Origin of the sequence: Thiosulfatihalobacter marinus (assembly GCF_016019955.1) — a bacterium.
Lineage (GTDB): Bacteria > Pseudomonadota > Alphaproteobacteria > Rhodobacterales > Rhodobacteraceae > Shimia > Shimia marinus_A.
On record NZ_JAECRZ010000003.1, the window covers coordinates 104,563 to 160,877 of the forward strand.

At 64.0% G+C, this 56,315-nt stretch carries 55 protein-coding genes (2 of these 55 only partly in view); 31 read left to right on the forward strand and 24 right to left on the reverse strand.

What is annotated here, in order from left to right; genetic code table 11:
* Positions 1-1,095, reverse strand: the 5' portion of a protein-coding gene (locus tag I3253_RS05835) for an amidase (RefSeq protein WP_197916704.1). It extends 231 nt beyond the left edge of the window; 1,095 of the gene's 1,326 nt are visible here — the first part of the coding sequence; the start codon lies at positions 1,093-1,095; its stop codon lies beyond the left edge, outside the window.
* An 85-nt stretch (positions 1,096-1,180) separates the two neighbouring features.
* Between I3253_RS05835 and I3253_RS05840 the strand changes: the two genes are divergently transcribed.
* Positions 1,181-2,395 (forward strand): FAD-dependent monooxygenase, encoded by a 1,215-nt coding sequence (locus I3253_RS05840; RefSeq protein WP_197916705.1) that lies wholly within the window; start codon positions 1,181-1,183, stop codon positions 2,393-2,395.
* Between the two features lie 4 nt (positions 2,396-2,399).
* Here I3253_RS05840 and I3253_RS05845 read toward each other — a convergent pair whose 3' ends face one another.
* Positions 2,400-3,161, reverse strand: coding sequence for a hydroxypyruvate isomerase family protein (locus tag I3253_RS05845; RefSeq protein WP_197916706.1), 762 nt, complete (start codon positions 3,159-3,161; stop codon positions 2,400-2,402).
* 58 nt (positions 3,162-3,219) lie between these two features.
* Positions 3,220-3,819, reverse strand: a complete 600-nt coding sequence (locus I3253_RS05850) for a DUF1285 domain-containing protein (RefSeq protein WP_197916707.1) — start codon at positions 3,817-3,819, stop codon at positions 3,220-3,222.
* Positions 3,820-3,897: 78 nt separating this feature from the next.
* Here I3253_RS05850 and I3253_RS05855 point away from each other — a divergent pair, with 78 nt between their 5' ends.
* The 7 genes from I3253_RS05855 (at position 3,898) to I3253_RS05885 (ending at position 14,778) form a co-directional block, all read left to right on the forward strand.
* Complete coding sequence (locus I3253_RS05855) at positions 3,898-4,905, forward strand: AAA family ATPase (RefSeq protein WP_197916708.1); 1,008 nt, start codon at positions 3,898-3,900, stop codon at positions 4,903-4,905.
* Positions 4,902-5,774, forward strand: a complete 873-nt coding sequence (locus tag I3253_RS05860) for a DUF58 domain-containing protein (RefSeq protein ID WP_197916709.1) — start codon at positions 4,902-4,904, stop codon at positions 5,772-5,774. The genes I3253_RS05855 and I3253_RS05860 overlap by 4 nt, the downstream gene beginning before the upstream one ends.
* Positions 5,771-8,518, forward strand: coding sequence for a DUF4159 domain-containing protein (locus I3253_RS05865; protein ID WP_197916710.1), 2,748 nt, complete (start codon positions 5,771-5,773; stop codon positions 8,516-8,518). The genes I3253_RS05860 and I3253_RS05865 overlap by 4 nt, the downstream gene beginning before the upstream one ends.
* Complete coding sequence (locus I3253_RS05870) at positions 8,515-10,557, forward strand: hypothetical protein (protein WP_197916711.1); 2,043 nt, start codon at positions 8,515-8,517, stop codon at positions 10,555-10,557. The genes I3253_RS05865 and I3253_RS05870 overlap by 4 nt, the downstream gene beginning before the upstream one ends.
* Positions 10,558-10,777: 220 nt before the next feature.
* Positions 10,778-12,301, forward strand: a complete 1,524-nt coding sequence (gpmI, locus tag I3253_RS05875) for a 2,3-bisphosphoglycerate-independent phosphoglycerate mutase (protein WP_197916712.1) — start codon at positions 10,778-10,780, stop codon at positions 12,299-12,301.
* The gene (locus I3253_RS05880; RefSeq protein ID WP_197916713.1) at positions 12,298-13,434 is read left to right on the forward strand and encodes a murein hydrolase activator EnvC family protein; all 1,137 of its coding nucleotides are present in this window, start codon (positions 12,298-12,300) and stop codon (positions 13,432-13,434) included. The genes gpmI and I3253_RS05880 overlap by 4 nt, the downstream gene beginning before the upstream one ends.
* Positions 13,435-13,437: 3 nt before the next feature.
* Complete coding sequence (locus I3253_RS05885; RefSeq protein WP_197916714.1) at positions 13,438-14,778, forward strand: S41 family peptidase; 1,341 nt, start codon at positions 13,438-13,440, stop codon at positions 14,776-14,778.
* A 376-nt stretch (positions 14,779-15,154) separates the two neighbouring features.
* Here the strand turns inward: I3253_RS05885 and I3253_RS05890 are convergent, their stop codons facing one another.
* The 6 genes from I3253_RS05890 to I3253_RS05915 all read right to left on the reverse strand — a co-directional run bounded on the left by I3253_RS05890 (position 15,155) and on the right by I3253_RS05915 (position 19,297).
* Positions 15,155-15,337 (reverse strand): Trm112 family protein, encoded by a 183-nt coding sequence (locus I3253_RS05890; RefSeq protein ID WP_197916715.1) that lies wholly within the window; start codon positions 15,335-15,337, stop codon positions 15,155-15,157.
* Positions 15,334-15,978: an LON peptidase substrate-binding domain-containing protein gene (locus I3253_RS05895; RefSeq protein ID WP_197916716.1), complete on the reverse strand. Its 645-nt coding sequence runs from the start codon at positions 15,976-15,978 to the stop codon at positions 15,334-15,336. The genes I3253_RS05890 and I3253_RS05895 overlap by 4 nt, the downstream gene beginning before the upstream one ends.
* Positions 15,979-16,005: 27 nt before the next feature.
* Entirely contained in the window at positions 16,006-16,923 is a 918-nt protein-coding gene (locus tag I3253_RS05900; protein ID WP_197916717.1) for a thioredoxin family protein, read from the reverse strand.
* A 72-nt stretch (positions 16,924-16,995) separates the two neighbouring features.
* A complete protein-coding gene (locus I3253_RS05905) occupies positions 16,996-17,484 on the reverse strand; it encodes a hypothetical protein (RefSeq protein ID WP_197916718.1) in 489 nt (162 codons plus the stop codon).
* Positions 17,484-18,272: an exodeoxyribonuclease III gene (locus I3253_RS05910; protein WP_197916719.1), complete on the reverse strand. Its 789-nt coding sequence runs from the start codon at positions 18,270-18,272 to the stop codon at positions 17,484-17,486. Before I3253_RS05910 ends, I3253_RS05905 begins: the two co-directional genes overlap by 1 nt.
* A 338-nt stretch (positions 18,273-18,610) precedes the next feature.
* Positions 18,611-19,297, reverse strand: a complete 687-nt coding sequence (locus I3253_RS05915) for a response regulator transcription factor (protein WP_197916720.1) — start codon at positions 19,295-19,297, stop codon at positions 18,611-18,613.
* A 185-nt stretch (positions 19,298-19,482) separates the two neighbouring features.
* Here I3253_RS05915 and ribA point away from each other — a divergent pair, with 185 nt between their 5' ends.
* Together ribA and I3253_RS05925 are read left to right on the forward strand one after the other, a co-directional pair.
* A complete protein-coding gene (gene ribA, locus I3253_RS05920) occupies positions 19,483-20,574 on the forward strand; it encodes a GTP cyclohydrolase II (RefSeq protein ID WP_197916721.1) in 1,092 nt (363 codons plus the stop codon).
* Positions 20,571-21,065 (forward strand): L,D-transpeptidase family protein, encoded by a 495-nt coding sequence (locus I3253_RS05925; protein ID WP_197916722.1) that lies wholly within the window; start codon positions 20,571-20,573, stop codon positions 21,063-21,065. The genes ribA and I3253_RS05925 overlap by 4 nt, the downstream gene beginning before the upstream one ends.
* A gap of 49 nt (positions 21,066-21,114) precedes the next feature.
* On the opposite strand, the gene I3253_RS05930 is transcribed toward I3253_RS05925, so the two are convergent.
* Complete coding sequence (locus tag I3253_RS05930; protein ID WP_197916723.1) at positions 21,115-21,762, reverse strand: YggS family pyridoxal phosphate-dependent enzyme; 648 nt, start codon at positions 21,760-21,762, stop codon at positions 21,115-21,117.
* A gap of 106 nt (positions 21,763-21,868) precedes the next feature.
* Positions 21,869-22,768 carry a porin gene (locus I3253_RS05935; protein WP_197916724.1) on the reverse strand — a complete coding sequence of 300 codons (900 nt, stop codon included), beginning with the start codon at positions 22,766-22,768 and terminating at the stop codon, positions 21,869-21,871.
* Positions 22,769-23,081: 313 nt separating this feature from the next.
* Here I3253_RS05935 and I3253_RS05940 point away from each other — a divergent pair, with 313 nt between their 5' ends.
* Positions 23,082-23,600 carry a DUF3576 domain-containing protein gene (locus I3253_RS05940; protein WP_232236936.1) on the forward strand — a complete coding sequence of 173 codons (519 nt, stop codon included), beginning with the start codon at positions 23,082-23,084 and terminating at the stop codon, positions 23,598-23,600.
* Positions 23,601-23,661: 61 nt separating this feature from the next.
* Here I3253_RS05940 and I3253_RS05945 read toward each other — a convergent pair whose 3' ends face one another.
* Positions 23,662-24,921, reverse strand: a complete 1,260-nt coding sequence (locus I3253_RS05945; protein WP_197916725.1) for a glycosyltransferase — start codon at positions 24,919-24,921, stop codon at positions 23,662-23,664.
* 181 nt (positions 24,922-25,102) lie between these two features.
* Here I3253_RS05945 and leuS point away from each other — a divergent pair, with 181 nt between their 5' ends.
* From leuS to holA, 3 genes are read left to right on the forward strand one after another with little or no spacing between them, the layout of a single operon-like run.
* Positions 25,103-27,652: a leucine--tRNA ligase gene (gene leuS / locus I3253_RS05950; RefSeq protein ID WP_197916726.1), complete on the forward strand. Its 2,550-nt coding sequence runs from the start codon at positions 25,103-25,105 to the stop codon at positions 27,650-27,652.
* The gene (gene lptE / locus I3253_RS05955; protein ID WP_197916727.1) at positions 27,639-28,133 is read left to right on the forward strand and encodes an LPS assembly lipoprotein LptE; all 495 of its coding nucleotides are present in this window, start codon (positions 27,639-27,641) and stop codon (positions 28,131-28,133) included. Before leuS ends, lptE begins: the two co-directional genes overlap by 14 nt.
* Positions 28,130-29,158 carry a DNA polymerase III subunit delta gene (gene holA, locus I3253_RS05960; protein ID WP_197916728.1) on the forward strand — a complete coding sequence of 343 codons (1,029 nt, stop codon included), beginning with the start codon at positions 28,130-28,132 and terminating at the stop codon, positions 29,156-29,158. The genes lptE and holA overlap by 4 nt, the downstream gene beginning before the upstream one ends.
* A gap of 52 nt (positions 29,159-29,210) precedes the next feature.
* On the opposite strand, the gene I3253_RS05965 is transcribed toward holA, so the two are convergent.
* A complete protein-coding gene (locus I3253_RS05965) occupies positions 29,211-29,708 on the reverse strand; it encodes an AAA family ATPase (protein WP_197916729.1) in 498 nt (165 codons plus the stop codon).
* Between the two features lie 276 nt (positions 29,709-29,984).
* Here I3253_RS05965 and I3253_RS05970 point away from each other — a divergent pair, with 276 nt between their 5' ends.
* On the forward strand, positions 29,985-30,566 hold the full coding sequence (locus I3253_RS05970) for a glutathione S-transferase family protein (protein WP_197916730.1): 582 nt from the start codon (positions 29,985-29,987) through the stop codon (positions 30,564-30,566).
* 85 nt (positions 30,567-30,651) lie between these two features.
* Here the strand turns inward: I3253_RS05970 and I3253_RS05975 are convergent, their stop codons facing one another.
* Both I3253_RS05975 and I3253_RS05980 read right to left on the reverse strand, forming a co-directional pair.
* The gene (locus tag I3253_RS05975) at positions 30,652-31,806 is read right to left on the reverse strand and encodes a TIGR03862 family flavoprotein (RefSeq protein ID WP_197916731.1); all 1,155 of its coding nucleotides are present in this window, start codon (positions 31,804-31,806) and stop codon (positions 30,652-30,654) included.
* The gene (locus I3253_RS05980; protein WP_197916732.1) at positions 31,803-33,116 is read right to left on the reverse strand and encodes a mechanosensitive ion channel family protein; all 1,314 of its coding nucleotides are present in this window, start codon (positions 33,114-33,116) and stop codon (positions 31,803-31,805) included. The genes I3253_RS05975 and I3253_RS05980 overlap by 4 nt, the downstream gene beginning before the upstream one ends.
* Positions 33,117-33,191: 75 nt before the next feature.
* Here I3253_RS05980 and I3253_RS05985 point away from each other — a divergent pair, with 75 nt between their 5' ends.
* Both I3253_RS05985 and I3253_RS05990 read left to right on the forward strand, forming a co-directional pair.
* On the forward strand, positions 33,192-33,482 hold the full coding sequence (locus I3253_RS05985) for an HNH endonuclease family protein (RefSeq protein WP_332255673.1): 291 nt from the start codon (positions 33,192-33,194) through the stop codon (positions 33,480-33,482).
* A gap of 71 nt (positions 33,483-33,553) precedes the next feature.
* The gene (locus I3253_RS05990; protein WP_197916734.1) at positions 33,554-34,753 is read left to right on the forward strand and encodes an MFS transporter; all 1,200 of its coding nucleotides are present in this window, start codon (positions 33,554-33,556) and stop codon (positions 34,751-34,753) included.
* A 188-nt stretch (positions 34,754-34,941) separates the two neighbouring features.
* On the opposite strand, the gene I3253_RS05995 is transcribed toward I3253_RS05990, so the two are convergent.
* Both I3253_RS05995 and I3253_RS06000 read right to left on the reverse strand, forming a co-directional pair.
* Positions 34,942-35,553, reverse strand: coding sequence for an enoyl-CoA hydratase/isomerase family protein (locus tag I3253_RS05995; RefSeq protein WP_197916735.1), 612 nt, complete (start codon positions 35,551-35,553; stop codon positions 34,942-34,944).
* Positions 35,550-36,302: an SDR family oxidoreductase gene (locus I3253_RS06000; RefSeq protein ID WP_197916736.1), complete on the reverse strand. Its 753-nt coding sequence runs from the start codon at positions 36,300-36,302 to the stop codon at positions 35,550-35,552. The genes I3253_RS05995 and I3253_RS06000 overlap by 4 nt, the downstream gene beginning before the upstream one ends.
* 128 nt (positions 36,303-36,430) lie before the next feature.
* On the opposite strand from I3253_RS06000, the gene I3253_RS06005 reads away from it, so the two are divergent.
* From I3253_RS06005 to I3253_RS06015, 3 genes are all read left to right on the forward strand, one after another.
* Positions 36,431-37,933 (forward strand): DUF2125 domain-containing protein, encoded by a 1,503-nt coding sequence (locus tag I3253_RS06005; RefSeq protein ID WP_197916737.1) that lies wholly within the window; start codon positions 36,431-36,433, stop codon positions 37,931-37,933.
* A 120-nt stretch (positions 37,934-38,053) separates the two neighbouring features.
* Positions 38,054-39,400, forward strand: a complete 1,347-nt coding sequence (locus tag I3253_RS06010; protein WP_197916738.1) for a TldD/PmbA family protein — start codon at positions 38,054-38,056, stop codon at positions 39,398-39,400.
* A complete protein-coding gene (locus I3253_RS06015; RefSeq protein WP_197916739.1) occupies positions 39,387-40,163 on the forward strand; it encodes a 3'(2'),5'-bisphosphate nucleotidase CysQ in 777 nt (258 codons plus the stop codon). The genes I3253_RS06010 and I3253_RS06015 overlap by 14 nt, the downstream gene beginning before the upstream one ends.
* On the opposite strand, the gene I3253_RS06020 is transcribed toward I3253_RS06015, so the two are convergent.
* Positions 40,164-40,901, reverse strand: a complete 738-nt coding sequence (locus I3253_RS06020) for a glutamine amidotransferase (protein ID WP_197916740.1) — start codon at positions 40,899-40,901, stop codon at positions 40,164-40,166. It abuts the gene before it with no gap.
* A gap of 138 nt (positions 40,902-41,039) precedes the next feature.
* Between I3253_RS06020 and I3253_RS06025 the strand changes: the two genes are divergently transcribed.
* The 3 genes from I3253_RS06025 to lpxK are packed head-to-tail and all read left to right on the forward strand — an operon-like array spanning position 41,040 to position 43,512.
* On the forward strand, positions 41,040-41,282 hold the full coding sequence (locus tag I3253_RS06025; protein ID WP_197916741.1) for a DUF4170 domain-containing protein: 243 nt from the start codon (positions 41,040-41,042) through the stop codon (positions 41,280-41,282).
* A gap of 8 nt (positions 41,283-41,290) precedes the next feature.
* Positions 41,291-42,514 carry a 3-deoxy-D-manno-octulosonic acid transferase gene (locus I3253_RS06030; protein ID WP_197916742.1) on the forward strand — a complete coding sequence of 408 codons (1,224 nt, stop codon included), beginning with the start codon at positions 41,291-41,293 and terminating at the stop codon, positions 42,512-42,514.
* Positions 42,511-43,512: a tetraacyldisaccharide 4'-kinase gene (gene lpxK, locus I3253_RS06035; protein WP_197916743.1), complete on the forward strand. Its 1,002-nt coding sequence runs from the start codon at positions 42,511-42,513 to the stop codon at positions 43,510-43,512. The genes I3253_RS06030 and lpxK overlap by 4 nt, the downstream gene beginning before the upstream one ends.
* Positions 43,513-43,567: 55 nt before the next feature.
* On the opposite strand, the gene I3253_RS06040 is transcribed toward lpxK, so the two are convergent.
* A complete protein-coding gene (locus I3253_RS06040; RefSeq protein WP_197916744.1) occupies positions 43,568-44,233 on the reverse strand; it encodes a DsbA family protein in 666 nt (221 codons plus the stop codon).
* A complete protein-coding gene (locus I3253_RS06045) occupies positions 44,230-44,748 on the reverse strand; it encodes a DUF721 domain-containing protein (RefSeq protein WP_197916745.1) in 519 nt (172 codons plus the stop codon). Before I3253_RS06045 ends, I3253_RS06040 begins: the two co-directional genes overlap by 4 nt.
* An 88-nt stretch (positions 44,749-44,836) precedes the next feature.
* On the opposite strand from I3253_RS06045, the gene mutY reads away from it, so the two are divergent.
* Together mutY and I3253_RS06055 are read left to right on the forward strand one after the other, a co-directional pair.
* Positions 44,837-45,889: an A/G-specific adenine glycosylase gene (gene mutY / locus I3253_RS06050; RefSeq protein WP_197916746.1), complete on the forward strand. Its 1,053-nt coding sequence runs from the start codon at positions 44,837-44,839 to the stop codon at positions 45,887-45,889.
* Between the two features lie 67 nt (positions 45,890-45,956).
* Positions 45,957-47,090: an alkane 1-monooxygenase gene (locus I3253_RS06055; protein WP_197916747.1), complete on the forward strand. Its 1,134-nt coding sequence runs from the start codon at positions 45,957-45,959 to the stop codon at positions 47,088-47,090.
* A gap of 6 nt (positions 47,091-47,096) precedes the next feature.
* Here I3253_RS06055 and I3253_RS06060 read toward each other — a convergent pair whose 3' ends face one another.
* The 4 genes from I3253_RS06060 to I3253_RS06075 form a co-directional block, all read right to left on the reverse strand.
* Positions 47,097-48,494, reverse strand: coding sequence for an adenylate/guanylate cyclase domain-containing protein (locus I3253_RS06060; RefSeq protein ID WP_197916748.1), 1,398 nt, complete (start codon positions 48,492-48,494; stop codon positions 47,097-47,099).
* A gap of 165 nt (positions 48,495-48,659) precedes the next feature.
* Positions 48,660-49,775, reverse strand: coding sequence for a site-specific DNA-methyltransferase (locus tag I3253_RS06065; protein ID WP_197916749.1), 1,116 nt, complete (start codon positions 49,773-49,775; stop codon positions 48,660-48,662).
* A gap of 109 nt (positions 49,776-49,884) precedes the next feature.
* The gene (locus tag I3253_RS06070; RefSeq protein ID WP_197916750.1) at positions 49,885-50,502 is read right to left on the reverse strand and encodes a ribonuclease HII; all 618 of its coding nucleotides are present in this window, start codon (positions 50,500-50,502) and stop codon (positions 49,885-49,887) included.
* A 107-nt stretch (positions 50,503-50,609) separates the two neighbouring features.
* Entirely contained in the window at positions 50,610-51,095 is a 486-nt protein-coding gene (locus I3253_RS06075) for a hypothetical protein (RefSeq protein WP_197916751.1), read from the reverse strand.
* A gap of 179 nt (positions 51,096-51,274) precedes the next feature.
* Here I3253_RS06075 and I3253_RS06080 point away from each other — a divergent pair, with 179 nt between their 5' ends.
* The 6 genes from I3253_RS06080 to I3253_RS06105 all read left to right on the forward strand — a co-directional run.
* Complete coding sequence (locus I3253_RS06080) at positions 51,275-51,577, forward strand: hypothetical protein (RefSeq protein WP_197916752.1); 303 nt, start codon at positions 51,275-51,277, stop codon at positions 51,575-51,577.
* On the forward strand, positions 51,549-52,253 hold the full coding sequence (locus I3253_RS06085) for a winged helix-turn-helix domain-containing protein (protein WP_197916753.1): 705 nt from the start codon (positions 51,549-51,551) through the stop codon (positions 52,251-52,253). The genes I3253_RS06080 and I3253_RS06085 overlap by 29 nt, the downstream gene beginning before the upstream one ends.
* Positions 52,254-52,372: 119 nt before the next feature.
* Complete coding sequence (locus tag I3253_RS06090) at positions 52,373-53,923, forward strand: DUF427 domain-containing protein (RefSeq protein WP_197916754.1); 1,551 nt, start codon at positions 52,373-52,375, stop codon at positions 53,921-53,923.
* Positions 53,924-54,055: 132 nt separating this feature from the next.
* A complete protein-coding gene (locus tag I3253_RS06095) occupies positions 54,056-54,802 on the forward strand; it encodes a glycosyltransferase family 2 protein (protein ID WP_197916755.1) in 747 nt (248 codons plus the stop codon).
* Positions 54,802-55,113, forward strand: a complete 312-nt coding sequence (locus I3253_RS06100) for a lipid-A-disaccharide synthase N-terminal domain-containing protein (protein WP_197916756.1) — start codon at positions 54,802-54,804, stop codon at positions 55,111-55,113. The genes I3253_RS06095 and I3253_RS06100 overlap by 1 nt, the downstream gene beginning before the upstream one ends.
* Positions 55,100-56,315 carry the 5' portion of an ArnT family glycosyltransferase gene (locus I3253_RS06105; RefSeq protein WP_197916757.1) on the forward strand. 242 nt of this gene lie beyond the right edge of the window, so only the first 1,216 of its 1,458 coding nucleotides appear in the window; it begins with the start codon at positions 55,100-55,102; the stop codon falls past the right edge of the window. The genes I3253_RS06100 and I3253_RS06105 overlap by 14 nt, the downstream gene beginning before the upstream one ends.

Consider the following 56,315-nt stretch of genomic DNA (forward strand, 5'->3'; position numbering starts at 1 on the left):
CAACAACACCGCGTCAAACCCCGCCACGCGCGCACTCCAGCGCCGGCGCAGATCGCGCAGACGGTTCCAGGCAGCCACAAAATCCGGCGCGCCAAATTGCGCACCGGCCCGGAACCGCTCCAACACCTGATCGAACATCAGCTCGGGCGCCGCCTCGATCTCCTCGCGCCATTCGCCATAGGCTTCGCCGGTGAACAGAACGCCGGACAAGTCCAGAGCCTGGGTCACTTCCGGCGCCCGGATCACATGCACCTCGGCGCCCCCTTCGCGCAGCCGCTCCACCGCGCTGTCAAACCCGGCCCTGGGCGCGTCGCGCACATCCTCCAGCGCCACGGTTTCCAGCACGGCCAACCGCACCCCGCCCAGATGCGCGCCTTCCAGATCGGGCCCCTCCCGCCCCTCCAGCACACTCAGAAACAGCGCCGCGTCCTCCACCGTGCGGCACAACGGGCCCACCGTGTCAAAGCTGCGGCACAGCGGCACCACACCGTCATTCGAAAGCCGCCCCAAGGTGGTCTTCAATCCCACCAGATCGTTCCAGGCCGCGGGAATGCGCACGGATCCGCCCGTATCCGAACCGATCGCCGCTGCCGCCAGTCCAAATGCCACCGATGCCGCCGCCCCCGAGGACGACCCCCCCGGCACGGCCTGCGGATTGTTGATACAGGGCGGCGTCGCCGTCACCGGGTTCAGCCCGATCCCCGAAAACGCCAGTTCCGACATATGCGTCTTGCCCAGACACACCAGCCCCAGCGCCGTGGCATTGCGCAACACTTCCGCATCCCGTCCCGGCACCCGGTCCCTGAGCAGCGCCGAGCCGGCCTCGGTCTCCACCCCGGCGGTGTCGAACAGATCCTTCCAGCTGACCGGCACCCCGTCCAGCAAAGACAGCCGCATACCGGCGCGCGCGCGTTCGGCCGCCGCTTCGGCTTCGGCCATGGCACGGTCATGGGTGACACGGGCATAGATACGGTCGCGGTGATCGTGACTGTCGATCGCCCCCAGAAACGCCTGCGTCAGCGCCACCGGATCGATCGACCCCTCGCCAATCCCCTGCCCCAATTCTGCGGCACTCATCTCCAGCCAGTGAAACATGCCCGTCCCTTTCGGTTCCCTCGCGCCTGACGGTAGCGACGCAGATGCACATGGACAATCCCGTTCCAGCACCCATATTGGCGCCATGGACTTTGACAGCGATATCCTGATTGCCGGCGGCGGGCTGAACGGCCCCGCGCTGGTGCTCGCCCTGGCGCAGGCCGGCTTTGGCGTCACCGTGGCCGATGCGCGCCCCGCGCCAGAGCGCGCGGGCACCAATTTCGACGGGCGCGGCTATGCGCTGGCGCTGGCGTCCCAGCGCCTCCTGAATGCCATCGGAGTCTGGGGCACGGTGGCCCCCAACGCCCAACCGCTCCTGGAAATCAAGGTCTCCGACGGGCGCGCTGGCCAGGGGCCGTCGCCATTCTTCCTGCATTTCGACCATGCCGAAATCGAGGAAGGCCCGATGGGCTTCATGCTCGAAGACCGCTTTCTCTACCGCGCCTTCCTTTCGGCCATGCAGGCCGAGGAACGCGTCACGCTGTTGTCGCAAACAGGCGTCACCGGGCACTCCATAACCCCCGGCGGCGTGACCGCCACCCTGTCGGACGGCAGCACCCATACGGCCCGCCTGCTGGTCGGCTGTGACGGGCGCGGCAGCGGGGTCGCGCAGCGCGCCGGTATCCGGCGCACGGGCTGGGGCTATGGCCAGACCGCGCTGGTCTGCGCCATCGCTCATGAAAAACCCCATAATGGCATTGCCCACCAGTTCTTCATGCCGCCGGGGCCGCTGGCCATCCTGCCCCTGCCGGGCAACATGTCCTCGATCGTCTGGTCCGAAACCGATGACATGGCCGCCAGCATCCATGCCCTGCCGGACAAAGACTACATGCAGGTGCTGCGCCCGCGTTTCGGCGATTTCCTGGGCGGGATTTCCCTGGTCGGCAATCGTTTCACCTATCCGCTCTCGCTCAGCGTCGCCAACCATTTCGTGGCCGACAGGGTGGCGCTGGTCGGCGATGCCGCCCACGGAATGCACCCGATTGCCGGACAGGGCCTGAATGCCGGCCTGCGCGACGTGGCCGCGCTGGCCCAGGTCCTGACCCAGGCACAGCGGCGCGGCGAAGACATCGCCGCCATCCAGGTGCTGGAGCGATACCAGGAATGGCGCCGGTTCGACACGGCTGCGCTCGTGGCCGCGACCGACCTTACCAACCGGCTGTTTTCCAACGACAATCCCCTTCTGCGCATGGGGCGCGACATCGGCATGGGGCTGGTGGGCGCCCTGCCCGGCCTGCGCCGTGGCTTCATCCGCGAGGCCGCCGGTCTGTCCGGCGACCTGCCTGACCTGATGCGCTGACTTTTTAGACCGGTCTGGGCCGCAACCAGCCCAACCCTTCCACCGTTCCTGCGGCAGGCTGGTACTCGGCACTGACATGGCCCGCATAGCCCGCGCGATCCAGCTGCCGGAAAAACCGCGGATAATCAAACGCGCCTCCGATCGGTTCGTGCCGCTCCGGCACACCGCCCACCTGAATATGGCCGACCCGCGCACCATGCGCCGCCCAGCAGGCGGCGATGTCGCCGGTGATCCGGTGCGCGTGATAGGTATCGAACTGCAACGCCAGATTGGGCGCGGCCACCTCGTCCAGAATCCCGGCGGCCAGATCGAAATCGTCCAAGAAATAGCCCGGCGCGTCCTCGCCGTTGAGCGGTTCGATGGTCAGCCGGTGCTTGGGCGCATGGCCCGTGGCCCAGTTCAGGTTTTCGACAAAAGTGGCGCGCGCCTCTGCCCCCTGCGCGACACCGGCCATGACGTGCAGCATCCCGGCCCCCAGCACGTCGGCATAGCGCATCGCACGCCTGAAATCGTGCTGAAACCGTGCCTGACCGCCGGGCACGGCGGCAAATCCGCGCGCGCCGCCCGTGTAATTCGGCGGTGGCGTGCTGATCATCACCAGCGGCAGCCCGGCCCGGCGTTGCGCCGCCAGAATATCGCGCGCCGCGATGTCATAGGGAAACAGGATCTCGACCGCGTCGAACCCCGCCGCCCGCGCGGCTTCGAACCGTTCCAGCAACGGCAATTCGGTAAAAAGCGTGCTCAGATTGGCGGCAAATCTTGGCATGTCCGTTTCTCCCGCCACAATGATGAACGCTGGTTCCGCACCGCACAAGACCCTGAGTTCAGCCCGCGCCCGACAGGTCTTCGGCCCGGACCATGGCAAAGAACATCCCCCCCGAGCGCACCCCGAACCAGCGCTCTCCGCCCTGCCCGGCCTCCTCGCCCCACTCAACCATCCGATAGAAACTCTTGCGGTCAATCCGGGCCTCCAGCCCGCCGCGCACATGAACATATGGCGCAGGTTCCTGGCTTTGCGCGTCGATTTCCACCCGGATCGGATGATCCGGCCCCGCCTCAACTCGGTCCCCGACATGGGTTTCAAACACCAGAACCTGCCTTTCGCCCGCACCCTCCCGCGTCACATCCGTGGCCACGAAAGGCGCATCCTCGACGGTGATGCCCAGTTTTTCGACAGGCGTGACAAGAAAATAATCCGCCCCGTCCTTGCGCAGGATCGACGAAAACAGCCGCACCATCGCCGGGCGGCGGATCGGCGCACCTTCGTGGTACCACGTCCCATCCCGCGCGATTCGCATGTCGATATCCCCCAGGAAGGGCGGATTCCACAAATGCACCGGGGCCGGCCCCTTGCCCTTGAGCGCGGCTCGGGCGGACTGGGCGATGCCCATCACGTCCGGTTTCACAGGAATTTGTCCGCTCATTGCTTTTGCCATTTCATCTGTGCGCGTTAAGCTCTGTAGTGACAGATATACAGGTAGTCGAGCGCAGGGAGCATTGCCATGAGCGAAGAAAGTGATCTGGTCGCCGAGATCGAGACGCTGGAGCACAAGCTGTCCCAGGCCAGGGCGGCGATCACCCGCCGGTTCATCGGCCAGGAACGGGTGGTGGATCTCACGCTTTCGGCCTTGCTGTGCGGGGGGCACGCGCTGTTGATCGGCCTGCCCGGCCTTGGCAAGACGCGGCTGGTGGACACGCTTTCCACGGTGATGGGCCTGCATGGCAACCGGGTGCAGTTCACCCCGGATCTGATGCCGGCCGACATTCTTGGCTCTGAAGTTCTGGACAAGACCAAGGGCGGCGGGCGCAGTTTCCGATTCGTGCCCGGCCCGATCTTTTGCCAATTGTTGATGGCCGACGAGATCAACCGCGCCAGCCCGCGCACGCAATCGGCGCTTTTGCAGGCGATGCAGGAAAAGAAAGTCACCGTCGCGGGCGAAGACCGCCCGCTGGACGCGCCGTTCCACGTGCTCGCCACCCAGAACCCGATCGAACAGGAAGGCACCTACCCCCTGCCCGAGGCCCAGCTTGACCGCTTCCTCGTGCAGATCGACGTTCCCTACCCGGATCGCGGCACCGAGCGCGACATCCTGCTGGCAACCACTGGGGTCGCCGAAGACGAAGCCCACCAGGTCTTTACCGCCGCCGAGCTGATTGCCGCGCAAACCCTGCTGCGCCGGATGCCGGTGGGCGACAGCGTGATGGAGCTGATCCTGGATCTGGTGCGCGCCTGCCGCCCCGATGACGAGACCGCCACCGACGCAATCCGCGACCATGTCGCCTGGGGTCCGGGGCCACGCGCGGCGCAGGCGTTGATGATGACGGTCCGCGCCCAGGCGCTTTTGCATGGGCGCCTTGCCCCCAACGCACAGGATGTGATCGACATGTCCGAACCCGTACTCAGCCACCGCATGGCCCTGACATTCGCCGCCCGTGCACGCGGCGAATCGCTCTCGGGGCTGATCCGTGAAACCGTCGCCCGCTTCGATCCGGTGGGGGCGGCTGCGTGATCACCTACACCCAGCTGCGCTCCGGCGCCGAATCCGAGGCCGCCAGCCTGCCGCCGCTTCTGGCCCAGGCCGAGCATCTGGCCGGAACCGTGCTGCTGGGGGATCACGGGCGCCGCCGCGCCGGGCTGGGGGATGATTTCTGGCAATACCGCCCGGTACAGCCGGGCGACACGCTGCGCATGATCGACTGGCGCCGCTCGGCCAAGACCGGCGCGCAATTCGTGCGTCAGCGCGAATGGCAGGTGGCGCAATCGGTGATGCTCTGGGTGGATCAGTCGCCCGCGATGAGCTTTGCCAGTGCCCGCGACCTGCCCACCAAGGCCGACCGCGCGCGCCTTCTTGCGCTGGCCGTGGCGATCCTGCTGATCCGGGGCGGTGAACGTGTGGGCCTGACCGGCACGCAACTGCCGCCGCGCCGGGGCGAGGGCCAGATCCTTCGCCTGACCGAGATGTTTTTACAAGACGAAGCTGGCGATTACGGCACGCCCGAGGCCCGCGCCATGCTGCCCCATGCCCGCGCCCTGTTCGTGTCCGATTTCATGGGCGATTTCGACGCGTTCGAGGCGGCGCTGACCAAGGCCGCCGACCGGGGCGTGCGCGGCGTTTGCCTGCAAGTGCTTGATCCCGCAGAGGAAAGTTTTCCGTTCAAGGGGCGGGCGATCTTTGAAAGCATGGGCCAAAGCGTGATCCATGAAACCAAAAAGGCCGACGATCTGCGCGACCGCTACCTTGACCGGCTGGCCGAACGCAAGGACCGCCTGCGCACGCTCTGCCGCGTGACCGGCTGGCACCATGGCCTGCACCATACGGGCGATCCGGCCCAGGGCGCCCTGCTGTGGCTGCACCGCGCGCTGGAGCAGCGGACATGACAGCCGGTCTCTCCTTCGGCTTTGCCACACCCTGGGTGCTTTTGGCCCTGGCCCTGCTGCCAGTGCTCTGGCTGATCCTGCGTGCCATTCCGCCGGCCCCGGTGCGGCGGCTGTTTCCCGGTGTGGTCCTGCTTCTTGGGCTCAAGGATGACGATACCGTCACCGACCGCACCCCCTGGTGGCTGCTGGTCTTGCGGATGCTGGCGCTGGCGGCGGTGATTGTCGGGCTGGCCGGTCCGGTCCTGAACCCATCGGATGACAGTGCCGGGGACAGCCCGCTGCTTGTGGTGATGGATGCCGGCTGGGCCTCTGCCGCAGATTGGGAGGCCCGCCGCACCATGGTCTCTGCCCTGCTCGAAGAAGCCGCGCGCGATGGCCGCCCGGTTGCGCTGCATCGCCTCAGCGACCCGCAGGAATTGCGGTTCCTTCCGGCCGACACCTGGAAATCCCGCCTCGCCGGGGTGCTGCCGCAGCCCTGGGAACCGGACACAGATGCGATGGCGCAACTTGCCGATGCCGCCGCAGGGCAACGGTTTGACACGATCTGGCTCTCGGACGGGCTGGCGCGCGACGGGCGCAACGCGTTGCTCGCAGCCCTGCAATCCGCCGGGCAGGTGCGCATTGTGGAAGCCGGGAGTGGCGTGCTGGCGCTGGCGCCCCCGGTGTTCCGGGACGGCAGGGTGCAACTGAGCGCAAAACGCTCGCAATCCGCCCTGCCCCGTGACATCGTCGTGCAGGCGATTGGCCTGGATCCCGGCGGGGCCGAACGAATTCTGGCCGCGCTCCCCCTGCGCTTTGACGCCCTGTCCGACTCTGCCGAAAACGCACTGGTCCTGCCTGCCGAACTGCGCGCGCGTCTGTCGCGCTTCGAAATCCAGGGCAATCGATCCGCCGGCGCGGTCAGCCTCACCGATGACAGCCTGCGCCGTCGCGAGGTGGCGCTGATCGCCGGGCGCGAAGACCGCGAGGGGCTGCAACTGCTTTCGCCCCTGCATTATCTTCGCCAGGCGCTGCAACCTTCCGCCGACCTGCTCGAAGGCACGCTCAAAGACATTCTGCCGGCCAACCCGGATGTGATTGTTCTGGCCGATGTGGCCGTCCTGTCCTCCGGCGAAGAAGCCGCCGTGCTGGACTGGCTGGACGGTGGTGGCCTTCTGCTGCGCTTTGCCGGGCCGCGTCTGGCCGCCTCCGATGTCAGCCGGTCAGCCGAAGACCCGCTCCTGCCGGTGCGCCTGCGCGCGGGCGGACGCAGCGTTGGCGGCGCCATGAGCTGGGGACAGCCGAAATCGCTGGCGCCCTTCCCCGCCGACAGCCCGTTTTTCGGCCTGCCGGTACCGCAGGATGTCACCGTCTCCGCTCAGGTCATGGCCCAACCCGATCCCACTCTGGCCGATCGCGTGATCGCCGCGCTCAGCGACGGCACACCGCTGGTCACGCGCAAGACCGTGGGTCAGGGGCAGATCGTGCTGGTGCATGTCACCGCCAATGCCGAATGGTCCGGCCTGCCGCTTTCGGGCCTGTTCGTGCAGATGCTTGACCGGCTTGCCCTGCTGTCGGACAGCAGCACCGCCCAGGCCGACCGGATGGCGGGCACGATCTGGCAGCCGCTCAGGGTGCTCGACGGTTTCGGACGGATCGAAGACGGCCAGTCGCTGCCCGGCGTCCCCGGCGAAGACCTGCTGGCCGCCCCGCCCGGGCCGGATCTGCGCCCCGGCCTCTATCGCGACGGCGACCGCCTGATCGCGCGCAATATCCTGACCGAAGACAGCACCCTGACCTCGGCCCGCTGGCCGCTGGATGTCACCGTCGAGGGCCTGCGCGGCGCTGTCAGCAAGGATCTCACCGGCTATTTTCTGGCTGCCGCGCTGATCCTTCTGGCGCTGGATGTGCTGGCGTCGCTGGCCGTTTCCGGGCGGCTCTGGGGCGCGCGGGCCGTGGCCGGTCTGGCACTGGCCGTCATGCTCTTGCCCGCGACCGACGGCGCCCGGGCACAGGAGACCGAGGCACATGCCCGCGACGTGGTGCTGGCGCATGTGCTGACCGGCGACCGGCAGGTTGACGATACCGCCCGCGCCGGAATGCGGGGCCTTTCCGAAGTGCTGTATTTCCGCACCTCCGTCGAACCCGGCCCGCCCGCCTCGGTTGATCTTGAGCGTGACGAGCTGGCCTTCTACCCGATCCTCTACTGGCCAATCACCCCGGATCAGCCCACCCCCTCTCGCGAAGCCTATGCCAGGCTCAACGATTACCTGCGCTCGGGCGGTATGATCCTGTTCGACACCCGCGATGCCGACGTTGCCCGCTTTGGCGCCGCCAGCCCCAACGGGCGCAAGCTGCAACGCCTTGCCGCCGGTCTCGACATCCCGCCACTGGATCCCCTGCCCGCCGACCACGTGCTCACTCGCACCTTCTACCTGCTCCAGGATTTTCCGGGCCGCTATGACAGCCGCGATGTCTGGGTCGAAGCCGCGCCGCCGGATGCGGAACTGATCGAGGGAATGCCCTTCCGCAACCTCAACGACGGCGTCACCCCGGTGGTGATCGGCGGCAATGACTGGGCCGCCGCCTGGGCGATGGATGATCGCGGCAACAGCCTTTTTCCCGTGGGCCGGGGTCGTTCCGGGGAACGGCAGCGCGAACTGGCCTACAGGTTCGGCGTGAACATCGTGATGCATGTGCTGACCGGCAACTACAAAAGCGATCAGGTGCACGTGCCGGCCCTGCTGGACAGGCTGGGCCAATGACGGGACAGGTGCTTTTCGATCCGCTTCTGCCGCTCTGGGCGCTTGGCGCGCTGGCCGCGCTCTGCGCGCTGGCCGTATCGGTCGCGCTTTGGCGCGGCCTGTCCGGCTGGGCCTTTCGCGGGCTGGCCGGGCTGGTCCTGCTGGCCGCCCTGTCCGGCCCCGCCTGGCAAACCGAAAACCGCGCACCACTGAAGGATATCGTCCTGATGCTGGTCGATCAAAGCGCCTCGCAGCGCCTGGGCGACCGCGCCGAAGCGACAGAATCCGCCGCCCGTACGCTCGCCGCGCGCATCTCGGCGCGTGACAATACCGAACTGCGCCGCATCGACATACCCGATGGCGCGGGCGACGCGGGCACCGAAATGATGGCGGCACTGACCGAAGCCCTTGCCCAGGAACCCAGCGGGCGCATTGCCGGGGTCATCGCCCTCTCGGACGGACGCGTGCATGACATGGAGCGCGCGCCCGACGTGCCCGCCCCCGTGCACCTGCTGCACACCGGCAGGGCCACCGACTGGGACCGCCGCCTCAGCGTGAAAAACGCGCCCGCCTTTGCCATTCTGGGCGAACCGGTCACGCTTACCCTGCGGATCGAAGACAGCGGCGCCGCCCCCGCCGGAGCCGACCGCGCCCCGCTCGATATCTCAATCGATGGCGGCGAACCGGACCGCTACATGGTGCCCATCGGGCGCGATATCGAACTGCCCGTGACCCTGCCCCATGGCGGGCGCAACGTGATCCAGTTCACCGTCCCCGGCGAACCGGGCGAGCTGACCGACCGCAACAATGGCGCGCTGGTGCAGATCAACGGCGTACGCGACCGTCTGCGCGTGCTGCTGGTGTCGGGCGAACCGCATCCTGGAGGGCGCACCTGGCGCAACCTGCTGAAATCCGACGCCTCGGTCGATCTCGTGCATTTCACCATCCTGCGCCCACCGGAAAAACAGGACGGTGTTCCGGTTTCGGAATTGTCGCTGATCGCCTTTCCCACGCGCGAACTGTTTCTGGAAAAGATCGACGATTTCGACCTGATCGTGTTCGACCGCTACCAGCGGCGGGGCATCCTTCCGTCGCTCTACCTCGAAAACGTCGCCAATTACGTGCGTGGCGGCGGCGCCGTTCTGGTGGCGGCCGGGCCGGATTACGCCACCGCCGACAGCCTCTACCGCTCGCCACTGTCACAAATCCTGCCCGCCAGCCCCACCGCGCGCGTTCTCGACCGGGAATTCGTGCCCGTGGTCTCGGATCTTGGCCAGCGCCACCCGGTCACCGCCGGGCTTCCGGATCAGGGCAATTGGGGGCCGTGGCTGCGCCAGGTGGATGTGGTGCCGGATGCCGGAACCGTTCTCATGACCGGCTATGAAGAGCGTCCGCTGCTGGTGCTCAATCGCGTCGGGCAGGGCCGTGTCGCCCTGCTGGCCTCGGATCAGGCCTGGCTCTGGGCGCGCGGCTACAAGGGCGGTGGCCCGCAACTCGAACTCCTGCGCCGCCTGGCCCACTGGATGATGGGCGAACCGGAACTCGAAGAAGAAGCACTCTGGGCCGAGGCCACCGGCCAGACAATGCGCATCATCCGGCGCAGCCTGAACGACAGTGTCGGCGCCGTGACCATCACCACACCATCGGGCGCAACCACCGACTTGCCCATGCAGGAGGTCGCACCAGGCAGGTTCGAGACGTTGTATGATGGTCCGGAAATCGGCCTTTATCGGCTCGTGAACGAGGATAAACAGGCCGTGATCGGCCTTGGCCCTGCCGCCCCGCGCGAATTCGAACAGACTATCGCCACCGCCGATGTGCTCGCGCCGCTCGTCGACGCACGCCGCGGCGGCGTTGTCGCCATTGAAGATGGGCTGCCCACGATCCGCAATGTGCGCGAAACACGCCCCGCCGCCGGGCGCGGCTGGATCGGGCTGACCCCGCGCGGCGCCTATGAAACGCTCGATATCGCGCGTGCGCCGCTGTTGCCTGTCTGGTTGGTGCTGCTTTTGACCGGCGCCTTGATCCTGTCCGGCTGGCTGCGCGAGGGGCGCCGATGAACCACCCTGCCATGGCAGCGCCCGGTCGGTCGGGTCGGCAGTGAGTATTTGAAGAACAATGAAAGATATGGCCCCGATCTTTCATTGTTCCAAAAATACTCGAAAACCAGGCTGAGCGGCCGGACATGACGGCCCGTGTTTTGCGGCGCGGTCTCAAAAACCGGTTCCAACACGCCTGCGCACGCGATAGAACGCCCTCAGTTTCAAAGGGGAGTTTGTCATGACCGCGCCCAAGCCCGTTGTACTTTGCATTCTGGATGGTTGGGGCCTGTCCGCGCGCACCGACGACAATGCGCCCGTTCTGGCCAATACCCCCGCTTTTGACGCGATGATGAAAGATTGCCCCAATGCAACGCTGATCACCCACGGCCCCGATGTCGGGCTGCCCAGCGGTCAAATGGGCAATTCGGAAGTCGGCCATACCAATATCGGAGCGGGCCGGGTGGTGGCGATGGATCTTGGTCAGATAGACCTGGCCATCGAGGATGGGTCGTTTTTTGAGAATGGCGCGCTGCAGGCATTCATCTCGCGGCTGAAACAGACCGGTGGCACCGCGCATCTGATGGGCATGATCTCGGACGGGGGCGTGCATGGCCATATCTCCCATATCCTCGCCGCCATGCGCGTGCTCACCGATGCCGGTATCCCTGTGGTGCTTCACGCGATCACCGACGGGCGCGACGTGCCGCCGAAATCCGCCTTCACCTATCTCGAAACCCTGGCCGCCGGATTGCCGGAGGGCGCAGGCATCGCCACTCTGACAGGGCGCTATTTCGCAATGGATCGCGACAACCGCTGGGCCCGCGTGGCCGAAGCCTTCAACGCGTGGATCAAGGGCGAAGGCCACAAGGCCTCCAGCGCGCACGAGGCCGTGTCAAACGCCTACGAACGCTCGGAAACTGACGAGTTCATCTCGGCCACCGTGGTCGGCGGTTACACCGGGGCACAGGACGGGGACGGTTTCTTCTGCCTCAACTTCCGCGCCGACCGCGCCCGCGAGATCCTGTCCGCCATCGGCCAGCCCGATTTCGATGCGTTTGACACCGGTCCGCGCCCCGGCTGGGCCGCGCTTCTGGGCATGGTGGATTATTCCGAAGCCCACAACGCCTTCATGACCACCGCCTATCCCAAACAGAACATCGTCAACACGCTGGGCGAATGGGTCGCCAGGCAGGGCCTGCGCCAGTTCCATCTGGCCGAGACCGAGAAATACCCGCATGTGACCTTTTTCCTAAATGGCGGCAAGGAAGAGCCGGAAACCGGCGAAGACCGCTACATGGCCGCTTCGCCCAAGGTGGCCACCTATGATCTTCAGCCCGAGATGTCGGCTGCCGAGGTGACACGGCATTTCGTTGCCGCCATCGAACAGGGCTATGACCTGATCGTCACCAATTATGCCAACCCCGACATGGTGGGCCATACCGGCAGCCTTGAGGCCGCGATCAAAGCCTGCGAAGCAGTGGACGAAGGGCTGGCCGCCGTGCGCGCTGCGCTGGAAAAGGCGGGGGGCGCGATGATCGTCACCGCCGATCACGGCAATTGCGAAACCATGATCGACCCCGAAACAGGCGGACCGCATACCGCGCACACCCTCAACCCGGTGCCGGTCATTCTGGTCAACGGCCCCGACGGGGCAGGCCTGCGCGGCGGCGGGCGGCTGGCTGATCTTGCCCCCACCCTGCTTGAACTGATGGGTCTGGACCAACCGGTCGAAATGACCGGGCAAAGCCTGATGACCCGATGAAACTTTCGGCGCTGCTCCTTCCGATGCTCCTTGCTGCGGGTCTGGTCCGGGCCGCATCCGATCCGGCGGCGGACGCACGCGCCGCCTCCAGTCAGCTTCAGGACGCCTCCGTCGCTCTTGCCCAGACCGACAGCGCCCGCGACCGGGTCAAGGCGCTTACTGCCGTCGTGCAGGCCTACGAGGCCGGGTTGACGGCCTTGCGCGCCGGCCTGCGCCGCGCGGCCATCCGCGAAGCCCAGCTGGGCCGCCAGCTCAAGGCCCAGGAAGTAGAGATCGCCCGTCTGCTGGGCGCGCTGCAATCCATCGGCTCTGGCCCGCCCCCCGTGATGCTGCTGCACCCCGCCGGTCCCGAAGGCACGGCCCGGGCCGGTATGCTCCTGGCCGACGTGACCCCGGCGCTGGAAACCCAGGTCAGCAAACTGCGCCGCGACCTGGAAGAGGTGGTCATTCTGCGCACCCTTCAGGAAGGCGCCGCCGAAACGCTCCAGAATGGGCTGGCCGGGGTGCAGGCGGCGCGCACCCAGCTCAGCAAGGCGATTGCCGACCGCACCGATCTGCCCCGCCGCTACGCCGATGATCCGGTGCAGACTGCATTGCTGATCGCATCCACCGAAACGCTCGAAGGCTTTGCCAGCGCGCTGGTGGACCTTCAGGTAGAAGGTATGGACGAGATTGCCCTCCCTGATCTGTCCGCAGTCAAGGGCGCACTGCCCCTGCCTGTCGAGTCGCGCGTGCTGCGCCGCTCGGGCGAGGCCGACGCCGCCGGAATTCGCCGCCCGGGCCTGGTGCTGGCCACCCGGCCCAACGCGCTTGTCGTCACCCCCACGGCGGCCACGATTCGCTATCGTGGCCCGCTGCTGGACTACGGCAATGTCATGATCCTCGAACCCCAGCCCGGGCTGTTATTCGTGCTGGCGGGCATGGCGCAGGTGTTCGGCGCGCCCGGGCAGGTGCTGCCCGAAGGCTCTCCCATCGGATTGATGGGTGGAAACGACCCCGAAATTGATGCCATTCTCTCACAGTCGAGTGATGGGTCTGGTCATGGCCGCACAGAAACGCTCTATATGGAAGTCAGAGAAGGCAAATCGCCGGTGGACCCGGAAACGTGGTTCCGCACGAACAAGGATGGATAACCCATGAAGAAATTCTTCGCAGCTGCCGCAGGCGGTGTGCTGGCCGGGCTGCTTGTCACCACCCAGGTGGCCGGCCCGCTTCTTGCGCAGGAAGGCGCTCGCAAAACCAATGTCTACGAACAGCTTGACCTGTTTGGCGACATCTTTGAACGGATCCGGGCGCAATATGTCGAAGAGGTGGACGAAGCCGACCTGATCGAGGCGGCCATCAACGGGATGCTGACCTCTCTGGATCCGCATTCCAGCTATTTGTCGCCCGACGATGCCGCCGACATGCGCGTGCAAACGCGCGGTGAATTCGGCGGCCTGGGTATCGAGGTCACTCAGGAAGACGGGCTGGTCAAGGTGGTTTCGCCGATCGACGGCACCCCGGCGGATGCGGCCGGGATCGAGGCGGGCGATTATATCACCCATGTCGACGGCGAGGGTGTGCTTGGCCTGACCCTGGACCAGGCTGTGGAAATGATGCGCGGACCGGTCGGGTCGGAGATCGTGATCACCGTGCTGCGCGAGGGCGAGCCCGAACCATTCGACGTGTCGATCATCCGTGACACGATCAAGCTTACCGCCGTGCGCACACGATCCGTGGGCAATTCGGTGGTGCTGCGCGTGACCACGTTCAACGACCAGACCACCCCCAATCTCGAAGCCGGTCTCAAGAAGCAGGTCGAAGAGCTGGGCGGCATGGAAAACGTCAGCGGTATCGTTCTGGATCTGCGCAACAACCCCGGCGGGCTTTTGACACAGGCGATCAAGGTCTCCGACAGTTTCCTTGAAAAGGGCGAAATCGTCTCGACCCGCGGCCGCAATCCTGCCGATGGCGACCGCTACAATGCCACGCCAGGCGATCTGGCCGAGGGCAAGCCCATCGTCGTGCTGATCAACGGCGGCTCGGCCTCGGCGTCCGAAATCGTGGCCGGCGCGCTTCAGGATCACCGCCGCGCCATCGTGGTAGGCACCAAATCCTTCGGCAAGGGCTCGGTGCAAACCGTCATGCCCCTGCGCAGCAATGGCGCCATGCGCCTGACGACGGCGCGCTACTACACGCCCTCTGGCCGTTCGATCCAGGCCCTAGGTGTCAGCCCCGACATCGTGGTCCAGCAACCCCGCCGCGCCCCGGCTGGCTCCGAAGAGGCCGAGGAAACCCCAAAGCGCGCCATTCGCGGCGAGGCCGATCTGCGTGGCAGCCTCAACAATGACAGCCTGACCGAAGACGAAATCCGCCAGATCGAAGAAGATCGCGCCAAGGCCGAAGAGGCCGCAAAGCTGCGGGAAGAGGATTATCAACTGGCCTATGCCATCGATATCCTCACTGGCCTGAATGCGCTGGGCCCGGGCAAGTAGGCCCCCGGCCATTTAGGACCGGTCAAGCCACGCCAGGCATCGTCGGTTGTCTGACAGCGCACCATGAAAGCGACCCGTCGATGATCCGGCGGGTCGCTGCATTTTCGAATGGCTCCGGATCGCGGCGCAACCGGTGGCATGGCATACCGAACCGCTCGCGCCCGGCAACATCCGCCCGGCTTCATCGGTCTTGACGGCCCCGTTTGACGGCCCCCGTTGCCCCCGGCTGTTGCCCCGATGACAGACACCGGTGGTGCTGCAACGTCGGGATCACCCGGCAGGCGCCGCGCCGGGCACAAGGCGCGACACGTTTTTCGGCGTCCGCGCAACCGGCGTGTCATGAACCATTCGGCTCAGCGCCGGGCCGCGCCGGGCCTCATTCAAGCACCCGGGCCTCGTCGATCAGCATCACCGGTATCCCGTTGCGGATCGGAAAAGCCAGCCCTGCGGCCCTGGAAATCAGTTCCTGCGCCTTGGCGTCATATTCCAGTGTCGTGCGCGTCTGCGGACAGATCAGCGCCTCAAGCATCCGCCGGTCGAACTCGGTTTCGTCACTCATTGCATCATGTCCTCTCCGGCGCCGCCCCGCAGCGCGAATTCGATCAGCGTCACCAGCGTTTCGCGCCGTGTCGCCAGCGATGGCGCCTCCAGAAGCGCCTGTTTGTCCTCGGCGGCAAAGTCCAGCAGCATGGAAAGCGAGTTGATCAACAACTCGTCCCCCGCCTCCTTCAGCGTATCCCAATCCGTCGCCAGGTCCAGAGTTTCGAAATAGCGTTGCAACAACGCCATGAACGCCGCGCGGTCAAAGCCCGGATCCTGTTCTGCCCCCCCCAGATCCCGCTCGAACCCGTCCCAGCTTACGTCGCAGCGGCGATAAGGCGTGAACCCGTCCACCTCGTTCAGGATACGAAACCGTGACAGCCCCGTCAGCGTGACCAGATAGCGGTGGTCCTCGGTCTCGCTGAACTGGGTGATCCGCCCGACACATCCGATCCGTTGCAACCCCGTGCCCTCGCGCCCGGGGATCTCGTTGGGTTGCACCATGCCAATCAGCCGGTTGCCCGATTTCAGCGCATCATCCAGCATCGCCAGATATCGCGGCTCGAAAATATGCAGGGGCAATCGCGCGCGCGGCAGCATCAGCGCCCCCGTCAAAGGAAACACCGGCACCACGTCTGGCAGGTCCGCAGCCTTTATCATGGGATCAGCCTAACCCGGTTTCCCGGATCAGGCAAAGATCATCGAACTCAGCTTGCGCCGCCCGTTCAGCACGATCGGATCGTTGGGCTTGAGCGCCTCGAAGATCGTGAACAACTGGGCCTTAGCCGCACCGTCATTCCACTCGCGGTCGCGCCGGAACAGATCCAGCAACTCGTCCACCGCCGCCTCCACCTCGCCGGCGGCGTGCAGGGCCTGCGCCAGGTCCAACCGCGCCGCGTGATCATTCGGATCGGCCTCCACCCTGGCCCGCAGCTCGGTCACCGGCCCGGCATTCTCGGCCTGGCGCGCCAGCTCCAGCTGCGCATGGGCGGCTTCGATCTCGGGCGCATTGGCAAATTCGGCGGGCGTGCCGTTCAGCACGGCTTCGGCCTGATCCAGCGCCCCAAGCGCGATATTGGCCCGCGCCAGCCCGCCAAACGCCGCCACATTGGCGTTGTCCTGCTCGATGATCGCGGCAAAGGTTTCCGCCGCGGATTGCGCGTCGCCTTCGGTCAGCATTTCCTCTGCCGCCGCCAACGCATCGTCCAGCCCGTTATCGGGCACCTGCCCGCCCCCGGCCTCGACCACCCGCGCCACAAAGGCGTCGATCTCGCTGGCCGGCAGCGCCCCCTGAAACCCGTCCACCGGCTGGCCCTGCCAAAAGGCATAGACGGTCGGAATCGACTGCACCCGCATCTGCCCGGCAATCATCTGGTTCTCGTCCACATTGACCTTGGCCATCTTCACGGCCCCGCCAGCCGCCGTCACGGCAGCCTCAAGCGCCGGGCCCAGCGTCTTGCAAGGCCCGCACCACGGCGCCCAGAAATCAACGATCACCGGCACCGACATCGAGGCATCCACCACCTCGGTCATGAAATCCGCTTCGCCGACATCCCTGATCAGATCGCCCGCAGGCGCCGTCGCGCCCTGTCCCAGTTCAAGCATCTCGTCTTTCCTTATCTCTGTTGGCCCCTATATGACCTCCCCAACCGGGGTTTCAAAGGGCCAATTCGGAATTTACGCGCCATTCGATTCGTCATACGGCAAACCGAACGGCACCCCGTCAAATGTATGTGTGCAACAGGCACAATCCGGGCGCAATCGCGCGGCATCCAGCCTCGGATCGACCTTGGCCAGCATACCGTCCGGATCCACATAAAGCCCGCTGAACCAGGTCGACGCACCCGTGCGCACCTTCGGCGCCCGCGGTCCGCCGCCGCGCGCCGCAAGATGCCAGATCGGCGCTTCGTGATCCAGACGCGCCACCGCCTCGGAATACACCGCGTCCCACGCCCGGCCCACCCGTGACACAAGGAACCGGTAAAGCGGCGTATAGTCCAACCCGTGCCGCACCCCCTGCCGCATCCCCTGCTGTCTGCCCTCATCCTTGCGCGCCGCCTTGCTGTTGCGTGCCCGCCCGGCCATCCGGTCACACCCGTGCCGCACCCCATGCGTGCGGGTATTGACCTTGCGATACAGCGGCTTGGGGCGATGATCGCGTGCCATTACAGGTCGAAAGAGGCAAATACCGGCGCATGATCGCTGGGCTTCTCCCAGCCGCGTACCGCGCGCAACACCCGGCTGGAATGACCCGCATTCGCAATATCCGCCGTCGCCCAGACATGATCCAGCCGCCGCCCCTTGTCCGCCAAATCCCAATCCCGCGCGCGATAACTCCACCAGCTGTAAAGCGGCCCCTCCGGTATATCCTGCCGGGTAATGTCCACAAATCCGCCCGCCTCCCGGGTCTCGGCCAGCTGCGCCACCTCCACCGGCGTATGGCTGACCACCTTCAACAACTGCTTGTGGCTCCAAACGTCGTCCTCGCGCGGGGCAATGTTCAAATCTCCCACAAGAATCGACTTCCCTGGCCTGTCACCATGAAACCAGTCCCGCATCCCGGTCAGATAATCCAACTTCTGGCCGAACTTCTCATTCACCTCCCGGTCCGGCACATCCCCGCCCGCCGGCACGTAAAAGTTGTGAATCACCACCCCGTTCTCCAGCCGCCCGGCGACATGGCGCGCGTGGCCCAGCCCGGCAAAATCCTTGTCGCCAACGTCCTCGATCGGAAGCCTGGACAGGATCGCCACCCCGTTATAGCCCTTCTGCCCCCGCGCGATCATGTGCCGATACCCCAGCGCCGCGAACCCCTCGGTCGGGATCTTGTCGACAGGGCTCTTGCACTCCTGAAGGCACAACACGTCCGGCGCCTCTTCCTTCAGCAATTTCAATACGATAGGCTCCCGCAACCGCACTGAATTGATGTTCCATGTCGCCAGCGAAAAACCCATGCCGCACTCCCATTTACCCTGTCCCGGCACCCTACCCCGCACACCCGCCGCTTGCCAACAACAAGCACCGCGCCCTGCCTTCTTTTGGCCGAAAATATCCTGGGGGAGTCGCGGCCCGCCGCGACGGGGGCAACGCCCCCAACCCGCCAAACAAAAAAGAGCCCGGAACAAGTCCGGGCCCAGTCCAACAGGGAGGTGCATATCATAACCCGGATATGCGCGGGATCCGTACAACCTGCATATAAGGTACTCCCCATATGCCTCTTTGATTCATATCAAGGACTTCAACACCCTGTCACCTGCCTGTTGCCAAATTGTTGCAAACTGCGACATCCACGTCACGCCACCAATCGGTAGCCACCGGATTCGGTGATCAGCAACCGGGCATTTGACGGGTCCGGCTCGATCTTCTGACGCAACCGGTAGATATGGGTTTCAAGCGTATGCGTCGTGACTCCCGCGTTATACCCCCAAACCTCGTGCAGCAACACGTCGCGCGCCACCACACCATCCGTCGACCGGTACAGGAATTTCAGAATATTGGTTTCCTTCTCGGTCAGGCGGATCTTGCGCTCGTCCTCGGTGATCAGCATCTTCATGCTCGGCTTGAACGTATACGGCCCCAGCTGGAACACGGCGTCCTCGCTCTGCTCGTGCTGGCGCAACTGGGCGCGGATACGCGCCAGAAGCACCGGAAACTTGAACGGTTTGGTCACATAATCATTCGCCCCGGAATCCAACCCCAGGATGGTATCGGCGTCACTGTCATGGCCGGTCAGCATCAGGATCGGGCTCTTGACCCCCTGCTTGCGCATCAACCGGCAAAGTTCGCGCCCGTCCGTGTCGGGCAGCCCCACGTCCAGGATGACCATGTCATACAGCCCCTCCTTGATCCGGCCCATCGCCTCGGCCCCGGTGCCGGCTTCGAACACGTCGAAATCCTCGGTCATGATCAGTTGCTCGGACAGGGCCTCGCGCAGGTCCTCATCGTCATCCACCAACAGGAGTCTCTTCAACTGGGCCATTTGACCTCCTCACCTTCGTGTTTGCCGCCTTCACTGTCCCACCGATGTGGCGCCGCCTCACGCGGGCGGCAAGATTTGCTGCAATTCCCTCACGTCCTCGTGTACCTGTGGCGCTAAATGTTTCACATTCCTGCCACCGCCGGGTATATCCGATACGCCTTGCACCCTGAACTGGACCACTTTGCATGAGCTTTTCGCCCGATATCGTCGAACGCCTTGCCCGCGCCCGTGCCGATCTGCGCATGGGGGTACCGATCGTGCTGACCGGGGGCGGCACCGCGCTCCTGGTTCAGGCGGTCGAAACCCTGTCTGCGACACGGCTGACCGATCTGCGCGCCCTTCCGGGCACACCGGCGCTGGTGATCACCGCGCGCCGCGCCGAAACGCTCAAGGCCCGTGTCTATGATACCGATATCGCCCGCCTGCGCCTGCCCGCCGATGCCGGGCTGGACTGGCTGTCAGGTGTCGCCAATCCCGATGACGATCTGCGGGCGCCCATGAAAGGCCCGTTCTCCTGCTTTCGCGACGGACCGGCCGACCTGCACCGCGCCGCCATGCGGCTGGTGAAATCGGCACAGCTTCTGCCCGCCGCGCTGGTGACGCCGCTGGACAATGCCGCGCCCTTCGCGCTGGACCACGGCCTCACCGCGATCCCCGCCGATCTGGCCGCCCCCCACCTGACCGATACCAGCCCCCTGCATCCGGTGGTCCATGCCCGCCTGCCCATGGCCCTGGCCGGGGCCGGCCGGCTGCACATATTCCGCCCCGAGGATGGTGGCTCGGAACATTACGCGATCGAGATCGGGCGCCCGCCCCGCGACATGCCCGTTCTGGTGCGGCTGCACTCGGCCTGCTTTACCGGCGATGTTCTGGGCAGCCTTAAATGTGACTGCGGGCCGCAACTGCACGCCGCCCTGGCCCAGATGGGACAAGAGGGCGCCGGGCTTCTGCTCTATCTCAATCAGGAAGGGCGCGGCATCGGGCTGGCCAACAAGATGCGCGCCTATTCGCTCCAGGATCAGGGGTTTGACACGGTTCAGGCCAATCACCGCCTCGGCTTCGAGGATGACGAACGTGATTTCCGCATCGGATCCAATATCCTGAAAGAGATGGGGTTTTCGCAGGTACGCCTGCTCACCAACAACCCGCGCAAGATCGACATGATGGAAAACGCCGGCCTGCGCGTGACCGAACGCGTGGCGCTCAAGGTTGGCGAAAACACCCATAACCGCGCCTATCTCGCCACCAAGGCCGCCAAGTCCGGCCACCTGTTGTGATCCCCGCGGATCTCGTCCTCACCCCCACCGGGCTGCGCTTCAAGGGTCGGCGGTTTCCCTGCACCATCGGACGCGGCGGGCTGACCTGCGACAAACGCGAAGGCGACAGCGCCACGCCACGCGGCATCCACCACATCACCGGCCTGCTCTACCGCCCCGACAGGCTGGCGTTGCCCGCGCCCTGGGCCATGCCAATCACCAAGGATGATCTGTGGTCCGACGCGCCCGGCGATCCCGCCTATAACCACCTGGTGCGCGCGCCCTATGCGCCCAGCCATGAAAAACTGCGCCGCGCCGATCCGCTCTATGATGTGATCCTTCTGACAGACTGGAACTGGCCCGATGCCACGCCCGGTGCCGGATCGGCAATCTTCCTGCATCAATGGCGCCGCCCGGGCTTTCCCACCGAAGGCTGCCTCGGCCTGGCCCGCGCCCATATCCACTGGATCTGCACAAACGCCCCTCCCGGCACGCGCCTGATCATTCCCTGATCCCGCGCTTTCATTGTTCCCCAAATACTCTCGCCGAAGGCGCGCCGCGCTAGCCGCGCGCGCCGAAGATCGCGGAACCCACCCGCACATGGGTCGCGCCCAGCGCCACGGCGCGTTCGAAATCGCCGCTCATGCCCATGCTCAGCCCCTCCAGCCCGTTACGCGCCGCGATCTTGCCCAACAGCGCGAAATGCAAGGACGGCTCCTCCTCCACCGGCGGGATGCACATCAGCCCGGCAATCGGCAAATCCAGCGCCCGGCACTCTGCCACAAACCCATCCGCATCATCGGGCAGCACCCCCGATTTCTGCGGTTCCTCACCGGTGTTGACCTGAATGAACAGCTGCGGGCAATGCCCCAGCTCCTGCGCCAGCCGTGCCAGCATGTTGGCCAGCCTCGGCCGGTCCAGCGAATGAATGGCGTCGAACAGTCCCATCGACTGGCGCGCCTTGTTGGTCTGCAACGGCCCCAGAAGATGCAGTTCCACGCCATCGAACCGGGCACGGAAATCCGGCCATTTTCCCGCCGCCTCCTTAACCTGGTTTTCACCGAATACCCGGTGCCCCTGCTCAAGCACATCCACAACCCGCGCATCCGGCTGACGCTTGCTGACCGCGATCAAACAGGTATCGCCCTCCGCCCGCCCGGCAGCGGATTCGGCCTTGTGAAGTCGCGTGATGATTTCTGCCAACGACATGCGCTCGCTCCCTCTGGTGATCCGTCGGCAAGGAACACCAATCGCGCGCAAAAGAAAAGGGCAGGTCCGATGGACCTGCCCTCTGTAAGGTATGTTTTTCGTTCGATCAGAACGAGAAACGAACACCCAGGTCTGCCAGCGTTTCGCCCGACGGGCCGCCAACGACGCCACCGGCCAGAACTGCGCCGCCCAGCGAGTGGGTGAAGCCGAGGCCCCAGCCAGTGTCGGTTGCGGTCGAGGCTGCGCCGCCTTCGTCTGCGACATATGCGGTCACGGTGGTGCCTGCACCGAAGGTGTAGGAGCCGTTGATGCGCCACTTGGTGATGTCGTTGTTGTCGCCATATGCAGCGCCAACGCCGAAGTCACCAATGTTGCCGCCGAAGGTGATCAGCCACTTGTCATCAGCAACAGTGTCGGAGTCCTGGTAAGCAGCGGCTGCGGTCCAGTCGCCAAAGGTGTAGGACACGTTAGCTGCGATGCGGGTGTCTGCCTGCACGTCCGACCACGACACGTGTGCGCCAAAGCCAGCGTTCGAGTAGATCACTTCCAAGCCGTTCGAGCCAGCGCCAGCCGACGAGAACGAATCCCATGCAAAGCGGTTGCCAACAACGTTGCCCGGCAGGTTGTGCCAGCCCAGGCCGGTCAGACCGACAGAACCGTCATACAGGCCAGGTGCGCTTTCGTAGGCGCCCAGGATGTTGCCGGTTGCCAGGGTGAAGTTGTTGTACGAAACACCAACGCGCGGTGCCGAAACGCCCGATGCGCCCAGGCCCTGGGTGCCGGTGTTGCCGCCACGGATACGAACGCGTGCGAAGAAGTCCAGACCGGTGTCGGTCGACGCCGAACCGTCGATGTTCAGCGTGAAACGGTTGTGGATCTGCAGTTCGTTCGGTTTGGTGTCGTTGTAGGTGACGCCGAAACGTGCCGAGCCGCCCAGGCTCAGCTCTGCTGCTGCGACGCCTGCGGTGGCGACCAGAGCAGTCGTAGCGAAGAGAACTTTTTTCATCGTTTTTCCCTCGGGTTTCCAATTCATGCGCCCAGTCAGGAGAATCCCGAACTGGGTATGCGTAGTCTCTCGCTCTTTTGAGGGTCACTTTGCAAGCGCGCTGCCCTTCGCCCGGGCAAAGTCAGCCAAAATGGTGCAGACATGTCACAGTCCTGCCACACCCGCCGGAGCAAGGATCAGTCTCCCGCCGCCATCGCGCGCGCGGTTGCGACAGGTGCCGCCCTGGACGCCGCCTTGTCGCGAATCCGCTCAAGAGCCTTGCTCAACCCGGCCTGCTTGGCTAGGACGGGACAGACATGTTTCAAGAGGCCACATGATGACCTATCTCCGCCGCCCTGCTGCCGTTCTGGTGATGTTGTCGCTGTTCGCGCTTGGCGCCTGCGGCACCCGCTCGGCCAACCCGTATGAAAATCCCGGCTCGGATCTGGAAAAGCGTGTAGATGTCGGCAACCCGATCGACGGCTACTACACGACCGAACAGAAAGAGGGCAACACCATCTGGGAAATCTTCAATACCGGCGATGACGACGTAAAGCTGGAGGTCAACAAATACCTCTGGGCCGGCGCGCTGGAAGTTCTGGATTTCCTGCCGGTGCAGACGGTTGATCCCTTCTCCGGCGTGATCACCACCGGCTATGGCACCCCGCCGGGCGGGGGGCGCAGCTATCGCGCCACGGTCTATATCCGCGATCCCGCGCTCGAAGCCCGCTCACTGAATGTCGCGCTGCAAACCCGCGGCGGCGCCCCGGTCAGCGCCGGCACGGCCCGCGCGGTCGAAGACGCCATCCTGGCCCGCGCCCGTCAGTTGCGGATCGCCGACAGCAAACTTTGATCCAAGGCAACCCCGCATTAAGCGCCGCGCGCCTCCGGGCGCGGCCTTTCCCTTTCGCCGGCTACGTACGCACCGGGCCGGGCGCCATCGCATAAAGCCGGTCGATCCAGTCCATCTGACGTGGCAGGCAGCGGCTTTGCAGATCATACCTGTCCACGGCAAAGGCGCGCGCCGCCGCCCCCAGCCGCGCCCGCATCGCACCGTCATCCAGCACCGTGTTCAGTTCGGACACCAGCGCCGCGCCGTCAAAGAACGGAAACAGCCGCCCGGTTTCGTCATGCCGGATCGCCTCGCGCAACGGCGCGGTGTCGCTGGCCACGATCGGCGCCCCCGCCGACATCGCCTCGATCAGCGACCAGCTCAGCACGAACGGATAGGTCAGATAGACATGCGCCCGGCTGACCTGCAACAGGCGCAGAAACCGGTCATAAGGGATACGGCCCAGGAAATGCACCCGCTCCCAGCTTGATGTCGGAATGCGGCCCCGCACCTCGTCGATATAGATCTGCTTCCAGGTCTGCCCCTTGGGCGGGCGGGCGCCATAGCTCACCTCGTCGCCGCCCACGATCAGCACATGCGCATCGGGCCGGCTTTTCAGGATATCGGGCAGCGCCCGCATGAACACGTGATAGCCGCGATACGGCTCCAGGTTGCGGTTGACAAAGGTAATCACCTCGTCGGACCGGTCCAGCGCCGCCCCGCCCTCCAGTCCGAACCGCACATCCGGGTCCGGGCGCACGGCGTCCGTGTCGATCCCGTCATGGATCACATCGATGATTCGCCGATACTCCTCGGGGAAACTCGCCGCCTGGAACTCGGTCGGGCTCAGCCCCATGTCACCAACCTGCAAATGCATCATGTTGTTGAGATTCTTCAGCCGCAGCCGGACGGTATCGGCCACGGGATCCGGCTTGGGGAATTCCGGGTCGAACCCCACATCGTTGTCCTTGTGCGAATAATACAGCTCGTAATACAGCCCGATCCGCGCCTCCGGCCACAAATCGCGCAGGAACATGCTCTCGCCCCAGCCCGGATGCGCCACGATGATATCGGGCGCATAGCCCTCTGCCTTCAGCCTGCGCGCCGCCGCAAAGCAGGATTCGGCCCGCAGCAGCTTGGTTTCGAAATCCACCAGCCACGGGTGCAGCCCCTGCCCCGGTTTGCGCTGGATCGTATAGGGCAGAATGCGCACGCCACTCCAGGACGCCGCCTCCTTGACCCGCAGCGTCAGCGCCGTCACCTCGTCGCCACGCGCCGCAAGCGCCGGGGCAAGATGTTTGAACTGGCCGGGGAAATTCTGGTGTATGAAAAGTACTTTCATGGAAATGGCCTGAAATATCCTGTGTTTTTCCCTGTATAGCCCAGAATTCGCCCCGGCAAAGCCCACTCCGCGCGGAATTTGCCCACCTCTGCACTGGACCGCAGCCGCACGGGCGCATATCACCGCTGGCGAGTTTCGCCGCATCGCCGCGGCCTGTCAGAATTGAAAGGGTGACTTTTCCATGTCGCGCTACACCACCGCCGAGATCGAATCCAAGTGGCAGGAAGCCTGGGCCAGGGCCGGGACATTTACGGCCGTCCGGGACGAGAGCAAGCCGAAATACTATGTGCTGGAAATGTTCCCCTACCCGTCGGGCAAGTTGCATATCGGCCATGTGCGCAACTACACGATGGGCGATGTGGTGGCGCGCTACAAGATGGCCACCGGCCATAACGTACTGCATCCGATGGGGTTCGACGCCTTTGGAATGCCCGCCGAAAACGCCGCCATGGCCATCGGCGGCCACCCCAAGGACTGGACCTATTCCAATATCGACACGATGGTCGAACAGATGAAGCCGCTGGGCCTGTCGCTCGACTGGTCGCGCATGTTCGCCACCTGCGATCCCGAATATTACGGTCAGCAACAGGCGCTGTTCCTCGATTTCCTCGAAAAGGGTCTGGTCTACCGCAAGAACGCGGTGGTGAACTGGGATCCGGTCGACATGACCGTTCTGGCCAATGAACAGGTGGAAAACGGGCGCGGCTGGCGCTCGGGCGCGCTGGTGGAACGGCGCGAACTGACCCAGTGGTTCTTCAGGATCTCCGATTATTCCGAAGAACTGCTCGACGCGCTCGACACTCTTGAAAACTGGCCCGCCAAGGTCCGCCTGATGCAGGAAAACTGGATCGGCAAGTCGCGCGGGCTCGAATTCTCCTTTGACCGCACCGACGGCGGCGACCCGATCACCGTCTACACCACCCGCCCCGACACGCTCATGGGCGCGTCCTTTGTCGGCATCTCGCCGGACCACCCGATTGCCAAACAATTAGAAGCGGACAATCCCGAACTGGCCGGTTTCCTTGCCGAATGCCGCAAGGGCGGCACCACCGAAGAAGCCATCGAAACCGCGGAAAAGCTGGGCTATGACACCGGCATCCGCGTCAAACACCCGCTCGATCCCAACTGGGAACTGCCGGTCTGGATCGCCAATTTCATCCTGATGGATTACGGCACCGGCGCCATTTTCGCCTGCCCGGCCCATGACCAGCGCGACCTTGATTTCTGCCGCAAATACGACCTGCCGGTGATCGATACCTTCCTTGACCTCGACGATCCCAAGCCGGTCGAAAACGAAGCCTTCGTGCCCCCCAAGGAGCAAAAGGTGAAATGGATCAACCACTTCGCCGGGCTTGACACGGCCACCGGGCAAGAGGCGATCAACGCCACCATCGACTTTGCCGAAAAGGCCGGCTGGGGCAAGGGCGTGACCAGGTTCCGCCTGCGCGACTGGGGCCTCAGCCGCCAGCGTTACTGGGGCTGCCCGATTCCGGTGGTGCATTGCGACACCTGCGGCGTGGTGCCGGAAAAGAAAGAAAACCTGCCCATCGAGCTGCCCGACGATGTCACTTTCGACAAACCCGGCAACCCGCTGGATCGCCACCCTACATGGCGCGACTGCGCCTGCCCGAAATGCGGCGCCCCGGCGAAGCGCGAAACCGATACGATGGACACGTTCGTAGACAGCTCGTGGTATTTCGCCCGCTTCACCGCGCCCCGCGCCACCACCCCCACCGTGGCCGAAGACGCCGACTACTGGATGAATGTCGATCAATATATCGGCGGTATCGAACACGCGATCCTGCACCTGCTCTATTCGCGCTTCTTCGCCCGGGCGATGCATATCTGCGGCCACCTGCCCGAAAAATCCCGGGAACCGTTCGACGCGCTCTTTACCCAGGGCATGGTCACGCACGCGATCTACCAGACCACCGGCGGCAATGGCCGCCCGGTCTATCACTACCCCGAAGAGGTGGACCTGCGCGACGGCAAGGCGTTTCTGAAGGAAACCGGCGCCCAGGTGACGGTGATTCCCTCGGCCAAGATGTCCAAATCCAAGAACAACGTGGTCGATCCGGTCGATATCATCTCGTCCTACGGGGCCGACACCGCGCGCTGGTTCGTGCTTTCGGACAGCCCGCCCGAACGCGACGTGGAATGGACAGCCGCCGGGGCCGAGGCCGCCTACAAGCATCTCTCCCGCGTACACCGAATCGCCACCGAAATCGCCGCCGACGAGGACGGCCCGCAAGGGTCGGACGAGGCCCTGCTGCGCGAGATGCACAAAACCATCCGTGACGTGACGCTGGGCGTCGAATCCTTCGGCTTCAACGCCTCCATCGCCAAGCTGTACGCCTTCACCAACACACTCGCCAAATCCAAGTCAGGCAGCGCGGCCAGGCGGGAAGCGGCAAAAACACTGGCCCAGCTCATGTCCCCCATGACACCCCACCTCTCCGAGGAAATCTGGGCCATGCTGGGCGGCGACGGCCTGATCGTGAACGCACCATGGCCGGTTGCCGATGACGCCATGCTGGTTGACTCCACCGTCACCCTGCCGATCCAGATCAACGGCAAACGCCGCGCGGAAATCAGCGTGCCCGCAGACATGCCCAAGGAAGAGGTTGAAAAACTGGTCCTCACCCACGAAGCTGTCACCAGCCGGCTGGACGGGGCCCAGCCCAGGAAACTTATCGTAGTGCCCGGTCGGATCGTGAATGTCGTCCTTTAATCGCCGCCTGTTCCTGCTGTCCGCCACCGCCTTTGTCGGCGCCTGCGGCTTTACCCCGGTCTACGGGCCAAATGGCGGCGCCCGCCCGCTTTTGAACAATGTCCGCGTGGACGAACCCACCGACAACGGCACCTATTTTCTGACGCGCGAACTCGAAGACCGTCTTGGGCGCGGCACGGGGGCGGAAAAATTCGCCCTCTCTCTCGCGCTAACAACCGAACAACGCTCGGTCGGCAAGACGGTGGCCCAGATCACCTCGCGTTATGACATCGTTGGGCGGGTCACGTATGACCTGCGCGATACAACTTCCAACAAGGTCATCACCTCGGGTGAAGCCGACAGTTTCACGGGCTACTCTGCCACCGGCACAACCGTGTCGGAACTGGCGGCGGAAACAGATGCCTATGAACGGCTGATGGTGATCCTGGCCGACAGGATCGTTAGCCAGTTACAGGCCTATGCCACGTCGAACCAGCTATGAAGCTTTCAACCCGCGACAGTGCCCGGTATTTCGCAAAACCCGAGCCGGATCGCACCGGGCTGCTGATCTACGGCGCCGACGCCATGCGCAATGCGCTCAAGCGGCAAGAGGTGATCGCCGCCCTGATCGGTCCGCGGGGCGAAGAGGAAATGCGCCTCACCCGCATTCCCGGTGCCGATCTGCGCAAGGATCCCGCGCGCCTGGGCGACGCCATCAAGGAAATCAGCTTTTTCCCCGGCCCCCGTGTGGCCTTTGTCGAAGACGCCACCGACGCCGCCGCGCCCGCGATCCTCGCCGCGCTCCAGGACTGGGCGCCCGGAGATGCCCAGATCATCGTCACCGCCGGATCGCTCAAGGCCAGCTCAAAGATTCGCAAAGCCTTTGAAACCCATCCCAACGCCTATGCCGTGGGCATCTACAACGATCCGCCCTCGCGCGACGAGATCGAGGCGGAACTGGCCCGCTCCGGGCTGAAACATATCGACCGCGAGGCGATGACCGACCTCACCAATCTTTCGCGCGAACTGGATCCCGGCGACTTTCGGCAAACGCTTGAAAAACTGGCACTCTTCAAGCTGAACGACGACCTGCCGGTGACATCCGCCGATGTGATCGCCTGTGCGCCCGTGTCCACCGAGGCCGCGCTGGACGACATCCTCAACATCGTGGCCGAGGGCCGCGCCCAGGATCTCGCCCCGGTGCTGCGCAAGCTTCAGGCGCAGGGGGTGAACCCGGTGTCGCTGATCATCTCGGCCACCCGCCATTTTCGCGCCCTCTACACCGCGGCGGCCGATCCCGGCGGTGCCGCGGCGGGCATCGCCCGGATGCGCCCCCCGATCTTCGGCCCGCGCCGCGATCGTATGCTGCGCCAGGCTCAGACCTGGGGCGCGGACAAGCTGGAACAGGCCCTCACCGGCCTGACCGACACCGATCTGAAACTCCGCTCCGCCGGTCAGCACGCCCCGGCCATGGCGCTGGTCGAACGGCTGTTTCTGCGGCTGGCCATGCTGGGGCGCCAACGCTGACCCCACGCCCGCGCCGGACGTGAACCGGGGCCGCTTGCCTTACGTGCCGGTCTCATGGGCCGGTCTCATGTTCCACGATCGTGAACCCCTCCTCCGCTGTCGGCGGCTCGAAATGCCGCGAAAACCGGTGAAACTGCGCCTCGCTCACCGCAAACGGATGGGCACCTCCCGCATTGCGCGCCGCCAGACGGGCCAGGCATTGCGCCTCCGTCGCGCGCAGCAGGTGCAATTGGTGCGCCGCGCCGGTCCCCTCCAGGAGCGACCGCATCCAGGCCCGGTTCTGAACCGTGTTGGCCGGAAAATCCAGAACCACCGAAATCCCCGCCTTCAGCAATCCCGTCACATGTGGCCCAATGGCCTGGCGCAGCCTGTGCGAACAGCGCAGGTAATCCGCGCCGCTTGTCATCTCCCCGGAAAACAACGCAGCCAGCCACGCGTCTTCGCTAATCACAACCGTTGCCGGCGCACGGGCCAGCCGGCCGGCCAGCGTGGATTTTCCGGCCGCGATTTTTCCGCAAAGCATATGCAGCACAGGCGTTTCAGAAGACATGGGACACCCCCGGTTTCAGCGCGTCGCGCAATGGACAGACATGGCTCACAATCCCGGCCCGACAGGTCAGGCCGGGTTGGTAATTCGCGCGCCATGCAGCGCGACACATATCCGTTTCAGGGTCGTCATGGCGTGTGATTGCCACAAAAGCCAATGCCGTTCCACCTTTGAGCAGGTGCGCGCCGCGCGCGACCCGGCGTCATGGCGCGCCTTTGGGCTTGCTGCGCCGGTCGTCGCCTGCCACCCTCGCCTGCAAAACGACGCAGGGAGCACGTCATGTACGAAGTCATAGGCAACCCGGGCAGCCGCGCGTTCCGGGTGATGTGGATGCTCGAAGAGCTGGGCCAGCCCTATACGCTCAGCCCGGACAAGCCGCGCACCGAACGGGTCAATGCCCTCAATCCCACCGGCAAGATACCGGTTCTTCTGGATGATGGCGTACCGATCACCGACAGCACCGCCATCCTGACCTATCTCGCCGACAAGCACGGCGCGCTGACCTATCCGGCCGGCACGATCGAACGCGCCCATCAGGAAAGCGTCACCCACCAGATCCTGGACGAGATCGACGCCGTGCTCTGGACCGCTGCCCGCCATAGTTTCATCCTGCCGCAGGAGCACCGCGTGCCCGAGGTCAAACCCTCCTTGATGTGGGAATATCAGCGCAATCTGGATCATGTGCTGGCACGCATGAAAGGCCCTTACCTGATGGGCGAGGAGATGACCGTGCCCGACATCATCCTCGCCCATTGTGGTGGTTGGGCAAGATCGGCCAAGTTCCCGATCGACAATGCCGCTTTCAAGACCTACCTCACGCATGTTCGCGCCCGCCCGGCCTTTCAGAAGCTGGTGCGATAGCGGCTGGCAGGGGGCGCTGCCCCCTCGTTCGAAAATCCGGGGATTTTCAAACTTCACCCCCGGAGTATTTGGGGCAAAATGAAGATCAGGACCGGTTCAGCCAGTCCAGCGCGCCCTGACCGGCCCAGCGCCCCGTGGCCAGGCAGGCTGTCAGCAGGTAGCCGCCTGTCGGGGCCTCCCAGTCCAGCATTTCCCCGGCGGCAAACGTGCCGGGGCGGTCGCGCAGCATCAGCCGGCTGTCCAGCGCCGCGAATGGCACGCCGCCCGCCGTGGAGATTGCCTCGTCCATCGGGCGCGGCCCGGCATGGCGTATGGGCAGGGCCTTGATCAGCGGCGCCAGATCGTCCGGCAGGGGGCGGGCGAATTCCAACAAAAGCGCCTGTTTCACCGGGTCCAGCTTCAGCACCTTGCGCAGATGGTTGGTCAGGCTGGTCTTGCCGCGCGGGCGCGCCAGCCGCGCGCGCACCTGCGCCACGTCCATATCCGGCAGCAGGTCCAGTATCAGCCCGTGCCCCTCGCGCATCCGGCGCGACACCGCATAGATGCCGCCACCTTCCAGCCCGCGCGCCGACACCACGCATTCCGCGCGCACCGACATATCCCCGGCCGTCAGCCGCAGGTTTTTCACCGGCGTTCCGAAATGGCGCGCCATATGCGCCGACCAATCCACGCAAAACCCCATATTCGCCGGCTGGAACGGTGCCACCGGCACGCCGATCCAGTCCGCCCAGGCGCCATCCGATCCCAGCCGTGCCCAACTGGCCCCGCCACAGGCCAGCACACAGACATCCGGCGCGACGGCGCGCGCGCCGTCTGGCGTGTCAAACGCGAACGCGCCACCGGTCCAGCGCCAGCGGGTGCGCAGGTCCACGCCCCGCGCCGCCAGCCGCCCCAGCCAGACCCGCAGCAGCGGCGAGGCTTTCATGGCGCGCGGGAAGACCCGGCCCGATGTGCCGGTGAACATCTCCTGCCCCCGCGCTTCGGCCCAGCGCCGCACATCTTGCGGCCCGAACGCTTGCAGCATGGGGCGCAGGTGTGGCGCGGCCTCTTCATAGGCTGCCAGAAAGGTTTCAAACGGCGCATCCCTGGTCAGGTTCAGCCCCGATTTGCCCGCCATCAACAGTTTGCGCGCGGGCGAGGGCCTGGCCTCGGCCACCATCACCGATACTCCGGCCGCCGACAGCATGTCCGCCGCCATCAGCCCCGCCGGCCCGGCCCCGATGACAAGCGCCCGCGTCATTTTTCCGGGAACCCGCCCTTCAGTTCGACCACGCGATGCGGATAGGGGATCTGGATGTCATGTTCTTTCAATGCGTTCCAGATCAGAAACAGCACATCCGACATGAACTTGTTCTTGCCGTCATCAATCCCTTCCACCCAGAATTCCACCGCGAAATCCACGCCGCTTTCGCCAAAGCCGCGCAGTTCGCAATCGGGTGGAAACGGCGCGTCCAGAACGCCGGGATGCCGGGCCACCGCCGCCTCGACAATATCGGGCACAAGGTTGATATCCGTGTCATAGCTTACCGAAAACGGCGCCTCGTAGCGGTTGGCGCTGCCCTGGTCAGAGTAATTCACCACCCGCGTGGTGATGAAATCCTCGTTGGGCACCACGATCCAGCGCCCATCATAGGTCTCCAGAATTGTGGCGCGCGCGGTCATCTTCACGATGGTGCCCGCCTCGCCCCCGTCCAGCTCGACATAATCGCCCACCGTGGCCTGCCCTTCCAACAGCAGGATCACCCCCGAGATGAAATTCGACGCGATCTTTTGCAGGCCAAAGCCAAGCCCCACGCCGATTACCCCGGTCAGCACCGCCAGCGAGGTCAGCGAAATGCCCATGATGTTCATCACCAACAGGAAGGCGATGCCGAAAATGGCAATCTCGATCGCCTTGGCGGCCAGTTCGCGCATGGCCGGGCGCATGTCTTCCTGTTTCTTGATGAACTGCGTGGACTGGTCATTCGACCAGCGGCCCAGCCAGAAAATCGCCCCCCCCACGATCAGAAAGCGGATCGCGAACATCAACGAAAAGGACAGGTTGCCCAGCGGCACGATGGTTTCGTCCAGCTTCTGCATCGCCGGATCCAGCAGCCCCACGGCATAAAGCGCGGCCACGGGGATCAGCACATATCGCCCCAGCACCTTCATCATCGGATCGGCGATGATCTCGCGCACCAGGATGCGCACCGCCAGGAACAGGAACACCCGCTTGCCAAAGGCGATCACCGCGCCCGATCCGAACAGGGACCGGGTGACGCTTTCGCCGATGCCGGTAAAGACCCAGGCCAGCAGGGGCAGCATCAGCGGCACGAAGATCAGCACGAAACGGCGCGCGCGCGCCAGCGGGCCATCCTGCGCCCCGGCCGGGGTCAGCAAACGGGTGGCCAGCGGGCGCAACCGTTTCGTGGCCACCAGCGCCAAAAGATAGGCCACCACCAGCAGGGCGAATTGCGACCAGGCGGCGGGGCTTATCAGCCATCCTTCCGCGCTTTCCCACAGGCGCGCGCCCTCGCTCAGCGCCTGGTCCAGAATCTCGGTTGTTTCCATGCGACCCTCACCCACATACTCATGACAGGAAACCTCATGCCCGCGCCCTTGGCCAGACACAACCGGGAAAAGCCCGTGTCCGATCCCCTCTGCCCGCTCTGCGGCCGCCCCATTCCGCCTGACGTGCCACAAAGCCAGCACCACCTTGTGCCCCGGCTCAAGGGCGGCAAGGGCGGGCCAACCGTGCTTTTGCACCACATCTGCCACAAGGAAATCCACGCCACGCTTTCCGAGGCAGACCTGGCCCGCGACTATGCCACGCCCGAGGCCCTGCGCGCCCATCCCCGGCTTGCCAAATTCATCCGCTGGGTCGCCAAACGCCCACCCGAATTCCTGTCAAGAACCACGGGCCGGCGGCGGCGGTAAGAACCCCGTATCCAGGGCCGGGTTTTCCGCGTAACCTGATGCGGATCGCCTGTGTTTGGGAAACCCGCGCCATGCAGACACGCCCCGAAATCACGGCCGCTGTCGTTGCGGGCTGTCTCGTCGCCTTCATCAGCTTCGGCTTTGCCGCCACCTTCGGCGTATTCCTGCGCCCGATGTCGCAAGAGCTTGGATGGGGACGCGAGGTGTTTTCGCTGTCGATGGCAATCCAGGCCCTGTGCTGGGGCCTGACCCAGCCCCTCGCCGGCATGGTCGCCGACCGCCATGGCACCGCCCGCGTGCTCGGGTTTGGCGCGGTGGTGGCGGCGCTTGGGTTCTTCCTGCGCGGCACCGTGATCGACCCCGCCATCTTTGTCGCCTCGGGCGTGATCGTCGGGATCGGAACCGGCGCCTGCTCGTTCCCGGTGGTGATCATCGCGCTGGGCAAAGTCGTCACCCCGCAACAACGCAGCTTCGTGCTTGGCCTTGGCACCGCCGCCGCCTCGACCGGCATGTTCGTGGCCGCGCCGCTTTCGGCGCTGTTCCTGCGCGTGGTCGGATGGCAAAGCGCGATCCTGCTCATCGCGGCCAGTTTCCTGTTGATCCTTCCGGCGCTGGTGTTCATCGCGCGGGTGTCGCAGCCCACGGCGGCCGGGGCCGGGGCCGCCGGGTTCGGCCATGCGCTGCGCACCGCCTTTGGCGACCGCGCCTTCGTGCTGCTGTTCTTCGGCTTCTTCGTCTGCGGCTTCCATGTCGCCTTTATCCAGACCCACCTGCCGGCCTATATCGCCGACCGGGGGCTGGCCCCGGCCATCGGCGCCTGGTCGCTGGCGCTCATCGGGCTGTTCAACATCGCCGGGTCTTTCCTTTCGGGCTGGTCCGGCCAGCGTCACTCCAAGAAAACCGTGCTGGCGGGTATCTATGCCGCGCGGGCGGTGATCATCGCGGCCTTCATCCTGATCCCGCTCACGCCAGCCAATGTCTACCTGTTCTCCGCCGCGATGGGGCTGCTCTGGCTTTCGACCGTGCCTTTGACCACCGGGCTGGTCGCACAAACGCAAGGTCTGCGCTTTCTGTCCACGCTGGCCGGTCTGGTGTTCTTCAGCCACCAGACCGGCGCCTTCATCGGCGCCTGGCTGGGCGGACGGATCTACGACGCGACCGGGGACTACACCGCGATGTGGTGGGCCGCGGTTGCGCTGGGGCTGCTGGCGACGCTGATCCACCTGCCGATCCGCGAATCCCCCGGGCCGCTGGCGCAGTCCGACCCATAGGTTGCCAGGCCCTCTATCCGCCGCTCGCGCCTTTTAAGCCCCGGTTTCACGATATTGCACCGACGCAATGCCGACACGATACCGACGTTATGCCGACACGGGGTTTTCCCGCGATTTCAGCCTGTTAATCCATGATTCGCCCCGCATCCGTTGCGCGGTGAAAAACGGCGCGTTAGGCACTTGGCAACCTATCGGCACAGCGCCTTGATGCCCCTCGCGACGCCCGGATCGGCGGCCAGCGTGTCGGCGGCAATCTCGCGCGCCGCCTCCAGCAGCGTCTCGCGCTCCACGATCCGGTCCACCAGCCCGAACCCCAGCGCCTCCTCGGCGTTCAGCTTTTGTCCCCCCATCAGGACCAGCCGGGTGCGCGCCGGCCCGATCAGCGCCGCCATCCGCGCCGGATCAGAGGGTTGTGGCAAAAACCCAAGTTTCATAACGGGATAGAAGAACTTCGCCCCCGGCACCGCCAGCCGGATATCACAGGCCAGCGCCATGCCCATGGCGCCCCCGGCCAGGGTTCCGTTCAGCGCCGCGATGGTCAGGCCCGGCAGCGCCGCGATGGCGCCTGACAGCCGTTCCCAAACGTCGCTCCCGGCCAGTCCGGCGCGCGCCTCGTCCAGGTCGGCGCCGGCGGAAAACACTTTGCCCGCACCGGTCAGGATCAGCACCCGCGCCTCTTGCGCGCCCTCGGCGATCCCGGCCAGCTCGCTCAGCATGTCATGGGTCAGGGAATTGGCCTTGTCGGGCCGGTTGATCGTCACGATCCAAAGCCCGTCCGCACCCTTGACCAGATCGATCATATCAGACCAACCTTCCTCCTAATCCCTTCATCTCTCAGGGAAATTTCATCCCCAAGCCAGGCATCGGCCTCGGCGCCACACATCCACATCAGGCATTTTGCGGGCCACTCGGGCGGCACGTGATCCGACCAGTCAAGCTGGCTTACCGGGTTGATCCCGCTGGCCTTGATCTCGCGCTGCATCTGGGTTGCGACGGTTCCGGGCGACAACCCGATTGCGCGAATGCCCTTGTCGCGCGCTTCCTTGTCGACACAGCGGGTCAGCATGGCCACCGCGGCCTTGGACGCACAGTAATGGCTCCATGCCTCGACCGGGCCATGCGCGGCGCCGGAACTGATGGTCAGGATGCTGCCGCCCCCGGCCTGTTCCATCACCGGCATCGCGGCGCGCATCCCGTGGTAGACGCCCTTCAGATTGATATCGATCACCCGCCCCCAATCGGCCGGAACCGATTGATCCAGATGGGAAATCGGCTCCACCACACCGGCATTGTTGATCAGGATGTCCAATCCGCCAAAGGCCGCCACGGCCTTCTCTACCGCTCCGGCCACCTGGCCGTAATCGGCCACGTCCACCGGTATGGCCAGCGCGCCGGGGCCGATCTCCTCGGCGATCCGCCCGATCGCATCACCGCACCGTGCGGTCAGCACCACATTTGCGCCCGCCTCGGCAAAAAGCCGGGCCGCACTTTCGCCGATCCCCCGGCTGGCGCCCGTGATCAAAACCGTCTTTCCGGAAACGTCCGCCATATCATCCTCCACGCGCATGTTTCGCCCACAGGTAATCGCCAACTGCCCGGTGGTCCACCCCCTTGGCCCTTGACCCTACCGCGGCATCGTCAGAAGCTGTCCGGGATGATTTGAAGAGGGATGTCCCAATGAATTGCGCTGCTCGAATTGCCAGTTCCGGCCTGTTGGCTTCGTTTTTGCTATCAACCACCGCGCTCGCCGAAGTCAGCGCGCGCGATGTCTGGGAAAGCTGGCGCGGCTATCTCGGCGGCTTTGGATACGATATTTCCGCGTCGGAACAAACAGTTGGCAATACGCTCACTGTTTCGGACGTTACCCTCGGCCTGCCCCTGCCCGAGGACGAAGGCAGCGTTTCCGTGACCATGGGCGATCTGAAATTCGTCGAAATTGGCGATGGTACCGTGGCGATCGTCATGGCCGACAAGATGCCCATGCAGATCAACACCCGGGCCGATGACGAAACAGTCGATATCTCGCTTCTGTTCAGCCACGCCAATCTCAGCACCATCGTATCGGGCACGCCCGAGGAAATGACCTATGCCTACAACGCCGCCGAAATCGGCGTCGACCTGGAAAAGATCGTTGTCAACGGCGCGGAAATTCCTGATCTGGTTGCCAACGCAATCCTGGCCGGGATCCTTGGCACCTCCACCATGTCCGTCGGCGAAACCGTTGCCACGACACAGAAAATGAGTGTCGACAGCCTGACTTACACGTTTCAGGGCACCGATCCCGCAGGCAGCGGCGAGATTGACATGCAAGGCAGCGCATCCGGTATCGAGATCGACGCCGACGCCGTGATCCCGCTGGGTGATTACGCCGATGACCCGGCGGCATTGTTCACGGCCGGCTTTGACATCGCAGGCAGCTATTCGTTGCAAGCATCCGAATTTGATCTGACGTTCGTGGACGAGGGCGCGCCGGGCAGCGTTTCCTCCACATCCGGCGGCGGCTCGGTTGCACTTCAGATGAATGACAGCGTTCTGGCCTATGGCGGCGGAATCTCGGATGTGCAAATCAGCGCCATGGGGCCCGACATTCCGCTTCCCATCGATATCAGTTTTGGCGAACTGGCCTTCGGGTTTGAAATGCCGCTCATGGCCGACGAGGCTCCCCAGGACTTCGCCCTCAACCTGACCGTTGCCGATCTGGGCGTGTCGGAAATGATCTGGGGCATGTTCGATCCCGGACAGGTTCTTCCGCAAGACCCGGCCACCCTGATCGTCGAACTGATGGGCAAGGCGACCGTGTTCACCGACATCATGACGCTGGACGAGGACTCTGACGAAATTCCCGGCGAGTTGAACGCGCTGACGCTGAAGGATCTGCAATTGCGATTTGCCGGGGCCAGCGTGACGGGCAAGGGCGATTTCGTTTTTGACAATTCGGACATGCAAAGCTTTGACGGCCTGCCCCGTCCCGAAGGCGCCCTGGATCTCAACATCACCGGACTCAACGGGCTGTTGGACAAGCTTGTTCAGATGGGTCTTGTGCCCGAAGAACAGGTCATGGGCGCGCGCATGATGCTTAGCATGTTCTCGGTGCCCGGTGACGGCGAGGACACGCTGAATTCGCGTATCGAGGTCAACGAGCAGGGCCATGTTCTGGCCAATGGTCAACGCCTGAAATAGGTGGCCGGCCCACCGGTCACGGGGTCGCCTGCGGGCGGCCCTTTTTCATGGCACGCCATGACAGGCTTGCGCCGGGGCCTGCCGCGGTCTACCTCAGGCCAAACGACTTACGGGAACGTCATGAGACAGGATATTGAACTTCTCGCGCACCGCCTGCTGGACGCCGCCAGGGCTGCGGGGGCCGACGCCGCGGATTCTATCGTGATGCAGGGCACCTCGCTGTCCATTGATGTGCGCGCGGGCCGGTTGGAACAGGCGGACAGATCCGAGGGGCTGGATCTGGGCCTGAGGGTTCTCGTGGGGCAGCGGCAGGCAAACGTATCGGTATCCGACGCGCGCGACGCCACACTTGTCGCCATGGCCGAACGCGCGGTTGCCATGGCGCGCGAAGCGCCCGAGGATGACTGCATCGGATTGGCCGACCCGGCGCAACTGGCCAGCGGCTGGGATCTGGACGCACTGGAACTTGCCGATCCGACAGCCGAACCGGACCCGGCCGCGCTGCAAGCCGATGCGCTTGCCGCCGAAGCCGCCGCCATGGCGGTTTCCGGCGTCACGCAGGTTCAATCCGCCACCGCCGGGTATAGCCGCACACAGGTGCATCTTGCCGCAACCAACGGGTTTTCCGGTGGGTATTCACGTTCTTCGCGGGCCACCTATTGTACTGCCATCGCGGGCACCGGCGACAGTATGGAGCGCGATTACGACGGCGACAGCCGGGTGTTTCAGGCCGATCTGCGCAGCCCGCAGGACATCGGCACCACGGCCGGGGCCCGTGCGGTGGAACGGCTGGCCGCGCGAAAGCCCGTCACCGGCACCTTTCCTGTCCTGTTCGACGAACGCATTTCCTCTTCTCTGGTCGGGCATCTTCTGGTGGCCGCCAACGGCGCCATGGTGGCGCGCGGATCGTCCTGGCTGCGCGACCGGCTGGGCCAGCCAGTGCTTCCCGATGGGCTCTCTCTGATCGAAGACCCGCACCGCCCGCGCGTTGGCGCCTCGCGTCCCTTCGATGCCGAGGGCCTGCCGACGCGCTGCCGCAACATCGTGGAAAACGGTGTCCTGACAGGCTGGACGCTGGATCTTGCCAATGGGCGCAAGCTGGGTATGCCCTCAACCGCCAACGCCGCGCGTGGCGTCGCCGGACCACCTTCCCCCACCGCGTGGAACATTTCCCTGACCCAGGGCAGTCACGATCGCGAAGACCTGATCCGCGACATGGGAACCGGGCTTCTGGTGACTTCCCTGATCGGCTCTACCATCAATCCCAACACTGGCGATTATTCCCGTGGCGCCGCCGGGTTCTGGGTCGAGAATGGCCGGATCTCCCACGCCGTGAACGAATGCACGATCGCGGGCAATCTGCATGACATGCTGCGCAGCATCGTTCCTGCCAACGATGCGCGTGCGCACCTGTCCCGCGTGGTTCCATCGCTTCTTGTCGAGGGTATGACCCTTGCCGGCAGCTGATGATCTTCGCCTGCTGATCGACGCCGCCCAGGAGGCCGGTCGGATCGCCACCAGCTATTCCGGCCCCGAAGCCCAGGCCTGGCACAAGCCCGAGGGTGCCGGCCCCGTGACCGAGGCCGATCTGGCCGTGAACGACATGCTGGAGCGCGAGTTGCGCGCGGCGCGGCCCGATTACGGCTGGCTCAGCGAGGAATCGCTGGATGGGCGCGACCGGCTGGCGGCGGACAAGGTGTTCATTGTCGATCCCATCGACGGCACCCGCAGCTTCATCGACGGCGCGCGCACCTGGGCACATGCGTTGGCCGTTGCCGAAAAAGGCGAGGTGACAGCGGCAGTGATCTACCTGCCCCTGCGGGACATGCTGTATTCGGCGGTGCGCGGCCAGGGCGCCACGCTGAACGGCAATCCGATCCGGCCTGCAACACGTGACCGCCTGACCGGCGCGAACCTGCTTGTCGCGCGTCCGGTGATGGAACCGCGCCACTGGAAGAACGGTGCGCCAAACGTCTTTCGCAGTTATCGCCCCTCGCTGGCCTACCGGCTCGCGCTGGTGGCCGAGGGGCGCTATGACGCGATGCTGACGATCCGGCCAACCTGGGAATGGGACGTGGCCGCCGGTGATCTGATCCTGCGCGAGGCCGGGGCGGTTACTTCGGACCGGATTGGCGCACCGCTGCGTTTCAACAATGCGGACCCGCGTGTCAAAGGCGTGGTCGCCGCCAACGCAGCGGTGCATCGCGACATCTGCGCGGCGCTGGCCTGATCAGGCGCGATACCGCGCCACGAAATTCCGCAACACCAACTCGGGCGCGTGCACGTCCGCCGCGCGGCACATCGCGATCAGACGGTCGGCATCCTCTGGCGGGAAATACCCGCGGTGCTTGTAGATGTTGATCCGCACCTCGAACCCGTCGCTGTCGGCCTCGGGGTGGAACTGAGTTGCGTACACGTTGCGCCCATGACGGATCATCTGAAAGGGGCATGCCGGGGAACTGATCAGGTGAACACAGTCTTCCGGCAGATGCTGCACCGCTTCCTTGTGGCCGACAAATGCGTCGAACCGCTCCGGCAGCCCGGCCAGAACCGGATCGGCCAGACCTGCCTCTGTCAGGGAACAGGCCGAGGTGCCGACCGGTTCGGAATACTTGTCCTTGCTGACGACACGGCCCAGATGGTGGCCCAGAATCCCGATACCGTAACAACAGCCCAGAAATGGAAAATCCCGCGCCGTAATCTCGGGCATCAGGCCCAGGACCGCCGCCTCGATCCGGGCCTCGACCGGGGTTTTCCTGTCTTCCGGGTCACTTACACAACCCGGCCCGCCCCCCACGATCACGCCCGCATAATTCTCCAGCCTCAGGTCATCCGGCAGGGATTGCTGATCCAGCCTGATGCGATGCACGTCCGACATACTCAGCCCGCCCTTGCGCAGAATCGCCTGGAATTCGTCGTCAGAAGCCTCGGTTTCGGGGCGCAGTTGCAGGATCAGGAATGGTTTCATGGCGGCATGTTCCGAATTGGCGTTGCCCGTGGTTGCCCGATCGGCGCACATGCGTCAACCGGGCATCGGTCAAAGCCTTGAGGCGGCGGCGCAACAGGCATAGGTTGCCCCCGAAACGCACAGCTTTGGAGCCCCCGCATGACCCAGCGCCTGCATCTCGTCTTTGGCGGCGAACTGGTGGATCCCACCAAATCGGTATTTAAGAACGTTGACGATATCCATATTGTCGGCATCTACCCCAACTATCAGGCCGCGTTCGACGCCTGGCGGGCAGAGGCGCAACGCACCGTGGACAACGCGCATATGCGCTATTTCATCGCGCATCTGCATCGTTTACGCGACGAGAAGGCCGAAGCTTCGTCAACCGAAGAGCTGGGCTGACACCTTTCATGGCGCGCTCGATCAGCCTGGCGGCCTATCTGGCCTTTGCGCGCCGCGAGCCGGCCACTCTGAAAAAGATTACCGTGCCGCGCCCCGGCGGCGAGCTGGTGTGGCTGCATTGCGCCGACCCGGCGCGCGCGCGTGCCCTGGCGCAGCTTGCCTTGCGCCTGTCCGCACAGCGTACCGGCGTTCGGTTTCTTCTGACGACCTCGCCCGGCACCGTGCGCCCCGACAACCTGCCTTCTGATCTGGTCTGGATGCCGTGCCCCTCCGAAAACCCCCTGGACATAAGGGGTTTCCTTGACCATTGGCGCCCCGACCTGATGATCTGGCTTGGTCCCTGGCTGCGCCCGGCCCTGATCGATGCCGCCCATGGCCGGGGTATCGCCACGCTGTTGCTTGAAGCGGACACGCCGGGTCTGGAAAACCGCCGCTGGCGCTGGATGCCGGAACCCACCCGCGCCACGCTGGCGCGATTCACGGCGGTGTTGACGCTGGACAAAGGCGCAGCCGACCGGTTCCGCAGAATTTTGCCGGATGGCGGACCCAACGTGATCGAAAGCGGAAAGCTGCTTGAAGAAAGTCATGCGCTGCCCTGCAACGAAACAGATCTGGAAGACCTGCGCGCCGCTTTGGGCGGGCGCCCGGTCTGGCTGGCGGCGCGGGTACAGCCCCAGGAAATCCCCCTGGTGCTGCAAGCCTACCGCGCGGTCCTGCGGCTGTCGCATCGCATGTTGCTGATTGTCGTTCCGGACCGGGCCGAAGATTTTGCCGCTATCCGAACGCCGCTGGCCAAGAGTGGATTGCGGCTCGCCAATTGGGATGATGGCGTATTCCCGGATGACAACACGCATGTCCTGCTTGCCGAATCCCCATCCGAGCTGGGCTTGTGGTACCGCGCCGCGCCGGTAACATTGATGGGGTCTTCGCTGGCGGCTGGCCATGGCGGGCGCGACCCGCTCGAACCGGCCGCGCTTGGGTCGGCGGTGCTTTACGGTCCTGGTGTGCGATGGCATCTTGATGCATACAGCCGCCTTGCACAGGCGGGGGGCGCGCGTATCGTGAAGGATTCCGATAGCCTGACCGCTGCGGTGACACATCTGATTGCGCCAGACGAAGTGGCCGCGATGGCCCATGCCGGCTGGCAAATCGTGTCGGAAGGCGCGGAAGTATCCGATCAGATCGTGGCCTTGGCGCAGGACTTGCTTGATACACGGGGGAAGCCGAAATGAGACCACCGCGGTTCTGGCATAACCCACCGGATCGCCCCGGCTGGCAAGCGCGACTGCTGGCGCCCTTGGGCGCGCTTTATGCGCATGGCACACGCCGGCGCGTTGCCCGCGCCGATACCGGGTTTCGCGCCGATATCCCGGTGATTTGCGTCGGCAACCTGAATGCGGGTGGCACGGGAAAGACGCCGACAACCATCGCGATGGCGCAGCATTTGCAGGCGCGCGGGTTGAAGCCGCATGTGGTGTCGCGTGGCTATGGTGGTCGCCTGAACGGCCCGCTGCGGGTGGATGAAATGCGCCATAGCGCGCCCGAAACCGGCGACGAGCCTCTTTTGCTGGCAGCCTTCGCACCGACGTGGGTATCCAGAGACCGCGCCGCCGGAGTCGCGGCGGCCCGGCAGGCCGGGGCGGAAGTGATCCTCCTGGATGACGGGTTTCAGAACCCGGGCGTGTACAAGGATCTGTCAATTGTTGTGGTGGATGCCGCGCTCGGTTTCGGCAACGGGCGCTGCATTCCGGCGGGGCCACTGCGCGAACCGGTAGGTGCTGGCCTGGCCAGGGCCGATCTGGTGCTGTCAATCGGCGACCCGGCTGCCCAGAAACGGTTCGCCGAACGCTGGGGAGCGGAACTGTCAGTACCACACGCGACCGGCGCGCTGACCCCGCTGCAAACCGGGATGGATTGGTCCGGCGCCCGGTTCCTGGCTTTCGCGGGAATTGGGCACCCGGAAAAATTCTTTGCCACGCTGCGCGGCCTTGGCGCCAATGTGGTGCGCGAACAGCCGCTGGATGACCATCAGGAACTCAGCCCCGCCTTGCTGACCCGTCTGGCTGCCGAGGCCGATCGCGCCGGCGCGCAGCTTGTCACCACCGAAAAGGACGCCGTGCGCCTGCCGCGCGAGATGCGCCCCCGCGTGCTGACCTTGCCGGTGCGTCTAGAAATTGATGACTGGTGCCCGGTCGACTCGGCACTTGACCGCCTGTTCGCCACCGGTTGACCAAAAGACAAACGCCGCCCGATGGCGGCATTTGCACAGGCGTTGGCAACTGGAGTCAGCCCTCCAGTTCGGCATCCAGGATCTTCTTGAGATCCTCATAGCTCATGTTGCTGTGTTTGGTGCCGTTGACAATCAATGTCGGCGTACTGGAAATATCGTCCGCGCCCGCGTTGGTCTGGTACCACTTGATCAGCGCCTTGGCCTTGTCCTCGTCGCGCAAACAGGCCTGAAGCTGCGCATCTTCGATTCCGGCAAGGCGCCCGGTTTTGCGCAAGGCGTCGGCAATCGCGACGGGATCGCCGGCCCGGCTCCATTCATCTTGCTTGGAAAGCAGCAGGTCGGCGATGCCAAAGAACCGCTCGGGCCCGTCACAACGCGCCACCATAGATGCCCACAGGCCAAACCGGTCAAAATAGACATCGCGGAAGATGAATTTCACTTTTCCGGTGTCGATGTAGTTGGCTTTCAATTCGCCAAAGACGTTTTCCTGGAAGCTCGCACAATGCGGGCAGGTAAACGACGCATATTCGATCAGCGTAATCGGCGCGTCCTCGGCGCCCATTACCATCTCCACAATACCCGAAGACTCCGCCTCTGCCGCGCCATCCGACGAGACCAGCTGAACATTTGTAACAGCCCGGTTGCTCTCGGGTGCATTCGCAAAAGCGGCGCCTGTCATCGTCAGGGCGCCGACCAGAATCACGGAAACAATGCGGTTCATTCAGAAACCTTTCTTTTCACTTCTTGCTTTGTAAGCACGTTTTCCGCCAGACGTTCAAGCGCATGGCGCAACTCGGAATTCTCCACGGGGGCGGCCACCGCCATTGCCCGGGCCTGCGTTTTGGCGTCCGGTGTCGGAGCGGTCTTTCTGGGCGCCGGGGCAAAGCTGGCCTGCCCGTCGGCAAACCCGGTTGGCGCGGTCTGGGTGATGCGCAGCCGTGCGATGGCGTTATAGCCATAGGCCGCGTTCACCCGCGCGCGCAGCGTTTCCTTCTGCATCTCCAGCATCGGTGCCTGCGCGCCGGTTGTCAGCACCGTCAAAGTCGCGCCAAAACCCTGGCGCCCGTATTTGACATCGACGGGTTTGCAGATACGGGCAACGTCCTCGCCAACGATCTCGGCCCAGTGGGTCAGCACCCGTGTCACCGCGAAACCACGGCTTTCGCCGGCCTTGCGGATCCGGTCGCGCAACAGCGATGACGTACGTGTAAATCCTTTGGTCGTTGCGCGGCGCATCTCTTGCTCTTGCATCCTCGTTTCAGGCGCTATCTTAGTGTCGCGGGCGGGCCATGCCAGCGAAACCGTTCGGGCGGAGGAACAAAAATTGCGGAAAACGAATTTGGCCGCCGATCTTCTGGAATGGTACGACACGCACGCGCGCAAACTGCCTTGGCGCGTTGGCCCGGCGGCGCGGTCCGGTGGGCAAAGGCCCGATCCATACCGGGTCTGGCTGTCCGAGATCATGCTGCAACAAACCACCGTGGCCGCTGTCAGTGACTATTTTCAGCGGTTCACGACACGCTGGCCCGATATTCACGCGCTTGCCGCAGCGCCAGACGACGAGGTCATGGCCGCCTGGGCCGGGCTGGGCTATTACGCCCGTGCCCGCAACCTGCTGAAATGCGCCCGCGCGGTCAGTGTCGGGCATGACGGGCGGTTTCCGGACACCCGGTCCGATTTGCTGACGCTGCCGGGGATCGGACCCTATACAGCGGCGGCAATCGCAGCCATTGCCTTTGAGCGGCCCGAAACCGTGGTGGACGGGAATGTCGAACGGGTTATGGCGCGCCTGTTTGATTGTCACACGCCCCTGCCCGCCGCCAAGCCCGAACTCACGGCCCTGGCCGAAACACTGACCCCTTCGGAACGGCCCGGCGACTATGCCCAGGCGGTGATGGATCTGGGCGCAACGATCTGCACCCCGCGCAACCCGGCTTGCGGTATCTGCCCCTGGCGCGCGCCCTGTTTGGCACGAGACCGGGGCACGGCCGCGCAGCTCCCGAAAAAAACGCCGAAAAAGCCCAAGCCGGTTCGGCTGGGCACGGCCTATATCGCCCGCCGGATTGACGGCGCCCTGTTGCTGGAGCGCCGCCCCGACAAGGGTTTGCTGGGCGGAATGCTGGGCTGGCCCGGCTCTGAATGGCAGGAAGGCAGCGTGCCGAACCATGCCCCACCGATCCGCGCGGAATGGAAAACCCTCCCCGCCGAGGCACGCCATACCTTCACGCATTTCCACCTGCGCCTGAGCGTCCGCACCGCGCTGGTGCCGATGGACCGCGCGCCCGGAACCGGAGAGTTCTTCGCGCCGGACCGGTTTCGCCCATCCGATCTGCCCACCGTCATGCGCAAGGCATTCGACCTGAGCCTGAACACCTGATCGCGATTGCAGCGCCCCGCCGCGCGCCCCATACTGGTGCCGCGCGATTCACTACGGAGTTCTGACCATGATCGCCTCGTCACAAGTTGCCAAACTGTCCAGCGCCTTGCCATTCTGGCTGTCGCTCTTGCTGATCCCGCTGATCTGGATCGTGGCGGGGCTTGGCTCCTGGTGGGTGCTGCTGGTGCCGGCCGCAACATGGTATCTGTTTTCCGCGCTGGACGCTGTCGTCGGGCTCAACCTGGAAAACGCGGACCTGGAGACAACCGAGGAAGATCTTTACTGGTATCGCCTGATCACCATGATCTGGCCCTTCATCCAGTTTGTCACGGTCTTCGGCCTGATCTGGTACGCCACCCAATCCGAAGACCTGTCCGTCGCCGCCAGAATCGGCTTGTTCTTTGGCGTCGGGGTCATTTCCGGCACCGTGGGCATCGTCTATTCCCACGAACTCATGCATCAGAAGAACAGGACCGAACGATGGCTGGGCGACATCCTGATGGCGATGGTGTTGTATTCGCATTTCCGCTCCGAGCATCTTCTGGTGCATCACCGCTATGTCGGTACCCCCCGCGATCCGGTCACTGCCCGCTACAATGAAGGCTTCCACCGGTTTTTCCCGCGCGTTCTGCTCGGCTCGCTGAAGTCATCCTTCAGGGCCGAAAAGGAGATGCTGGCGCGCAAGGATCTGCCATGGACGGATCGCTCCAACCCGTTCTGGCGTTACTGGGGCTTGCAGGGGGGGATGCTGCTGCTTGCACTTCTGATCGGTGGCTGGGCGGGGTTTTTCCTGTTCCTGTGGCAGGCCTTTATCGCGATCTGGCAGCTTGAAATCGTCAACTATGTCGAACATTACGGCCTGACGCGCAAACATCTGGGCAAGGGCAAATATGAACACGTCAAACCGCACCATTCCTGGAATGCGGCGCACATGGCGTCGAACTGGCTGCTGATCAACCTGCAACGCCACTCGGATCACCATTACAAGCCAGGCCGGCGTTTTCCTCTGTTGCAGAACTATACCGAGGCCGACGCCCCGCAATTGCCCTATGGTTATCCATTGATGACCATGTTCGCGATGGTGCCGCCGCTGTGGAAACGGGCCATGAACCCGAAGGTGCGCAAATGGCGGGCGATGTATTACCCCGAAATCACCGACTGGAAACCCTATTCCAAGGCCAGCAACCCGATGCCGCGCTAACGCGGCTCAGACCGGGGCGGTGCGCTCAAAGGCCCAGACCGTCAGCTTGTCCTCGACCCCGCGAATGTCCTGCCCGTCAAAGCGCAGCAGGCCGTCAAGGCAGGCATGGCCCCCCTCGCGGATCACCTCTTCGCGCATGCTGTCGCTGATCACCAGCCGCGCGTTCAGCCCGCGCGTCAGCGCCTCCAGCCGGGAGGCCACGTTGACCGTGTTACCGACCACGGCAAATTCCAGCCGGTTGGCGCCGATATCGGCCAGAACCGCCGGCCCGTAATGCGCGCCGAACCCGACGCGCAAGGGCGGTTGCGCACGGGCGATCCTGCCCGCGTTCCACTTGTCCATCTCGTCCATCATCTCATGCACACATTCCAGCGCGTTGATCGCGTCCTGCTTGGTAGGCTCTGGCGTGCCGAACGTCGCCATCAGCCCGTCACCCAGATACTTGTCCAATGTGCCGCCATGGCCAAAGACCGCCTTTTCCATCAACACGTGAAATTCGCGCAGGGTTTCGATCACTTCCTCTGGTCTGCGGGTTGCCGCGAATTCGGTAAAGCCCACGATATCCACGAACAGCACCGCGATTTCGTGGCTGCGTATCTTCTTGAGCGGTTCGTCATTTGTTGACAGCGCCTCGACAACATTGGGCGAAAAATAGCGGCTCAGGTTGGTCCGCTCCCGCTCCAGCGCGGCATTGCTGCGCAACAATCCGTTGAAGCGGCGCACCGATACCGCCATGGCAAGTGCAACAATCAGGAATACGGCTATCTCCTGGATGCGCAGGTCCACCCGGTAACTGTTCGGATCCAGAAGCCAGGCCATGTCGGGCTGATCCGGGAAGGCCGCGCGCATGTCTTCTGTCAGGCCCGGCACGGGCTCGACAAGCCAGACTGACAGGCCCAGCCCAATCGCCCACAGCCCGGTTGTCCACGTACCTATGGCCACCACCGTGCGCCAGGAATAGGCCAGCGCCCCGCCTGCAAGGATGATGTAGAAATACTGAAAATTGCCGAACCGGTACTGCATGGCATGGGGCCATGTCTGATCGCTCAGCGGGTTGGGCCCGACCATGCCGATGGTCATCAGAGCCAGGTCAATGAACAACAAAAGCAATTCGGCACGCGACTGCCCGACCTTCCCCAAACGGCGCATGAACCATCCGTTGATCGCCAGCGCCAGCAGGATCAGTTCGTAATACCAGACATCCGGCATCGGAATGAGAAACAGCAGCAGCACCCCGACAATGGCCATCGCAACCCAGCGCACATGCACGGCCAGTTCCAGCCCTTCTTTCTTGTGCGCGGCCAGAACCGCTTCGGTATATTGGTATTCCGGGCTGGACTTGTCCGGAAAATCATCCGCCCGGCGTCGGGAAAACAGGGAAAGAAAAGGGCGAGTCGTGGCCATGGGCTGCGCAGCTTTCATAAATTGATTTGCCCTAGATAGTCGCACATCCCGACAGTTAAAGCCAAAAAAGCCCCGCCGATGAACGGCGGGGCAAGTCAAGGTGCCTGTTTTGAAACGTCAGGCCACAGGCACCGGCGGTATTCTGTCTCGGGGTATGGGGTGTAATCAGTTGGGCCTGTCGGCCATTTCCGCGCGTATTTGCTGGCGCAATACGTCGATCGGCACCCGCTTGCCGTCTTGTTTGTAGCTCCAGTAGGTCCAGCCGTTGCAGCTTGGCGCGCCTTCCAGATGGGCGCCGACCTGATGGATCGAGCCTTTCACGTCGTCCCCGATCAATGTTCCGTCGGCACGCACCTTGGCCTTGTGGCGACCATTGATCGAATAGAGGTTCTCGCCAGGGCGCAACATGCCGCGCTCGACCAGCTGGCCAAAAGGCACACGCGGTTCGGCGCGCTTGCTGGCACTGACCTGCAAGGCTTCGCGATCAAACTTGCGGGTGTTCCTGAGGCGTTTCTCGGCAACCTTGCGATAGGCTTCTTCACGCTCGATGCCGATGAATTCGCGGCCCAGCATCTTGGCCACGGCGCCGGTGGTGCCGGTGCCGAAAAACGGATCCAGCACAACGTCACCCGGGTTTGTCGAACCCACCAGAACCCGGTGCAACAGGCTTTCGGGTTTTTGGGTCGGATGCGCCTTGTCGCCGTTGTCATCCTTGAGCCGCTCATGGCCCGTGCAAATCGGCAGCACCCAGTCCGAACGCATCTGAACCCCTTCGTTCAGGGCTTTCAGGGCTTCATAGTTGAACGTGTACTTGCCGCCTTCCGATTTCGACGCCCAGATCATGGTTTCATGGGCATTGGTAAAACGCTTGCCGCGGAAGTTCGGCATCGGGTTCGACTTGCGCCACACCACGTCATTTAGGATCCAGAACCCCTGGTTCTGCAATTCGGCGCCCATGCGGAACACGTTGTGATAGCTGCCGATCACCCAGATCGCACCGTTCGGCTTGAGCAAACGCCGCGCCGCCTTGAGCCAGGCACGGGTGAACTTGTCATAGGCGGCGAAGCTGGAAAACTGGTCCCATTCGTCATCCACCGCATCCACCTTGGAATTGTCGGGACGGTGCAGATCGCCCTTCAGCTGAAGGTTATAGGGCGGATCCGCGAAGATCAGGTCAATCGAGCCTTCCGGCAGACTGTTCATCACGTCGATGCAGTCACCATCCAGAATCGTGTTGAGAGGGAGCGCATCAGCGCCCTTTGCTTTGGTCATCGTTTTCATTCTCTGCCTCGTTCACGGCGCGGATTTTTTTGATGCGCTCGTTGATGAGACAAGGATGAGTCAAACGCGATTCGGCGTCAAATTCTTTTTTGAATCAAGAGGTTACATTTTACCCTTGATACAAGATATTGTGGACCGGCCTGAACGAACGTCTATGATGTGGGGTCACCCCCAGATTTTGGAGGGCTGCTTTGTGGCTTTTCGAAGGATAACCGGCATTTGTCTCCCAGCCATAGCCGGGGAACTGTTGCGCCAAATCCATCATGATGCGATCGCGGGTGATCTTGGCCACGATCGACGCCGCCGCGATCGACAGCGAACGGGCATCTCCCTTGACCACGGCAAGCGCGGATATTCGATTGCCGGCCGGGATCATATTGCCGTCGATCAACAGGTGGTCAGGTCTGCGCGACAGCCCGTCGACCGCGCGCAGCATGGCCAGGTGACTGGCGCGCAGGATGTTGATTTCGTCGATCTCTTCGACGCTGGCATGAGCCACTGACACGTCGGCGCAGGCCATGATCGCGTCAAAAACAGCGGCGCGCCGTTTGGCGGTCAGCTTCTTGGAATCATTCAGCCCTTCGGGGATGTTGCCCGGATCCAAAACCACGGCGGCGGCCGTCACAGGACCGGCCAGCGGGCCGCGCCCCACTTCATCCACCCCACCCACGCGAGAGGCTCCTTGCGCAAACGCGCTCTTTTCCAGCGAATAATCCGGCATATCCATCCCCACTGACAATCACGCCGCATGCCCCGGTGCAACATGAAAAACCGGGCGGACCAAGGGCCGCCCGGTTTCATGGCCGATCCGCAATCGGCCCGATGCTCGACGAATTATCGCCCGCTGACGCGATAGCCGCTACGGCTCAGGCACTGCGCGGCATACACGGTACCGACACCCCTGCGTGTATTCACGCGGCGCGCGCAATCGCGCGGCAACTGGCGAACGGCGAAATCGGCCCGCGTCAGACAGTTCTGTCCATAGCCACGAATACGCTCGCCGCGTACGGTAACATAGTTCTGCGCACATTCGGCGGGCAGCCAGAGTGTATTGCGATGCGGGGGCTTCCAGGTATCTCGGCGCGGATGCACCGGGTGCACCGGCACCGGTTCATAGCGCCGGGTCGGTGCCGTATAGGTCGGGCGCGGTTTGTCGTTTGCGTCCTCTATGGCTTTGCCGATAATCACGATGGCCGCGGTCCCGAACAGGATCTTGGCGATGTCCTCGGCATCGGGCGCGGCACTGGCACGCGTTCCGGATATTCCGGTGATGGTCAGTGCGGCGGCAAGTACGGTGCTGATAAAGTGGCGGGGTTGCATGGCGGTTGTCCTCCTGACATTGGTTTGCAATCGCCCCGGCACAGATTGCGAGGCGTCATGGAGCAACTCTCGGCCGAATTGCGAAAGCCGCACAATATCAGAGACTTGTTATTGAATATCGGGCCTTCGTGCGCAGGCCGTTATTGAATAACAGCCCAATTCGGCGCACAGTCAGCGCCATGACATATACGCTCAGACATATCGCCCTCATGGCGGCCATGCTCCTGGCCCTGGCATTGCCCGGCCCGGCATTGGCGGCTGAATGCTATGCCGACTACAAGGCCAAGAAGGATCAGCCGCTGCGCCTGCATTACGGGGTCATTCAGCTGTATCAGGGATGTTCGAAAAAGGCCGCCCAAAAAGAAATCGCCGCCCGGATCGGCGCCGAGGGCTGGACATTGCTGAACGTCTTGTCAGTGTTCGAGGCTCCCCAGCTTTCGGGAAAGGAATCCAGTGCCGGACAATTCTACCTCCGCTATTGAAGCGCGGCGCCACGGCGGCCGAGTGGTGGCGTTCGGTCTTGCCGCGATTGTCGCGATCCTGTTGGGCGCGGCCATCGTGCTTGTGCTGACCCTGCCGGATGCCAACGCGTTCAACGCCCGTGTCGAACAGCTGTTCCTGGAAAACGATACCCTGACCGGGCAGGCCGAGATCAAGCTTCTGGAAATCCTCGCGCAATCGGGCACGGCCTTTGCCGATACGCTGGCCAGCTATCGGGTGGTGATCCTGGTTCTGCTGGTCTTTGCCACGGGCATGATGATCGCGGCGCTTGTGTTTCTGCTCATGCTGATCACCATGAACCGCCGCATGGCCCAGATCGAACGCGCCGGTATTCAGGTCAATTCGCTGTTGATCAGCCGTGACGAGAAAACCGTGTACCTCAACAATATGGGCTTCAAGCTGACCGACGCGGCGATGGAAACGCTTTCGGTTCTGGCCGAGGCGCGCATGGATGACGAAATGTTGTCCGGGGTCGAGATCGAATCCGTTATCTCGGGCAAGGCCAGCAGCGATTGCGACGAGGCCGCCGGGGCGACCCGCATCAAACGCCTGCGCGACAGCCTTGGCAACCAGATCGTCAGCGAATTGCTGGTCAAGAATATCGCGCGCAAGGGGTATATGCTGGCCATCGACAAGGACGTGATCCGGGTTCTGTAGCCGCGCGCCGGGGGGCTATGTTTCGCACCGGGCGGCCGGGACGCCGCTTGGATAATTTGGCGCACACCCCATATATCCTCCATCCGCCCCGCGACAGTCCGCCACAAGAAAGGCCGCCCATGGAAGGTTCCCGATTCGGCAGCAATGCCGGCTATGGCATCCGCATCGAACCTCTGGACTCGCGGGTGCGCGTACTGCGCGACGGTCAGGTTCTTGCCGAAAGCCTTCGTGCGCGGGTGATGTACGAAACCCGTCTGGCGCCACAAATCTACGTGCCGCTTGAAGATCTGCGCGTGCCGGTATCCGACCCGACCGATTTGCAAACCTTCTGTCCCTTCAAGGGCACCGCCCGCTATCGCAATGTCGAACTGGACGGCGAAACCATCGTCAACGCCCTGTGGTCCTATGACGATGCTCTGCCCGAAAGCCGCGAGATCAATGGGTTTGTCGGCTTCATGCCCTCGGCCTATACCGAGCTTGATTTCGGCAATGCCAAGCTGAACCCCGACGACCCCAGCAATATTGCCGGCCCTTTGGTGGACTGGCTGATGCGTGGGGCCTCCACGTTGCCCACGCCCGAAGATTTCACCCGTGCGCTGGCGGAAAAGATGCTGGAAAGCGGCATCGCGCTGTCCCGGATGAGCCTGATGATCTGGTCCCTCCATCCGCTGATCGCGGGCAAGAATTACATCTGGCAAAAAGACAAGGGCGAGATCGCCACCTTCGCGCCCTCCTACGAGCTTTACGACCACCCGACCTATATCAACAGTCCGCTGCGCCACGTCGCCGCCGGTTTGGGCGGTGTACGTCAAAAGCTGGACGTACCGGTCGGGCAGATGCAGTTTCCCATCATGCAGGATCTGAAAAAGGAGGGGCATACCGACTATGTCGCCATGCCGCTGACCTTTTCCAACGGCCAGATCAACGTGCTTACCCTGGCCAGCGATCACCCTGACGGTTTCACCACCGCCAATCTTGGCCTGATCTTCGAGGTCTCCTCGGTCATCAGCCGGTTTTTCGAGGTGTTCACCCAAAAGGAAAACGCCCAGTCCCTGCTGGAAACCTATGTGGGGCGGCGCACCGGCGCGCGGGTGCTGGGGGGCGATATTCGTCGCGGTGATGGCGACGAGATCGACGCGGCGATCATGTTCTGCGATCTGCGCGGCTCGACCCGGCTGGAACAGGAGATGGGGCGCGGCGCCTATATCGAGATGCTGAACGCCTTTTTCGATACCGTATCGGCCGTGGTCAACGCGCATGGCGGGGAAGTGTTGAAATTCATCGGCGACGCGGTTCTGGCAGTGTTTCCCAGCGACACGAAGGGCGCGCGCGCCTGCGCCGAGGCGCTGGCCGCCGCCAAGGATATCGTGCGCGACCTGCACGTTCTGGCCCGCGAAAGCCAGCTGGAAACGCACTGTTCCGTCGGTATTGCCTATGGGCGCGTGACCTATGGCAATGTCGGCTCGCGCGAGCGGCTGGATTTCACCGTGATCGGACAGCCCGCCAACGTTGCCGCCCGGTTGGGTGACTATGGCAAAACGGTCGGGCACCGTATCGTGGTGTCTTCGGAAATTGCCGCGCATGACACGGCGGCGCAGCCCCTGGGCGCGATCCGTTTGCACAATGTGGTGCAACCTGTCCAAAGCTTTGCCGTTTCCGCCGACACCTGACATTTTCCCGGCAATCCCCCGCGCACCTGCCCCGCTGCAACCCTTGACGCCAAGGGTTTTAGGGGAAAGAAGGGGCTTCCATTTTGCCGGTGGCCGCTTGACGCGCCGCGCGGCCTCCCGAAAGGTGCCTTCATGCACGAGCAGCCTGACATCTCGGTGATCGTTCCCGCCAAGAACGAAGAAACCAACCTGCCGACCCTGATCGCGGGGATCCAGTCGGCCTTTGATGCCACCGGTTCAGTGATCGAAATCGTGATCGTTGATGACGGGTCGGATGACGGCACATTGTCCCGGCTTCGCGAGCTTCAGGGAGACATGCCCAACCTGCGTGTGCTGCACCACCCGCAATCGGGCGGCCAAAGCGCGGCGGTGCATTCGGGCGTGCGCGCGGCCCGCGCGCCGATCTGTTGCACGCTGGATGGTGATGGACAGAACCCGCCCTCCGAATTGCCCGGACTTGTCGCACCGCTGTTGGACGGAGATGCGCCCGCATCGCTTGCGCTGGTTGCGGGACAAAGGGTGAAACGTCAGGACACGCTGTCCAAAAAGCTGGCATCCAGGGCGGCGAACGGCATCCGTTCCTTCATCCTCAAGGACAAGACACGGGATACGGGCTGTGGGCTGAAGGCGTTTCGCCGCGATGCCTTTCTGGAGTTGCCGTATTTCGATCACATGCACCGGTACCTGCCGGCGCTGTTTTCGATGAATGGTCACGATGTCGCCCATGTCGATGTCGCGCACCAAGCGCGCCATTCGGGACGGTCGAACTATTCCAATTTTCAGCGCGCCCTTGTCGGGGCGGTCGATCTTCTGGGCGTTGCCTGGCTGATCCGCCGCCGCAAGAAGGCGCGCGCAACTGAAATCAACGAGGCGGGCTGATGGAAGCGCTTTTGTCATTCCTCAAGGTCGACAGCTGGGTCGAATTCTGGTGGGTCATGTTCGGCCTGTTCGGGCAACTGATGTTTTCGGGCCGCTTCATCGTACAGTGGATCGCCTCGGAAAAGGCGCGCCGTTCCACGGTGCCGCTGGCCTTCTGGTATTTTTCCATGGGCGGTGGCGTGATCCTGTTCACCTATGCTGTCTACCGTGCCGATCCGGTGTTCATCCTTGGCCAGTCGCTGGGATTGTTCATCTATTCCCGCAACCTTTACCTGATCTACCGCGAGCGCCGCGAAAATGCCGCTGGCTGAGACGCAAAACGCCTGGGTGAAACCTGCGCTGATCGGCGTTGGTCTTGTCACGCTGTTGCGGGTGCTGGCGTTGTGGGGCAGCCCGACCGACCTGTATGTCGATGAATCGCAGTATTGGCTTTGGGGTCAGTCTCTGGATTTCGGCTATTATTCCAAGCCGCCGATGATTGGCTGGGTGCTGCGGCTGTTCGACGAACTGACCCCGGTGCGCAGCGCCTTTTCCGTGCGCCTGCCCGCGCCCCTGATCCACGGTGTCACCGCGATGATCCTGGGCGCCTGGGCGGCCCGGATCGCCCCGGCGCATCGTTTCGTCGGGTTGTGGGCGGCAATGGCCTATCTCAGCCTGCCGATCGTGGCCGTGGGCAGTTTCCTGATCTCGACCGACACGATCATGGCGCCGTTCTTTATCGGGGCACTGGCGCTATATTGGCGCCTTTGTGCAGGCGGCGGTGCACGCCATGCCGTGTTCGGCGGGCTGCTTCTGGGCCTCGCCTTCCTGTCGAAATACGCGGCGGTGTATTTTGTGCCAGGTGCCGTGATTGCCTATGCGCTTTACCCGTCCATGCGCCCGCGAGGCAAACATCTGGCCGTGTTCGCGTTCGCGTTCCTGATCGCCGCCGCCCCCAATATCCTGTGGAATATCGCCAACGACCTGACAACGGTCAGCCACACGATGGACAATGCAGCCTGGCTCAAATCCGAGAGCGTCGGCCCCCGGCCCAGCGTCACCCGCGCCCTGGAATTCGTGGCAAGCCAGTTTGGCGTGATCGGGCCGGTCCTTATGGTCCTGTGGATCGCGGCGCTGCGCGCGCCGGCCCCGGGCCGACAGCGGGCCCTGATCTGGGTCTCGATCCCGGTCTGGGCCATTGTGCTGATCCAGGCCTACCTTTCGCGCGCCTATGCGAACTGGGCCTTTGCCGCCATTCCCGCCGCCACGATCACCGCGATCCTGTTCGCGCTGGACACAAACCGCCGCCGCGCGCTTTGGGCGGCACTGGGGCTGAACGCGGCGCTGAGCCTGCTGATCCCGCTGCTGACCCTGTTTCCCCTGTGGATCAAGGACGGCAACGGCCAGCCGCTGGCCAAACGTTATGTGAATGTCGCGGCCATCACACAGGATGCCATCGCCCTGGCGCGTGCCAACGGCATCACCACCATCACCGCCACCAATCGCGGCATTCTGGCCGATTTCTTCTTTACCG

Bases quoted from the DNA above. Each gene is read 5' to 3' on its own strand.
- I3253_RS06030 (WP_197916742.1), top strand. From the start codon at position 41,291: ATGGCGCGCTCGATCAGCCTGGCGGCCTATCTGGCCTTTGCGCGCCGC.
- I3253_RS05930 (WP_197916723.1), bottom strand. From the start codon at position 21,762: ATGTCGTTGGCAGAAATCATCACGCGACTTCACAAGGCCGAATCCGCT.
- I3253_RS05915 (WP_197916720.1), bottom strand. From the start codon at position 19,297: ATGGCCCAGTTGAAGAGACTCCTGTTGGTGGATGACGATGAGGACCTG.
- I3253_RS05885 (WP_197916714.1), top strand. From the start codon at position 13,438: ATGAAGAAATTCTTCGCAGCTGCCGCAGGCGGTGTGCTGGCCGGGCTG.
- holA (WP_197916728.1), top strand. From the start codon at position 28,130: ATGAAGCTTTCAACCCGCGACAGTGCCCGGTATTTCGCAAAACCCGAG.
- I3253_RS05995 (WP_197916735.1), bottom strand. From the start codon at position 35,553: ATGATCGATCTGGTCAAGGGTGCGGACGGGCTTTGGATCGTGACGATC.
- I3253_RS05870 (WP_197916711.1), top strand. From the start codon at position 8,515: ATGACGGGACAGGTGCTTTTCGATCCGCTTCTGCCGCTCTGGGCGCTT.
- I3253_RS06045 (WP_197916745.1), bottom strand. From the start codon at position 44,748: ATGCGCCGCGCAACGACCAAAGGATTTACACGTACGTCATCGCTGTTG.
- I3253_RS05905 (WP_197916718.1), bottom strand. From the start codon at position 17,484: ATGGCACGCGATCATCGCCCCAAGCCGCTGTATCGCAAGGTCAATACC.
- I3253_RS06000 (WP_197916736.1), bottom strand. From the start codon at position 36,302: ATGGCGGACGTTTCCGGAAAGACGGTTTTGATCACGGGCGCCAGCCGG.
- I3253_RS06100 (WP_197916756.1), top strand. From the start codon at position 54,802: ATGGAAGCGCTTTTGTCATTCCTCAAGGTCGACAGCTGGGTCGAATTC.
- I3253_RS06060 (WP_197916748.1), bottom strand. From the start codon at position 48,494: ATGGCCACGACTCGCCCTTTTCTTTCCCTGTTTTCCCGACGCCGGGCG.
- I3253_RS06070 (WP_197916750.1), bottom strand. From the start codon at position 50,502: ATGGATATGCCGGATTATTCGCTGGAAAAGAGCGCGTTTGCGCAAGGA.
- I3253_RS05980 (WP_197916732.1), bottom strand. From the start codon at position 33,116: ATGGAAACAACCGAGATTCTGGACCAGGCGCTGAGCGAGGGCGCGCGC.
- leuS (WP_197916726.1), top strand. From the start codon at position 25,103: ATGTCGCGCTACACCACCGCCGAGATCGAATCCAAGTGGCAGGAAGCC.
- I3253_RS05850 (WP_197916707.1), bottom strand. From the start codon at position 3,819: ATGAGCGGACAAATTCCTGTGAAACCGGACGTGATGGGCATCGCCCAG.
- ribA (WP_197916721.1), top strand. From the start codon at position 19,483: ATGAGCTTTTCGCCCGATATCGTCGAACGCCTTGCCCGCGCCCGTGCC.
- I3253_RS05880 (WP_197916713.1), top strand. From the start codon at position 12,298: ATGAAACTTTCGGCGCTGCTCCTTCCGATGCTCCTTGCTGCGGGTCTG.
- I3253_RS05900 (WP_197916717.1), bottom strand. From the start codon at position 16,923: ATGCTTGAACTGGGACAGGGCGCGACGGCGCCTGCGGGCGATCTGATC.
- I3253_RS05965 (WP_197916729.1), bottom strand. From the start codon at position 29,708: ATGTCTTCTGAAACGCCTGTGCTGCATATGCTTTGCGGAAAAATCGCG.
- lptE (WP_197916727.1), top strand. From the start codon at position 27,639: ATGTCGTCCTTTAATCGCCGCCTGTTCCTGCTGTCCGCCACCGCCTTT.
- lpxK (WP_197916743.1), top strand. From the start codon at position 42,511: ATGAGACCACCGCGGTTCTGGCATAACCCACCGGATCGCCCCGGCTGG.
- gpmI (WP_197916712.1), top strand. From the start codon at position 10,778: ATGACCGCGCCCAAGCCCGTTGTACTTTGCATTCTGGATGGTTGGGGC.
- I3253_RS05865 (WP_197916710.1), top strand. From the start codon at position 5,771: ATGACAGCCGGTCTCTCCTTCGGCTTTGCCACACCCTGGGTGCTTTTG.
- I3253_RS06010 (WP_197916738.1), top strand. From the start codon at position 38,054: ATGAGACAGGATATTGAACTTCTCGCGCACCGCCTGCTGGACGCCGCC.
- I3253_RS06065 (WP_197916749.1), bottom strand. From the start codon at position 49,775: ATGAAAACGATGACCAAAGCAAAGGGCGCTGATGCGCTCCCTCTCAAC.
- I3253_RS05970 (WP_197916730.1), top strand. From the start codon at position 29,985: ATGTACGAAGTCATAGGCAACCCGGGCAGCCGCGCGTTCCGGGTGATG.
- I3253_RS05935 (WP_197916724.1), bottom strand. From the start codon at position 22,768: ATGAAAAAAGTTCTCTTCGCTACGACTGCTCTGGTCGCCACCGCAGGC.
- I3253_RS05895 (WP_197916716.1), bottom strand. From the start codon at position 15,978: ATGATAAAGGCTGCGGACCTGCCAGACGTGGTGCCGGTGTTTCCTTTG.
- I3253_RS05890 (WP_197916715.1), bottom strand. From the start codon at position 15,337: ATGAGTGACGAAACCGAGTTCGACCGGCGGATGCTTGAGGCGCTGATC.
- I3253_RS05910 (WP_197916719.1), bottom strand. From the start codon at position 18,272: ATGGGTTTTTCGCTGGCGACATGGAACATCAATTCAGTGCGGTTGCGG.
- I3253_RS06075 (WP_197916751.1), bottom strand. From the start codon at position 51,095: ATGCAACCCCGCCACTTTATCAGCACCGTACTTGCCGCCGCACTGACC.
- I3253_RS06040 (WP_197916744.1), bottom strand. From the start codon at position 44,233: ATGAACCGCATTGTTTCCGTGATTCTGGTCGGCGCCCTGACGATGACA.
- I3253_RS06005 (WP_197916737.1), top strand. From the start codon at position 36,431: ATGAATTGCGCTGCTCGAATTGCCAGTTCCGGCCTGTTGGCTTCGTTT.
- I3253_RS06055 (WP_197916747.1), top strand. From the start codon at position 45,957: ATGATCGCCTCGTCACAAGTTGCCAAACTGTCCAGCGCCTTGCCATTC.
- I3253_RS05840 (WP_197916705.1), top strand. From the start codon at position 1,181: ATGGACTTTGACAGCGATATCCTGATTGCCGGCGGCGGGCTGAACGGC.
- I3253_RS05940 (WP_232236936.1), top strand. From the start codon at position 23,082: ATGATGACCTATCTCCGCCGCCCTGCTGCCGTTCTGGTGATGTTGTCG.
- I3253_RS05945 (WP_197916725.1), bottom strand. From the start codon at position 24,921: ATGAAAGTACTTTTCATACACCAGAATTTCCCCGGCCAGTTCAAACAT.
- I3253_RS06020 (WP_197916740.1), bottom strand. From the start codon at position 40,901: ATGAAACCATTCCTGATCCTGCAACTGCGCCCCGAAACCGAGGCTTCT.
- I3253_RS06025 (WP_197916741.1), top strand. From the start codon at position 41,040: ATGACCCAGCGCCTGCATCTCGTCTTTGGCGGCGAACTGGTGGATCCC.
- I3253_RS05975 (WP_197916731.1), bottom strand. From the start codon at position 31,806: ATGACGCGGGCGCTTGTCATCGGGGCCGGGCCGGCGGGGCTGATGGCG.
- I3253_RS06095 (WP_197916755.1), top strand. From the start codon at position 54,056: ATGCACGAGCAGCCTGACATCTCGGTGATCGTTCCCGCCAAGAACGAA.
- I3253_RS06090 (WP_197916754.1), top strand. From the start codon at position 52,373: ATGGAAGGTTCCCGATTCGGCAGCAATGCCGGCTATGGCATCCGCATC.
- I3253_RS05990 (WP_197916734.1), top strand. From the start codon at position 33,554: ATGCAGACACGCCCCGAAATCACGGCCGCTGTCGTTGCGGGCTGTCTC.
- I3253_RS05855 (WP_197916708.1), top strand. From the start codon at position 3,898: ATGAGCGAAGAAAGTGATCTGGTCGCCGAGATCGAGACGCTGGAGCAC.
- I3253_RS05845 (WP_197916706.1), bottom strand. From the start codon at position 3,161: ATGCCAAGATTTGCCGCCAATCTGAGCACGCTTTTTACCGAATTGCCG.
- I3253_RS06080 (WP_197916752.1), top strand. From the start codon at position 51,275: ATGACATATACGCTCAGACATATCGCCCTCATGGCGGCCATGCTCCTG.